This window comes from Arthrobacter ginsengisoli (assembly GCF_031456935.1).
GTDB lineage: Bacteria > Actinomycetota > Actinomycetes > Actinomycetales > Micrococcaceae > Arthrobacter > Arthrobacter ginsengisoli.
Window position 1 is genome coordinate 169841 of record NZ_JAVDVQ010000004.1, and the last position, 56822, is coordinate 226662.

A 56822-nucleotide genomic window follows, 5' to 3' on the forward strand; every position below is an offset into this window, starting at 1 on the left:
GTCCGGGTAGCGAGTACTACCCGAATCCTGCCCTCCGGGGCCGGGCGCAAAGGCAGGTAGCGACCACGCGTGACCGGGGTTCTCCCACCAACTTGGATTGGCTCAGGCATCAAACGATGCAGCCAATTGCCTTGGAGGGAGTCGCAATGGCCCGCTGGTTCCTTGTCGCCCCGCTTGTCCGGCCCAATGACCGGACAGCGTTTTTTAATCCGGATGCAGCGCCCGCTGCCGTGCGGGCCTCCGACTTTTGCGGGCGCCAGTGACACCGCAGGTCGAGGGCCGGCCGCTCAAGCTGACCCTCCCGAGCGCCGGACACCTGGCCGGGCACCCCGTGAGCACGCTGGCCGACCTCGCCTACGCACCCCACACCACCCGCGTCCTCAGCACAGCCCAAACCGCGCATGGCAACCCGTCAATCCTGGCGCCCCAGCGACGGCCGTCCGCCGGACGCCCCGTGACCGCCGCCGCCCCGCCGCCGGCTGCGGTCAGGCTCTCCGGCCGGCAATGGGCACGGTTCCTGTGCCGCCTGCTGCGGGGTACTGATTGCCTGCTGGTCACCATTTCCGTCTTGGCGGGATTCCTCATTCACGCCGAGGGTGGCCAACCCTTCGCGGGAGCGGTCGCAGACCTCAACGGCGCCGCCATTGGGGCTGTCCTCGGCGGGCTGTGGATCGCGGCCCTGGGCATCTACCGCACCCGGGACCCGAAGATCCTGGGTGTTGGAACCAGTGAGTACAAGCGTGTGGCCGCTGCCAGCAGCGCCGTCTTTGGGCTCCTCGCCGTCGGCCTGGTGGTGTTCCGTGTCCAGCCGGCGTCCGCGTTCTACTTGGTGTCCCTCCCGCTGGGCCTCATCCTGCTGCCGGGCAGCCGCTGGATTGCCCGCCGCTGGTACAACGCGCGCCAGGCCCAGGGACAGTACCTCGTCAGGGCGATCGTCATTGGCCAGGCCGAAGATGTGCGCTACGTGCTCAAACGGATCGCCAAGAAGTCCGGCGCCGTCTACGACATCCTCGGGGTCGCATTGCCAGGCGGGCGGCGGGGGGCGTCGTTGGACGTCGACGGCCGCCGGGTGCCGGTCCTTTCCTCCACCGATGACGTCGTCCGGACGGTTGGTCTCTGCGGCGCTGAGGCGGTCATCGTGGCCGGCCCCGTACCCGGTGGCAACCAGTACATCCGCGAACTGGGCTGGGGGCTGGAGGAGCACAAAGCGGAACTGGTTCTGGCCTCATCCCTGACCAACGTTGCCGGGCCCCGGATCCACTGGCGTCCGGTGGAAGGTCTGCCGCTGATGCACGTGGATGTGCCGCGGTACAGCGGCGCCAAACACGCTTTCAAGCGGCTAATGGACATCATGGTCGCCGCTGCCGCCCTCGTCCTGCTCTCGCCGCTTCTGATCGTACTGGCGGTCATCGTCAAACTCGACAGCCCGGGACCCGTGCTGTTCCGGCAGGAGCGGGCCGGCAAGGCCGGACAACATTTCCGGATGGTCAAGTTCCGCTCCATGGTGACAGACGCCGAAGCTGCGCTTGCCGGGCTCGGAGCCCAGAACGACGGCGCCGGAGTGTTGTTCAAGATGCGCAATGATCCCCGGGTGACCCGCTGCGGACGCTGGATGCGCCGGTACTCGCTGGACGAACTGCCGCAGTTCTGGAACGTCCTGTCCGGGGAAATGAGCCTGGTCGGGCCCCGCCCGCCATTGCAGCGCGAGGTCAGCGGCTACGAGCGGCACACGCACCGCCGGCTGCTGATCAAACCGGGGATTACCGGGCTGTGGCAAATCAACGGCCGTTCGGACCTGCCGTGGGATGAGGCCGTGCGCCTGGATCTCTACTACGTCGAAAACTGGTCAATCATGGGCGACGTCATCATCATGTGGCGCACCTTCAGAGCTATGTGCGTGCCGGCCGGCGCGTACTGACTGAGTGAGGAAACACAATGAATGAATCACGATCGGGGTACTCGCGCGGCCAGGATCTGGGAGCGGGCCCCGGGCCGTTGCGGGTGGCTGTCATCGGCGCGGGCTACTGGGGTCCCAATCTGGCCCGGAACTTCACCGCAAGCCCCGACTGGGATCTGGCCGGAATCGTGGACCTGGACCAGGCCAGGGCTGCCAGGCTCGCCGCGGCCCAGGGCCGGGTTCCGGTCTTCAGGTCCATTGACGAGCTGCTGGACACGGCCGACGTCGATGCGGTTGCGATCGCGACGCCGGCCCACACGCACCACGGCATCGCCCTGACGGCGCTGAAGGCGGGAAAGCATGTGCTGGTCGAGAAGCCACTGGCGGACAGCCGGGTCAAGGGCCAGGAAATGGTCGACGAGGCGGAGGGGCGCGGTCTGGTCCTGATGGCGGACCACACCTACTGCTATACCCCGGCTGTGCTGAAGATCCGGGAGCTGATCGCCGACGGATCGCTCGGGGAGATTCTCTTCATCGACTCGGTTCGGATCAACCTGGGACTCCTGCAGCCGGACGTGGACGTCTTCTGGGACCTCGCACCGCACGACCTGTCCATTCTCGACTTCATCCTTCCCGATGGGCTGCGGCCGGTGGAAGTGACAGCGCACGGCGCAGATCCGCTGGGAACGGGCCAGGCCTGCGTCGGGCACTTGACGTTTGCCCTCCCTAACGACGCCATGGCCCACGTCCATGTCAACTGGCTGAGCCCGACCAAGATCCGCCAGCTAGTGGTGGGTGGCTCCCGGCGGACGCTGGTCTGGGATGACCTGAATCCCCAGCAGCGGCTCAGCGTCTATGACCGCGGCGTCAGCCTGGACCGGCAGTCACGATCGGCAGCGGACCGGAGGACCTCGGCGATCTCCTACCGGCTGGGCGACACCTGGTCGCCCGCGCTGCCCGAATACGAGGCGCTGGGCCAGATGGTGGCCGAATTCGCCAACAGCATCTGGCAGCAGCGGCCGGCGCGGACCAGCGGCGCCTCCGGGCTCCGCGTGCTGTCCGTGTTGGAGGCCGTCAGTGACAGTCTCAGCGCGGACGGGAAAGCCAGCATCGTCGTCGGAAACGAACCGCAACTGGAGGTAAGCAGATGAGCATCCTGCAAGGAGCGCAGGTCCTGGTCACGGGCGGAGCCGGGACCATCGGTTCCACGATCGTGGACCACCTGCTCGAAGCCGGTGCCGGCAGGATCGACGTGCTGGACAACCTGGTCCGGGGCCGGCGCGCCAACCTGGACCCGGCCATCGCCAGCGGGCGGGTCGAGTTCGTCGAAGGGGACCTCCGCGACCGGGACCTTGTCCACGACCTGAGCCGGGGCAAGGACATCGTCTTCCACCAGGCGGCCATCCGGATCACCCAGTGCGCCGAGGAACCCCGGCTGGCACTGGAGGTGCTTGTGGATGGGACCTTCAACGTGCTTGAGGCCGCGTCCGCCCAGCGGGTCGGCAAGCTCGTGGCGGCCTCCAGCGCCTCGGTCTACGGCATGGCGGAGTCGTTTCCCACCACCGAACGCCACCATCACCACAACAACGACACGTTCTACGGTGCTGCCAAGTCCTTCAACGAAGCCATGGCCCGCAGCTTCCGAGCGATGTCCGGCCTGGACTATGTGCTGTTGCGCTACTTCAACGTGTACGGCCCACGGATGGACGTCCACGGTCTCTACACCGAAGTGCTCGTGCGCTGGATGGAGCGGATCGAGGACGGGCTGCCGCCGCTGATTTTCGGCGACGGACAACAGACCATGGATTTCGTCCACACCCGGGACGTGGCCAGGGCCAATATCCTGGCGGCGGGCAGTGGCGTGGACGAAGGCGTGTACAACGTCGCCAGCGGTGCAGAGACCAGCCTGCTGGAACTCGCCGAGGCGCTGCTGCGGGCCATGGATTCGGAGCTGCAGGTGGAGCATGGCCCCGAGAGGGCCGTCAACGGCGTTGTCCGGCGCCAGGCGGATACCGCCGCGGCCAGGCGCGACCTGGGCTTCAGTGCCGAAACCGGACTCGAGGAGGGCCTGCGCGAACTCGTGGACTGGTGGCGGCCACTGCGCACCGAAATTGCCGACGCCAGGGTCGGGAGCGCACGGTGACGGTCAGCCAGGATCAGGCCCTGAACCGGATCAACGTGATGAAGCCGTGGCTCGGGGCCGAGGAAGCCGAGGCCGTGGCCGAGGTGATCGCCTCCGGCTGGGTGGCACAGGGACCGCGCGTGGCGCGCTTCGAGGAAGCCTTCGCCGCCGGGCAGCAGGCCAGCCACGCCGTCGCGGTTTCCAACTGCACCACGGCCCTGCATCTGGCCCTGAAGGTGGCCGGAATTGGACCCCACGACGACGTCGTGGTGCCTTCCTTCTCCTTCATCGCCACCGCCAACGCGGTCACCTACGTTGGCGCCCGGCCGGTCTTCGCCGACGTCGAGGCGGACACCGGGAACGTGTCCGTGAGGACGCTCGCCGCCGTCCTGACGCCCGCCACCCGCGCCGTGATCGTGGTCGACCAGGGCGGCATGCCGGTCGATCTCGTTCCCATCCGCGCCCTCTGTGACGGACTGGGCATCACCGTCATCGAGGACGCGGCGTGCGGGGCGGGCTCCACCTACCGGGGCCGCCCGGTGGGGGCCGGCGCCGAGCTCGCCGCCTGGTCGTTCCACCCGCGCAAGATCCTCACCACCGGTGAGGGCGGGATGCTCACCACCAACAACGCCGAATGGGCCGAGCGGGCCAGGAAACTCCGTGAACACGCCATGAGTGTCTCGGCGAACGCCCGGCATGCGACGGTCCTGGCCCCGCCGGAGGAATACGAGGAGATCGGTTTCAACTACCGGATGACCGACATGCAGGCGGCCGTCGGGCTCGTGCAGCTGGGCCGGCTGGCTGAGGCCGTTTCCCGGCGCCGGGCCATCGCCGACGGATACCGGAAGGCGCTCGCGGCGGTGGAGGGGCTGCGCTTCAGCCAGGACCCGCTGTATGGAACGAGCAATTTCCAGTCCTTCTGGTTCGAAGTCCTGCCGGACTTCGCCCTCGGGCGGGAGGAACTGTTGGAGCGGCTGGCGCAGGACGGAATCTCCGCCCGGCGGGGCATCATGGCCGCACACCGGCAACCCGCCTACGCCGGGCTGAACACCGGCACGGCGGACCTGTCCGTGACGGAGCGGCTCACGGATCACACCGTCATTTTGCCGGTTTACCACCAGTTGACCCTGGATGAGCAGTCCCGGGTCATCTATTCGATCCTGAAGGCTGCGGGGCAAATCTGATGACTGAGCTACTGCTGATCGGCGCCAGCGGCCTTGCCCTTGAGGTGCTTACCTGCGTACGCGAGAACGGCCAATTCGACGTCGTCGGAGTCCTCGACGATGACGAATCCAAGGTCGGGTCAGCCCTGGACGGCGCCCCCATCGTGGGCCCCCCAAGCCACGCCCTCCGTTACCCGGAGGCGCGCGTGGTGGTCTGCATCGGTGCGGGGAAGGGCCGCGAGCAGATTGTCGCCCGACTCGCCGGGCTGGGCTTCCCGAGCCACCGCTTCGCGACGGTGGTCGACCCTTCGGTGCGCGTTCCGTACAGCTGCGACATCGGTCCCGGGAGCATCCTGCTGGGCAATGTCACGCTGACCGCCGGGATTACAGTCGGGAGCCATGTCGTGATGATGCCCGGGGTGACGGTGACCCACGACGACGTCGTGGAGGACTTCGCCACCCTGGCTGCCGGCGTCACACTGGGCGGCGGGGTCAGGATCGGGCGCGCTGCGTATCTCGGCATGAACGCCTCGGTGCGGGAACGCATCACAGTGGGGGCCGGCGCCAGGGTCGGCATGGGAGCCGCTGTTTTGGTCGATGTTCCCGACGGGGAGACCTGGGCCGGCGTCCCCGCACGCGTACTGGAACCCGCGGCGGCTGCGGCAGGCGGCGTGCGATGATCCGGGGCACGACGGCTGGCATTTCCGTCCCCTTCGTTGACCTTGGCGCCCAGCAGGACGAGATAGCTGGTGAAGTCGAGATTGGCCTGAAGGAAGTCTTCGCGCAGACCTCCTTCATCGGGGGCCCCGCCGTGGCCGAATTTGAGCAGGCGTACGCCCGGTTCCTCGGAATCGGGCACTGCGTCGGGGTCGCCAACGGCACGGACGCCTTGGAACTGGCACTCCGCGCGTCCGGTGTCCAGGCCGGCGGGGAAGTCATCCTCCCCGCCAACACCTTCATCGCGACCGCCGAGGCCGTGAGCCGGATCGGCGCGGTGCCGGTGCTGGTCGACGTCGACCCCGAGTACCTTTTGATCGATCCCGACCGGGTGGCAGCGTCCGTGACGGCCCGGACCCAGGCCATCATTCCCGTCCACCTGTTCGGCCAAACCGCCTTTGTCGAGCGACTGGCACCGATTGCGGCAGCCTGCGGCGCCGTGATTATCGAAGACGCCGCCCAATCCCAAGGCGCGTCCCGCAACGGCCGGTTCGCCGGCACGCTGGGACTCGCTGCCGGCACCAGCTTCTATCCCGGCAAGAACCTCGGCGCCGCCGGGGATGCCGGGGCGGTGATGACGGCTGACGACGACCTCGCGGCCCGGGTGCGGATGCTGGGCGCCCACGGCAGCGAGCGGAAGTACCAGCACGACGCGGTCGGCATGAATTCACGCCTCGACACCATCCAGGCGGTGGTGCTCAACGCCAAGCTGCGCCGGCTGGCCGCATGGAACACACGGCGCCGGAGCGCCGCGGCCCGCTACCAGGAGCTCCTGGCGGACCTGCCAGGCGTCGTACTTCCCCGCACCGCCCCGGGCAACGCCGACGTCTGGCATCTGTACGTCATCAGGGTCGCGGAACGGGACCGTGTGCTTGAGGCATTGAATCACGCGGGTATCGGCGCCGGCATCCACTACCCGGTTCCGGTGCACCTCAGCCCCGCCTATCGGGGCCTGGGCCTCGGCCCCGGGTCCTTCCCCGTCGCCGAGCAGGCCGCCCGCGGAATCCTCTCGCTGCCGATCTTCCCGCACATCAGCGAGTCGCAGCAGCGGTATGTCGCGGACCACCTGCAGGCCGCCGTCGGGCAGCCGTGAAACACCAGAATCCAGGCCCGGTGCGAAGGGACGTCAGACGATGAACGCGACGGCACACCGGGGGATCCTGCTCGCCGCCTTGGTGCTATACCTGATTGGCCTCGCGTTCATCGGCGCCTGGCCGACTCCGGTGGACCGTCCGCTGACGGGCCTGCTGAGAGATGTCATTCAAGCTGTCCGGGGTTACCCCCTGACAGCCGGCATCACGTACATGCACGTCGAGGGGGCAGCCAACGTCCTGCTCTTTGTCCCTTTGGGGCTGATCGTCGCCCTGCTCCTGCCGATCCGTCGGTGGTGGCTGGCAGTGGTCGTCGGCGCGCTGACCTCAGCCGCGATCGAAACCGTCCAATACGTCGCGCTGAGCCAACGCACGGCGAGCCTGGGGGACGTTATGAACAACACCCTGGGAGTCGTGCTGGGCGCCGCGGCCATCCGGATAATCCGAACACACCCGGCGCGGGACGCCGCGCCGGACCCCGGCACGGAACCGGCTTCCACAAGGAGTGTCATGAAAACCATCGCCGATACAGCAGACGTGGCGGAAACCGCCGTCATAGGGGACGGGACCAGAATCTGGCACCTCGCGCAGGTCCGCGAGGACGCCGCAGTGGGCAGCAACTGCAATATTGGCCGCGGCGCGTATGTTGGCCCCGCCGTCGTGCTGGGCAACAACTGCAAACTGCAAAACTATGCCCTCGTCTATGAGCCGGCATGCCTTGCCGACGGAGTCTTTGTCGGCCCCGCGGCGGTGCTCACCAACGATCTGCACCCCCGTGCCATCACCCCGGACGGGACACTCAAGGATGCGGACGACTGGGTCGCGGTTGGCGTCACGGTCGGCAAGGGGGCGTCCATCGGGGCCGGCGCCATTTGCATCGCCCCCGCAGTAATTGGCGAGTGGGCAACAGTGGCCGCCGGAGCGGTGGTCACCAGGGACGTGGCGGCGTACGCCATCGTGGCCGGCGTCCCGGCCAGGCAGGCGGGCTGGGTGGGCGAGGCTGGACACCCGCTGAAGGACGACGGCGGTGGCCATTGGCTTTGCCCGGCCACCGGCCGGCGGTATGTCGAAACCAACGGGCAATTAACCCCTGCGGCAATGGACTGAGGAGGCGGCGTGGAAAAGCTGGACAGCAGCAAGGTCATTCTGGGCGGCACCCCGGTAGACCTGATGGAGCCCGAGCCGGCGCTCAAGAGGATAATCGCCAGGGTGACGGAAGGTGGCGGCCTCCCGCCGCTGGGGGTGGCGTCGGTGAACCTGGACCATCTGCACCATTTCGGAACGGGCGGCCGATGGGCCGGCACTTTGCATGCGGATCCCGCGAGTGCCGTGGACTGGCTCTACCTCCTTGACGGTGCGCCCCTGGTTGCCCAGTCCCAGCGAATCACCGGGCACCGGTGGCCGCGGCTGGCCGGCAGCGACCTGGCATCCCCACTGTTGGCGCGGGCCGCGGACCTCGGGCTGAAGGTCGGATTTCTCGGCGGGTCCGAAGCCAACCAGCAACTGCTGTCGCAGAAGCTCGGAAATGAGCACCCAGATCTGCACGTCACCGGCATGTGGTCCCCGACCAGGGAGGAACTGGCCTCCGTCCGGGACTCCGAGCGGATCGCCGGAGAGATTGCCGCGTCCGGCACGCAGATCCTCTACGTCGGACTCGGCAAGCCGCGCCAGGAACTCTGGATCGACCGCTACGCTGAGGCCACCGGGGCGGCTGTCCTGCTGGCTTTCGGTGCGGCGGTGGACTTCCTGGCTGGCAGGGTGCAGCGGGCACCCCAATGGTTTTGTGAGCATGGCCTGGAGTGGGGATATCGGCTGGCCCTCGAGCCCAAACGGCTGGCTGGCCGCTATCTCGTCGACGGACCACCGGCTTACCTCAAATTGCGGACTGCCTCCTGCGCTGTCCCGCCGGCCCGCACGGAAACACGGCCCGAGTCTGCCCCTGCCCCGCGGACGCCGGGCCGGTTTACCGGGACGGAAGGTGCGGCGGATGCCGCCGTCGTTATTGTGACGTATAACAGCTCAGGATGCGTGGGACAGCTGCTGGAGAGCCTGCGGCGGGAAACTGCCGATCTAACGCTGCGGGTGCTGGTGGCAGACAACTCTTCCAGCGACGGCACCCTGGACCTGGTGCGCCGCCGTCACCCTGACGTCCACGCCTTCGGTACGGGCGGCAATCTGGGCTATTCCGGCGGCATCAACGCCGCCATGGGCAGGGCCGGCGACGCGGCGACCGTGGTAGTGCTCAACCCCGACCTCACGGTGGAACGGGGCAGCATCAAAACGATGTTGCATCGGCTGCTGGCGTCCCAGGCCGGGGCCGTGGTGCCACGCCTGGTGGATGGGCGGGGGACAACCAGCCACTCGCTCTTCCGCGAGCCAACCATCGCCACGGCCGTGGGCGACGCGCTGCTGGGCCGGCGGGCGCCCAACCGGCCAGGCTGGCTTGCCGGCACGGACTACTCCCCGGAAAGCTACGCCCACCCGCACACCGTGGATTGGGCCACCGGCGCTGCGCTGATGGTCCGGCGTTCGATTGCGGACTCGCTGGAATGGGACGAGTCCTACTTCCTCTACAGCGAAGAGACAGACTACTTCCGGCGGCTGCGGACAATGGGGGAAACCGTCTGGTACGAGCCCGCGGCCGTCATGAGCCACGCCGGCGGGGCCTCCGGCGAGTCCGCACAATTGAACGCGCTGCTGGCCGTCAACCGTGTCCGCTACATCCGCAAATACCATTCCGACGCCTACTCGGCGGCGTTTCACGCTGCCGTCGTCCTGTCCGAAGCGCTGCGGTGCTGGAAGCCGGGACACCGTGGCGCTCTGCGGACAGTGCTCAACGAGGGAAGCTGGACGGCGCTTCCCGGCCCCAGCCTGGACGTAGTGGAGCACGCGGACGCCCGAATGTTCCCGCACGGTTCCGTGATTATTCCGGCGCATAATGAAGCTGCCGTGATCGCGCGGACGCTGGCACCGCTGGCCCCACTGGCTGCGGCAGGACAACTTGAGGTCATCGTGGCCTGCAATGGTTGCAGCGACGATACGGCCGCAATTGCACGGGCGTTCGGGGGTGTGACCGTGCTGGAGCTGGAGCAGCCATCCAAGACGGCAGCGCTCAACGCCGGTGACACCATAGCCTCGCACTGGCCGCGGCTCTACCTCGACGCGGATGTGCAGATCAGTCCGGACACCGTGCGCGACGTCCTCAACGCGCTGCTTTCCGGCCAGGTACTCGCTGCCCGTCCGGCCGTGCGCTTCGACCTCCACGACGCCCACCCGCTGATCCACTCGTATTACCGCACCCGGCTGCATCTGCCGGCAGCCCGCAGCGGACTTTGGGGAGGAGGTGTCTACGGCCTGTCCCAAGAAGGGCGGCAGCGTTTCCAGCAGTTCCCTGATCTGACCGCGGATGATCTGTTCGTGGACCATCTTTTTGGGCCTACGGAAAAGGCCGTCCTGGACGTGGATCCTGTCGTGATCTGCCCGCCGAGGACGCCCAGGGACCAAGTCGCCGTCCTGCATCGCGTGTACCGCGGCAACGCCGAGCAGAACGGCCGGTTCGGTACGGCAAGCCAGACGCTCTCGGACGTCGTCCGCTCTATCCGTGGTCCGCTCTCCGCGGTCCACGCCTCGGTTTACCTGGGATTTGCCCTGGCTGGCCGCCGGGGGACGGGACATCCGGCGGTGTGGGAACGCGATTCCAGCACCCGGGGCCCGGCATCCGGCGGCACACCGCGCTGAGCGAACACGTGCACCGACGCTGAATCGGGGAACTCACCCCGTCACCGGCTGGAGACCGGGCGGTGCGCGAGAATCTCGGCGAGCTCGGCCAGCCGGTGCGCCCGTGCTGATTCCGCCGGGGTGAACGGTTCGCCGGGACGGGAAAACGTGATGGGACCGTGCCAGGCAGTCGGGATCCTCAGGACGCTGCCGTCCGTGGCCGGCGCCGGGCCTGCGGTGGTCGCCGCGGCGGCGGTGTCCGTATCCGGACTGGTCTCGATCCTCGCGTGCAGGAGTTCCGCCACTGCAAGCGGCAACTCCTCGGGGTTGGCCGCGATCCGGGCCGCGAGGCTCAGCGCCCCCGTCTGACCGTCAGCCATGGCCAGCGCCGTGGTTGGCCAGACATGCGGATCACTGCCGCCGCCGTCACGCAGGGCCCTCAGCAGTTCCGCCTCGCGCAGCTCGCCGGGCGCGGAGAGCACAAACTCGTCCAGCACGCCGCCGTCGACCGGATGGACGTGGATGCTCAGGATGTTGGTGTCCAGCCTGGCCAGTGATTGCGTGAGTTTCTGCAGCGAGCCGGGGCGGTCCCGCAGCACGGTACGGGCCCGCCACAGTGCCGGTGCGGCGCCGAGCCTGCTGCGGTGCCGCAGCGCGGGGGCGTGCAGCCAGCGCCGCAGCATCCGCGCCGCTGAAGGCTCCGCGACCCAGATGACCAGGATCGTGGCGGTCAGCGTGAGGACGAGAACCTTGGCCGCATAGGGCAGATGGGTCCCGACGACTGCCGCATGGACGACGAGCTCGATCGGCAACATCACGGCGACGTTGGCGAGCGTCAGCCGGGCCTTGGTCGGTTCCGGCATCCGGCCGCAGACCTCGCAGCTCAGCTCGGAGGCGGCCGGGGCCTGTGGTGCGTCGTGTTTCCTGCCAGGAGTTAAGGGCTTCATAGTCCCATGCTGACCGGCCGCTGTTACAGGCCTATTGCCGCCCGGTGACGATTCCGCTCGGGCTAGCGGCTGCGTTCACCTGCGGCCTCGACGGTGTGTTCGACGGCCCGTTCAAAGCCGCGGCTGGCCGCGGGTCTGTGCTCCGGGCCGGCAAGCTGGGCGAGCAGGTCACGGATCTCGGCCAGCAGGGCCGTGTCCGCCGGGAGCGGCTTCTCCTCCGGCTCCGCCGTGGCCAGGCGCTTTTTGACCAGCTGGTTGATCCGGTTCATCGGCGCCACGAAGATGAAGTAGACGACGGCGGCCGTAATCAGGAAGGTGACGAACGCGGTGATCACAGCCCCGAAGTTCAGAAAGGTTTTGTCGTTCCCCGGCCAGATACGGAACCCCAGCCCGTCGGTCTCGACCCCGCCGGCCGCAGCAATGATGGGGTTCACGATGTTCGATGTAAAAGCGCTGACCAGGGCGGTGAAGGCGGTGCCGACCACAACGGCGATGGACAGTTCGATCACGTTGCCGCGCAGGATGAAGTCCTTGAATCCTTTGAGCATGGGGTCCTCCGGTGTGCCTTTGATGTCAGTCTGGGTGCCGTGTCCGGCAGGTAATCAACCGCTAGACGCTATCACCTATCCCGCCGCAGCCGGTTCCACTGAATGGATTGAGCTTCCGGATTCCGCGCCGTTCCGGCGTAGAATGCCACTGGATGCCAGCGCCGCCGTCGTCAACATCCGACTGCAGGAAAGGCGCCTCTTACCCGTGAAGATGCTTGCCGAGCTGTTCACCATGGGTCCCGCAAACAAGGACCACCAGGTGGCCATCCGGTGTGCCATCAGTGTCTTCGTTCCGCTGATCACGCTGTTGCTGCTGGGCCGCCTCGATCTTGCCATTTTCGCCTCCTTTGGTGCCTTCACCGGGATCTACGGCCGCAATCAACCACACGCCGTGCGCTTCGGCCTGCAGCTCCGCGCCGGAACCCTGATGCTGGTGGTCATGCTCGCCGCCGCCCTGACAGCGCGCGCAGGCGCGGCCTTCGCGCTCACGGCCGCGCAAAACCTCTGGCTCCAGGTCTTCGCCACGACATTGGTGGCGGGCTGCTGTTCGCTGATCGTGGCCTGGTGGCGGCTCCGGCCCGCGGGCTCCCTGTTCCACATCTTTGCCTTCGCCGCCATCGCCTCCATCCCGGACCAGCCCCCGCTCGGGCAGGGCATGCTCGTGGCGGTGCTGACCGTCGCGTTCTCCTTGCTGGTCGGCGTGTCTTCCCGGGTGCTCCGGAGCCGCCGGACGCCGTGGGTCCTGCCGGCCCGCCGCCCGCTCAGCAAGGCCGAACAGCGGGCGGCCCTGCTCGAAAGCATCGGCTACCTGGTGGCGGCCGGCCTGGCCGGAACCCTGGCAACGCTGGTGGGTGAGCGACTGGGCTTCGGCCACAACTACTGGGCCATGGTGGCCGCCGTCGTCCCGCTCGTAGGGCACTCCACCCGGCACCGGGTAAGCCGCGGGGTGCAAAGAATCCTCGGCACGGCGATCGGGCTGGTGCTGCTGGCGGGGATCCTGCTGCTGCAGCCCTCCCCCTGGCAGACCGTGCTGGTGATCGCGGCCTGCCAGTTCGGCGCCGAGATGTTCATCGCCCGCCAGTACGTCCTGGCCCAGATCTTCGTCACCCCGCTGGCGTTGATTTCGACCTTGCTCGTGGTGCCTGCAGCGCCCGGCATCCTGCTCCGCGACCGGATTTTCGAGACCGTCATCGGAGCGGCCGTCGGCATCGCCGTCGTGCTCACCCCGACGGTATGGCGGCGGCTGCGCGCCGGGCAGGCAGCGCGGGCGAAGCGCCCGGCGCATCCCGGCTGACAGGCAGGAGGGGTCAAAGGACCCTGTCCCGGCGGCATCCCGCACGAAAGGCTACTCTGGGCACAGCCGCGTGCGACGGAACTGGGGGAGTTCTTTTGGAAATGATTGAGGTTCTAACGAAGGACGTGCTGGACGTCAGCGGGCTCGTCAAGCGGTACGGGGACCTGACCGCCGTCGACGATGTCTCCTTCCACATCCGCGCCGGCGAAACGTACGGGCTGCTGGGCCCCAACGGCGCCGGAAAGACCACGATCATCTCCATGGTCGCTGGCCTGATCCCCGCCAGTGAGGGAACCGTCCGCGTGGCGGGCCGCGACATGACCCCGTCAGAGACGCAGGCCAAGCGGATCATCGGCCTGGTCCCGCAGGAACTGGCCATCTACCCCGACCTGACCGGCCGGGAAAACCTGAAGTTCTTCGGCCGGCTCCAGGGGCTCTCCGGCAAGCGGCTCACCGAGCGCACCAACGAGGTGCTGGAGCTGATCGGCCTGAGCGACCGTGCCGGCGACCTGACCAAGAAGTACTCCGGCGGCATGAAACGCCGGCTGAACATCGGCATCGGCCTGCTCCACCGGCCCAGCCTGCTGATCCTGGACGAACCGACCGTCGGGGTGGACCCGCAGTCCCGCAACTCCATCCTCGAAGCCGTCGAAAAGCTCTCGGTCGAAGGCATGGCGGTCCTCTACACCACCCACTACATGGAGGAAGCCGAGCGGCTCTGCGACCGGATTGCGGTCATTGACGAGGGCCGGATCCAGGCCGAGGGCACCCGGGACCAGTTGATCACGCTCACTGGTGGTGTGGACCGGATCAACCTCCGCGGCGGCGGCAACATGTCCCGGGCAGCGGAGGCCCTTCGTATGCTGCCGGCAGTGCAGCGGGTCGACAAGGATGGGACCGGCCTGATGCTTACCGTCAGCGACGGACCCACAGCACTCGCAGGAATCGTGACCGGTGCCGGTGACGCCGGAATGTCGGTGACGTCCGTGGAGATCGTCCGGCCGGACCTTGAGTCGGTCTTCCTGCACCTGACCGGCAAAGCGCTGAGGGACTGAGATGCAGGGATTGTGGACTATGGTCGGGAACGACCTGCGCCAGCGCATCCGGGACAAGTCCGTTGTCATCTTCTCCCTCATCGTCCCGCTCGCGCTCATGGGCGTGTTGAGCCTGGTGTTCGGCGGCGTCGGCGAGGACACCGTCGAGCTGCGGCCCGCCACCGTCATCGCCAGCGCGGACGACGCCGACCAGTTGGGCGCGGCACTGCTCGGCACCGTCGATTCACTTGAGATCCTGGACGTCACCATCCGGCGGGTTCCGTCCGCTGACGTCCGCACCGAGACCAGGGCCAGCGGCGCCGAGCTCGGCATCATCATTCCAGAAGGATTCAGCAACGCCGTGCTCTCCGGGCAGGCAGTCTCCGTCCAACTCGTCGAGGGTAACGGCGCCACCCTGGAAACCAGCGTGCTGATCACCGTGGTCCAGGGGATCGTGGACCAGTTCGCCGCCGGAACGGTGACCGCGGCCGCCGGCGGCATGTCCGGGCTGCCGCCCCAGGAACTCGCGGCGCTGGCCCAGCAGGCCTCGGCCGGACCGCCGCTGCTCACGGTGACCGAAGGGCGGGCCGCCGCCGAACAACTGTCGCTCCGCGGCACCCTTGTGGCGGGCCAGGCCGGGCTGTTCCTGATGTTCACGGTCGGATTCGGGGTGCTGGGGCTGCTCGCAGAACGGGAACAAGGCACTCTGGCAAGGCTCCGGTCGATGCCGGTCACGGGTGGCGCGGTGATAACAGCCAAGGCCTGCACCGGCTTTATCCTGGGCGTCGCGGCCACCACCGTCCTGCTCGCAGTCGGCTCCCGGCTGTTCGGCGTGTCCTTCGGTTCGCCGCCAGTGGTGGCCGCCCTGATCCTCAGCGTCGTGACCGCCGCCACCAGCCTGACATTCGTGGTCGCACGCCTGGTCCGGACAGCGGAGCAGGCCAACGTGGCGCAGTCCATCCTGGCGATGGTGCTGGGGATCGCGGGGGGCGCCTTCTTCCCGGTCCAGGGCACCGGCTTCGCCGCGACCCTGTTGGACCTCAACCCGATCGGGGCGTTCATCCGGGGTCTCGGGATCTCGGCCGGCGGCGGAAGCCTCACGGACATCGCGGGGCCGGTCGCGGTGATGCTTGCCTTCGCCGCGGCCGGGTTGCTGCTCTCGCGCCTGCTGCCGAACCGGGGGGCCCAGGTATGAGCGCCATGGCCGCGATCGCCGCAGTGGAGCTGCGGCGCTTCCTGCGTGACAGGTCGAACATCTTCTTCGTTTTCATCTTCCCGTTCCTGCTGATCCTGCTGCTCGGTTCGCAGTTCGGCGCCGGCAGCAGCCAAGCCCGGGTGGCCATCGCCGGTCCGGGCAGCGCGCTCTCCGAGGCCCTGAGCGCGGAACTCAACTCAGCCGGCGTCGACGTTATTGCCAGCAGCGAGGACGCCACCCGGGCGGACCTCAGCCGCGGACGCACTGACGTCGGGTTGTTCCTGGACGAGGCAGCAGCGACGGCTTTCGACGCGGGGCGGCCGGCGGAGCTCGACGTCGTGATGGCCTCGCAGTCCTCCGCCCTGGCCGTTATCCAGCAGGTCCGCACCGCCGTGCAGGCCGTGGCACTGGAGCGGAGCCGGATCGCAGCCCTGACCGGCGCCGGAATCCCCGAGGAGCAGGCCTGCCGTGCCTTGGACCAGGCCGCCGCGCAGCTGGCCGTGCCGGCCGTGGAGATCGTGGACATCGACGACGCCGTCCGGGAGTTCCGGGGACTGGGCCAGTTCGACCTGGGTGCCTCCCAACAGGTGTTGCTCTTTGTGTTTCTCAGCTCGCTCGCCGGTGCGGCCACGCTGATCCAGGCGCGGCGGTTCGGTGTGGTCGGCCGGGTCATGTCGGCCCCGGTTTCCAGCGGCCAGATCGTGGCCGGGCAGGCGCTGGGACGGTTCGCGATCGCCTTTGTCCAGGGCGGCGTCATCATGGCTGGCACCGCAGTGCTGTTCGGCGTCGACTGGGGCAATCCGTGGCTGTCCGTCCTGGTGCTGGTGCTTTTCTGCGCTGTCGCGGCGGCAGCCGCGATGATTGTCGGCTCGGTGGTGGACAATGACACCGCCGCCTCCGGTGTGGGCGTGGGGACGGGACTCGTGCTGGCTGGCCTGGGTGGCTGTATGGTGCCGCCCGAGATTTTCCCGGAAACGCTGGCCGCCGTCTCCTTCGTCACTCCGCACCGCTGGGCATACGAGGCGTTCGCCGCCATCCAGCGCCACGAGGGCACTCTCGGTGACATCCTGCCGCAGCTTGGTGTGCTCGCGGGCATGGCCGCGGTGTTGCTCCTGCTGGGCGCCTGGCTCCTGCGGCGGAGCCTTAACCGGGCGCTGTGACGGCACTGCGCTGCCGGTCCCGGTGCCGGCCGGCAGCACCGGCCGCAGCGTAGAGTGGAAGCAGGATCCATTCAACGGAAGAGACTGTTATGGCCAACTCCGGCACCGGGGACTCAGTGGTGGACCGCGTGGTCAGGGTGATCGCGGCGTTTCCCGAGGGAGTCACCGTGCTGCAGCTCTCTGAACTCGCGGACCGGGCCGGGCTGCCCCTGAGCACCGCCCATCGGCTGGTCCGGCAGCTCGCCGGACACGGGCTGCTGGAGCTCGGCAGCGGCGGGTCCGTCCGGCTCGGGCTGCGCCTGTGGGAGCTGGTGAACCGAAATTCCCCCACCCTGGCCCTCCGCCAGGCGGCCATGCCCTTTATGGAGGACATCCAGCAGGTGCTGAACCAGAACGTGAACCTGGCCGTGCTGGAGGGCTGGGAAGCCCTGTTCGTCGAGCGTCTGTCCCGCCGCGGTTCCGTGGCCAACCGGGCCCAGATCGCCGGGCGGATGCCGGTGCACGTCTCCTCCGCCGGGCTGGCGCTGATGGCCAACCAGCCGCCGGCGGTCCAGGCGGACTACGTCCAGCAGTTCCGTGACCCCGACGGCAAGGTGCAGCCGGAGGCGCTCCGCACTTTGCTGCAGGAGACGGCCGGACATGGCTTTGCACAGCTGGCCGGCGTCGTGGACCCCGATACCTGGGGAATTGCTGTTCCGGTGCGTGACGCGAGGAACCGCACTGTGGCGGCGCTCGGCGTCGTCGTTCCCCTGCAGGAAATGCGGCTTCAGGCGCTGGTTCCGGCCCTGCAGACGGCGGCCCGCGGGATCGGGCGGCAGCTCCAGGACCCACGGGCCACGCCGGCATTCCATTCAGCGGAATCCCTGTAACGCCTGTCACGTGTCCGGGCGCAGACTGTAGCCAGAGAAACCACTCGGCCCCGGACGCCCAGCAGTCCGGGCCCCGCAACGAAGCGAGGACAGCATGGCACAACGCCAAGTCATCACCACCCAGGTCGCGATCATGGGCGCCGGCCCGGCAGGGCTGATGCTCTCCCACCTGCTGGCCAGGCAGGGAATCGAATCCACTGTGATCGAGATCCGCAGCCACCAGGAAATCTCGGAAACCGTCCGGGCGGGCATCCTGGAACATGGCTCCGTAAACCTGCTCGTCGACAGCGGCGTCTCCGACCGGGTCCTGCGCGACGGCGACCGGCACGACGGTATCGAACTGCGCTTCAACGGCGAGAGCCACCGGATCGACTTCCAGGACCTCGTCGGCGAGTCGGTCTGGCTCTACCCCCAGACCGACGTTTTCCTCGACCTCGCCGCACGGCGCCAGGCCGACGGCGGCGACGTCCGCTACAGCGTCACCGACACCACCATCCATGACCTCGAGGGCAAGCCGAAGGTCTGGTTCACCGATGCCGAGGGAGTGGAATGGGAGCTGCAGGCGGACTTCATCGCCGGCGCCGACGGCTCCCGCAGCCACAGCCGTTTCCAGATCCCCGAGGCCCAGCGCAAGTGGTACTTCCACGAGTACCCGTTCGCCTGGTTCGGGATCCTGGCCGAGGCGCCGCGCAGCTCCGACGAGCTGATCTACGCCAACTCCGAGAACGGATTCGCCCTGATCAGCCAGCGGACCGAAACCGTCCAGCGAATGTACTTCCAGTGCGACCCGGACGAAGACGTCAACAACTGGAGCGAAGACCGGATCTGGGACGCGTTCCGCAGCCGCGTCAACGGCAACGGCTTCGAACTCAAGGAGGGCCCGGTCATCGACAAGACGGTCCTGAAATTCCGCAGCTTCGTGCACGCCCCGATGCGGCACGGCAAGCTGTTCCTCGCCGGCGATGCCGCCCACACCGTCCCGCCGACCGGGGCCAAGGGACTGAACCTGGCCCTGCACGACGTCAAGGTGCTGTTTGAGGGCTTCGACAGCTACTACAAAACCGGAAACACCGTGCTCCTGGATGCCTACAGCGACCGTGCCCTGGAACGGGTCTGGAAGGCACAGCAGTTCTCCTACTGGATGACCTCCATGCTGCACACCCCGGCCGGCGGCGACGAGTTCGCCCGTGCCCGCCAGCTCGGCGAGCTCAACTCCGTGGTGTCATCCCGCCACGGCCGGGCCTATCTGGCCGAGGCCTACACCGGCTGGCCGGGCACGCACTAAGTAGTCGTCCGCGGCCACTCCGGAAGGTGCATATTTCCATCGACACGCCCCGGCGCCAAGACTAGCCTTGAACCGTCCCGGCATGACCCGACAATGATGATGGAGAGGTATCCGATCATGGGAACCGCAGAGAATGCTGAATTGGTCCGGCGGGGGTACGAAGCCTTCAACGCAGGGGATCTGGCGACCCTCAGCGAGTTGTTCGCGGAGGATGCCGTCTGGCACGTGGCCGGCAGCGGCGTGCTGTCAGGGACGAAACAGGGCCGCGACGCCATCCTGGCGTACTTCGGCGAACTGGGAGCCCGCACCCAGGGCAACTTCCAGGCCGCTGTCCAGGACATCGTCGGCGGGGAAAACCACACGGTCGCGATCCAGCAAACCCAAGGAACAAACAACGGCAAAACCCTGGACATGGCCACCGTCATCACCTTTGTGGTCCGCGACGGAAAGATCACGGAAGGCCGGGAGTTCTTCGAGGACACGGCCAAGGCAGACGATTTCTGGGTCTGACCAGGCAGCCCGGGAGATGGCCCCGCGACCAGCTCAGGCACCCGGTGGAGTGGCCGACCCTCCGGCGTCCGCGGCCCCCGTCAGGGTACAGGCGAGGGATCGTAGCGCGCTTCCGCGATGGCCGGCGTCGGGCCCTGCCCGCCGTCGGCCCCGGCCGTGATTGCCGCGGCGCCGTCCCGAAAGAGGGGGCCGCCGGGCACCGTTTAGACCTTGGTCGAACCGGCGGGATCCTAGTCCTCGGCGAGCGTCTCCGTCAGGTGGTGCGTCGGGATCCGGTCCCGGTCGTAGGTAATCCCGGTGTACCCGTGGGGTGTGGGCTTGCCATGCGGATCGAGGTTCACAAAAACGATTTCCTCGATCGTGAGAATGCTATGCCGGGTGATCATGTTCCGGACCTCGGCGCGCATGGTGAGCGACGTCCGGCCGAAGCGGGTGGCGGTCAGTCCCATCTCAATCAGGTCACCCTGGACAGCCGAGCTCACGAAGTTGATTTCGGAAATGTACTTGGTGACGGCCCGGCCGTTGCCGAGCTGCAGGATGGCGTAGATCGCGGCTTCCTCGTCGATCCATTTCAACAGGCTTCCGCCAAACAGCGTGCCGTTCGCGTTGAGGTCTTCGGGCCGCACCCACTTGCGGGTACGGAAGGTGATGTCTGCCGGTTCCATAATGCGAGGTTAGCCGACGGCGGCGCGGCGCCGGCAGTGTGACGGACCCCGCGGGCCCTGGCTCCGGCCATAGACTCTGGTCATGGACGTTCTATCGGTCGTCGGCGGCGGCATCGCGGGGCTGGCGCTGGCCGCACGCCTGGACCCCCGCCGCTTTCAGGTGACCGTCCACGAGCGGCGCGAGGAGCCGCCGCCGGTGGAGACGTCCCTTGCCATGTGGCCGGAAGCCCAGCGGGCCCTCGACGCGGTGGGCATTCTCCCGGCGGTCCGGACGGCCGGCTCAGGGTTCGGAGGCATGGTGCTCCGGGACGGATCCGGAAACGTGCTGCTCAACGCCGGGGCACCAGGCGTCATCGGGGTCTCCCGTGCCGCCCTGCTCCGGCTGCTGGACGCAGCGGTGCCAGCCCCGGTGGCCAGGGCCTACGGCACCGTGGCAGCACTGCCGCGTTCGGACCTCGTGGTCGGCGCCGACGGGGTGCACAGCATTGTTCGTCGGAGCGTCTGGGGCGAACGCGCCAGGGCCAGGCTCAGCCCTTACCTTGCGCTGCGCGGCATCATCGAAGAGCCGGTTCCGTCCGGCGGCGGCGGCGAATACTGGGGCCGCGGGCAGTTGTTTGGCATTACGCCCGCGGCCCGCGGCCGAACATACTGGTACGCCTCATACCGCTCGGGGCTGGGGCCTGGCGGCATCAATGTCGAAGAGGCCTTGGACCTCACCCGCGCCCGTTTTTCCGGCCGGGCTGCCGACGTCGACCACGTCCTTGCAGCCGCGACGCCGCGGGGGACCCTGGCGCAGCGGGTCTGGACGGTGCCCTATCCGGGCAGCTACCAGCGGGACGGTGCCGTGCTGGTGGGGGACGCGGCGCACGGCATGACCCCCAATCTGGGGCGGGGCGCCTGCGAGGCGCTAATCGATGCCGTCACGCTCGCCGATCTGCTCAACACCCGCCCGCTCCCGGAGGCCCTGCGGGCGTACAACAGGCGGAGACTGCTCCGCAGCCAGGCATTGCGTGTAGCGTCATCCGCCATGGCACGGCTGGCGCTCGCGGAAAATGCCCAGCCGCTGCGCGACGGGCTGCTGCGGCTGGCCGGCAGGCGCGGGGGCAGACCGGGTGCTGGCTGATGGCGTCGAACGCTGGGCCCGCTCAGGCCATGGCAGTGTGTGCTGCGCTGTGCGAGTCGATGGCCTTCGCGTAGCAGTAGGAGTGCTCCAGCCCGATGTACGGTCCGAAGTTCGGCACCGGGACAAAGCCGGAGTTCTCGTAGAACTGCCGGCCGTCAGTCTGCACCGAACCGGCTTCCGCGGTGATGGAGGTGATGCCGAGGGAATGGGCATGCGCTTCCAGGGCAGCGAGGATCGAGCTGGCCACCCCGGAGCCGCGGGTGTAGGGGAGCACATAGAGCCTTTTGATCTCGGCAGTGCACGAGTCGACGATCCGCAGGCCGCCACAGCCCACGGGCTGCCCGGACGCCTTGTCGTGGGCGACCAGGAACACAGCGGTGTCAGCCTCCGACGGCGGCGGCCCGGGTTCGTGGTCGCTCGTGCCGAAGCGGGCATCGAGTTCGGCCTGCTGGGCTGCGCGGAGGTCAGCGCCCACCGGGTTGGCCCAGATGACCTGACGGATGTTGAGCCGCGGGTTGGTCTGCATGACTGCCTCGATTCGCCGAAGGGTTATGCAGTCTAAGGCTAGGCACGCGCCGTTTCGTCTGTGTTTCCTGCTGGTAAGCGTTGCGCTACGCCGTACGGCCGGTGGGATCCTCCGCCGTCGGATCCGCTAGGGCGAGGCCACCCACGGGGCTGTCGTCCCAGTGGATCAGCCGCCAGCCCGCGTCGGGATCGCCCTCCAGCGCCACGATCCCGGTGTTGGCGAGGACGTGGCGGGCGGCGAATCCCGCCTCCACATTGCTGGCCCTCAGGCCCGCCCAGACGCGGATCGCGGCGCCGTGGCTGACCACGGCGACCGTCCCGGCGCCGCCAGCTGTTGCGTCAGCGGCGATCCGCGCGATCGAGGCGTCATAGCGTTCGAAGAAGTCGTGCCCGCTGGGTCCGGCCGGCATCCTGCGGTGCAGTTCCCCGGCCGCCCAGCCGAACACCGTTCCGAGGTAGCGCAGGTGCGATTCGTGGTCGGTGAGCTTCTCCAGCGAACCGGCTTCGATTTCCCGCAGCCCCGCCAGCACCTCGATCTTCAGGCCGCGCAGGGACGCGAGCGGCGTGGCCGTGATCTGGGTGCGGATCAGCGTCGACGCGTAGAGAAGGTCGACCTGCTCATTGGCCAGCGACCGTGCCAGGGCCGCAGCCTGCCGCTCCCCGAGCTCGGTCAGGCCCGGGCCCGGGTGCGCGGTGTCCAGCTGGCCCAGGACGTTTCCGGGCGTCTGGCCGTGGCGGATGAGCAGGAGCCTCATGCGAGGTGGTCCACCAGCTTGTCCGCGATTCCGGTGTACTTGCCGGGGGTAAGCGCCAGCAGCCGGGCCTCGGCGTCCGCGGACAGGCCCAGGCTCTGGACAAACTCCTGCATCCGGGCGGCGTCGACGCGCTGCCCGCGGGTCAGGTCCTTGAGCCGCTCGTACGGGTTCTCCATGCCTTCGACGCCGGCGATGGCCTCGGCGCGCATAACCATCTGGATGGCTTCGCCGAGGACTTCCCAGTTCGTGTCGAGGTCCGCGGCGAGCACGTCCTCCGCGACCTTCAGGCGGTCCAGTCCCTTGGCCACGTTGGAGATGGCGAGCAGTGAGTGGCCGAAGGCCACGCCGATGTTGCGCTGCGACGAGGAGTCGGTCAGATCGCGCTGCCAGCGGGACGTGACCAGGGTGGAGCCCAGCACATCCAGCAGCCCGGAGGAGATCTCCAGGTTGGCCTCCGCGTTCTCGAAGCGGATCGGGTTGACCTTGTGCGGCATGGTGGAGGAGCCGGTGGCGCCGGCGACCGGGATCTGCACGAAGTAGCCGATGGAAATGTAGCTCCAGATGTCCGTGCAGACGTTGTGCAGGATCCGGTTGAACCGCGCGAGGTCGGCGTACAGCTCCGCCTGCCAGTCATGGCTTTCGATCTGGGTGGTCAGCGGGTTCCAGCTCAGGCCCAGGCCTTCGACGAAGCTCTTCGCGACGTGCTCCCAGTCTGCGCCGGGGACGGATGCCACATGCGCCGCGTAGGTGCCGGTGGCGCCGTTGATCTTGCCGAGGTACTCGGTCCGGGCGATCCGGTCCAGTTGGCGGGTCAGGCGGTGCGCGATGACGGCCAGTTCCTTCCCGAGCGTGGTCGGGGTGGCCGGCTGGCCGTGCGTGCGGGAAAGCATCGGCACGGCGCGGTTGTCCTGCGCCATGGCGCTGATCTGTGCGACGAGCTTTCGGGCGGCGGGCAGCCAGACATCCTCCACGGCGCCCTTGATGCCCAGGGCGTAGGAGAGGTTGTTGATGTCCTCGGACGTGCAGCCGAAGTGCACCATGGCGGTCAGGTGTTCGATGCCGATGCCGGGCAGGCGGCGGCCGATGTAGTACTCGACTGCTTTGACGTCGTGGACCGTGACGGCTTCGATGTCCGCCAGTTCGCGTACGGAGGCGGCGTCGAATTCGGTGACGATGCCGCGCAGCTTGTCCTGCTGCTCCGGGCTCAGCGCACCGGCGCCGGGCATCACATTGTTGCCGGTCAGGTGGATGAGCCATTCAACCTCGACGGCGACGCGGTCGCGGTTGAGGGCGGCCTCGGAAAGATAGTCGACCAGCGGCGCGACGGCGGACTGGTAACGGCCGTCCAGCGGACCGAGCGCGATCTGGTGGTCGGACGCGGCGAGGGCCAGGCGTCCGGACGGCGTGCGGGTTTCGGCTGTGGCGGCAGTTTCAGGCATGTGCCGATTCTTTCATGAAGTGCCGCCGGGCCTTAAGCACGCCGATCGATATGACTTCCGGCCGCGTGCGCGTCCGGGTCTCCGGCCTGTCCGGCCGGTCGTTGTCCACATGGCTGCACGGAAGGCTTCAGTCAGCCCGCCGGGGCCCCTAGCGTCGGTGTTATGAGCTCCGGGACCAGCCGCATCAGCACCATCGGCAGCAACAGCAACAGCAACAGCAACAGCGCCGGCGCCGGCGCGCCCGCGGGCGCCGTGTTGGCCTCCGATGCCGCCGCCTGCGCCTCCCGCAGCTACGAGGTCCAGCAGCTTGCCGCACGCGTGGCCGCCTGCGTGGACCACGCCGACGCCGTGCTGGCCCAGCTCGTCCGGGTGGAACTGCAGGGCTGGCAGTCCCCGGCCGGCCGGGCCTACCGGACGTCTGTCTCGCTGCAAGCCGCAGCTCTGGCCCGCAGCCGGACGGCCCTGCAGGAGGCTGTGGCCGCGGTGCTCCGTCATGCCCAGAACGTGGCCGTATCGCCTGGACGGCCCGGTTACTGATGGCAGAGGCCTCGCCGGCCGGTGCCGGGGGAGCGCCCGTCCCCGCCGCTCCCATGGAGGGGCTCCGGATCCGCGGCGGAGTCGGCGGACTCAGCTTCCAGTTCGAGGAGTTGCTGGCCGGAGTGTCGGCGCTGGACGGGATGGCCCGCGAGTTGGCAGCCGTGGAGGCGGAGGCCGACGGCGTGCGGCGCGCCCTGTTCACGTTCCAGTTCGACTCGTACTCCAGTGGCAGCCAGGCGATCATCGCCGTCGGGGAGGGCGCCCGGACCCTCGGCAGCGTCCGGATGGAGCTCGAGAGTCTCTGTAGCGAGGTCCGGGCGAGCCATCAGGAGTACGAATCCGCCGAAGCCGGGAACACCCTGCTCCTGCGGATCGGCCGGGCCGGCCCGGCGTACGGGCCGCTGTGGGGACTGTTCGGCCTGCCTGCAATCACGGTGCGCGATACGGTGGAGGACGAGATCGCCCAGGCGCCCGCGCGGCTGGCGCTATTACTGGGCCTTCCGGCCAGCCTGGCCGCGGCAACGCAGATGACCGGCAGCGCGGCCGGTGTCCGCTTCGCCGTCCGCGGGTTGACGGCCGGGCCGGGCGTGGAGTTCCTGCGTCCCAGACCCGTCCGGATCGCTGGCCGGGAAACTCGGACCGAAGAGGTTGACGTGTCACCGGCAGGATTGCTGCTGCGGGCCCAGGCTGTCGGCCGGAACAGCGGGGACATCGAGGTCCTCGAGTTGGGCGAGAGCGGAAGCCGCGCCTGGGTGGTGGTCATCCCGGGCACCCAGCTGGATGGACTACCCGCCGGCACCAACCCCTTCGACGCCGGCGGTATCGCGGAGGGCCTGGGCTACGGCTCGGCTGAGACCGCCGCGGCCATCCGGACGGCGCTGGCGCAGGCCGGGGCCAGGGCGGGCGACCAGGTGGCCGCCGTCGGCTACAGCCAAGGTGGTATCCATGCCATGAACCTCAGCCAGGACAAGGCGTTCCTCGCCGACTACGACCTGAAGTTCGTGCTGACGGCCGGTTCGCCGGTGGGCGGGATCGAGCCGGTGGCCGGCACCGTTAGCCTGCACTTGGAACATGAGCAGGACTGGGTGCCTGGGGCGGACGGGCTGCCCAACCCGGACACGAAAAACCGGGTCACCGTCACCTCGACCAGCCCTGTCCCCGCACACGAATGGCTGGGGTCCGGCATGGGGCCGGGCCACGACATGAGCCGCTACGCCGAGAGCGCCCGGATCGTGGCGGGCAGCCCGGATCCGTCTCTCCAAGCTTCGACCGCTGCGCTCGCTGCCGTGGTCGGCGCGGGCGGCACCGCCACGGTCACTCGCTTCTCCCTGCGGCGTGACGCGATGCCGCCGCGGCGGGAACTGCCCGCGGCGCCGGGGCCGCGGTCCGGGCGGGGAAGCGCCACAGGCGCTGTTCCTAACGCTGGAGCGCGGGAAGGAAGCTGGCCACGAGGGACACCGCGCTGATAATGAGGGCGGCGAACACCGCCGTCCAGAAAAACGAGTCGATGGTGAAATGCACGGTGGTGTAGCTGCTGACCCAGGACGTCAGGTAAAGCATTCCCGCGTTGATGACAACCGTGAAAAGGCCCAGGGTGAGGATAGTGATCGGCAGTGACAGGAGGCTGACGATCGGCTTGACGAAGGCGTTGACGAGGCCGAAGATCAGGCCGATGAACAGGTAGCCCATGACGATGCCAACGGTGCCGTTGCCCGTGGTGGAAATATCAAGGCCGGTGAGGATCCAACACGCGATAGCCAGGGCCAGCGCGTTAACGATGACTCGAACGATGAATGAGCGCATGGGCTCATGCTGTCATAAGCCCGGCGGCAGCGGCAGGGACCATATCCCCCTGTTGTGGCAGCGACCCGAAGTAGGCTGGTTGGCATGACTTCAACAGAGAACACGGCCGGGGGCGTCAGGCCCCGCCCGGTGGTAGGCCTCCTTCCCAGCTACGCGGCCGGCAAACCGCCCGTCCCCGTCGAGGGCCTGGTCAGCTACAAACTTTCCTCCAACGAAAACCCGCTCCCCCCGATCCCTGCCGTGCAGCAGGCCATCGCGGCGCAGACCGACTTCAACCGCTACCCGGATCCGCTGAGCAGCAGGCTCCGCGCTGCACTCGCCGGATTCCTCGACGTTCCCGCCGAGGATATCGTTACCGGCGCCGGAAGCCTCGGGGCCCTGAACCAGCTGCTGGCCACCTTCGCCGGGCAGAACGACGACGGCAAGCCCGACGAGGTCATCTACGCCTGGCGCTCCTTCGAGGCATACCCGATCTCCGTCGGCCTGGCCGGGGCCGAGAGTGTTCGGATCCCGTTGACCGGCGACGGCCGCCACGATCTCGACGCCATGGCAGAAGCAGTCACGGCGCGGACCCGGATGATTCTGCTGTGCACTCCGAACAACCCCACCGGCCCGATCCTCACTGCCGAGGAAACTGAGCGGTTCATCAAGCAGGTTCCCGCCGACGTCGTGGTGGTCATCGACGAGGCCTACCAGGAGTTCGTCCGCGACGAGCGGGCCGTCGACGGCATCGAAATGTACCGGAAGTACCCGAACGTTGTTGTCCTGCGGACCTTCTCGAAGGCCCACGGCCTGGCCGGGCTGCGGGTTGGCTACAGCGTGTCCCAACCCGACCTCACGCAGCACCTGCGCGTCGCTGCCACGCCCTTCGCGGTCTCCCAGATCGCCGAATCCGCGGCCGTGACTTCGCTGGAGCACTTTGGTGAGGTTGTAGAAAGGGTACAAAGCATCGTCGATGAACGGGACCGGGTCACCACCGGACTCCGTGATCTCGGCTGGTTCGTGCCGGCGGCCCAGGGCAACTTCGTGTGGCTCAATCTGGGTGCCGACAGTGCGGAATTCGCCGCCCTGGCGGGCGAGCGGGCCCTCTCCGTACGCGCCTTCGCCAATGAGGGTGTGCGGGTCAGCATCGGTGAGGCGGAGGCAAACACCCGCTTCCTGGAACTCTGTGCGATCTATACAAAACCGCCGCGGCGTTCCTAGCGCTTAACATGACGGCCGCGGCGAGTCTACTGCGGATAAAGTAAGGACGAGTAAGCCAAAATATATGCCGAATCGGGAATGTATTACCGATCCGGCATATATCCCAGCGATTGCGGCGCATTCGGATGCGGCAAGCAAGGAGACGGTATGGGCGCCACACATCTGCCCGCTACCGAGTTCGACGGAACTGACATTGAGGACCGGCTCGAGGCAGAGGCCGAAGCGCGCCTGGGCGATCCTGCCGAGCCGATGGTGCAGCTCCTCGCTCCGGACGGCACCCTGGGCTCCGACCCGGTTTTCACGGAATACGCCGAGCGGATAGACCCGGAGAAACTGCGCGGGTTCTTCGCCGACATGGCCAGGATCCGCCGCTTCGACGTGGAGGCAACCGCTCTCCAGCGGCAGGGCCAGCTCGCGCTGTGGGTGCCGCTCACCGGTCAGGAGGCCGCCCAGATCGGCTCCGGCCGGGCCAGCCAGCCGCAGGACTACATCTTTCCCACCTACCGCGAGCACGGCGTCGCCCTGACCCGCAATGTGGATCTCGCCGAGCTGCTGCGCCAGTTCCGCGGCGTGTCCAACGGCGGCTGGAACCCCAAGGACACCAACTTCCACCTGTACACCTTGGTTCTCGCGGCTCAGACCCCGCATGCCGTGGGCTACGCGATGGGCATCCAGCGCGACCAGAAATTCGCGGCGTCGGCTGCGGTGGCGGACGGATCAGCCGGCCACCCCGTGGAACCCAAGGCTGCCGTTATGGTCTACTTCGGCGACGGCGCCAGCTCCGAAGGCGACGTGCACGAGTCGATGGTTTTCGCCGCTTCTTACAAGGCCCCCGTGGTGTTCTTTTGCCAGAACAATCACTGGGCAATCTCTGTTCCCAGCTCCGTGCAGACCCGCATCCCGCTGGCCAACCGGGCCAAGGGGTACGGATTCCCCGGCATCCGGGTGGACGGAAACGACGTGATCGCCGTCCATGCCGTCACCGAGTGGGCACTGGAACGGGCCAGACAGGGCGACGGTCCGGTGCTGATCGAAGCCTTCACCTACCGCGTCGGCGCGCACACCACGGCCGACGATCCCACGAAATACCGGGAATCCGCCGAGGAAGGCCGGTGGCGGGCCAAGGACCCGCTGGAGCGCCTGGAGAAATACCTCCGCGCCGCGGGACTGGCCGACGACGCGTTCTTCGAGCAGGTCGCGGCGGACGGCGACGAACTGGCCGCCTATGTCCGCAAGACCACCTACGATCTCGAAACCCCGGACATCCGGACTGCCTTCGCCAACACCTACGTGGAGGCCCACCCGCTGGTGACCGAGGAGCTGGCCTGGTTCGAGGAGTACAGTGCAGGATTCGCCGCAGAGGCGTCCGTCGATCAGGCAACGACTGCCTCGGCAGGACCCGCAGACCCGGCCAAGACGGAGGATGCATCCCACTGATGACCACCATGACCATTGCCAAGGCCATTAATGAAGGCCTCCGCGCAACGCTAAACAACCACCCCAGGGCCCTTCTTATGGGCGAGGACATCGGACCCCTGGGCGGCGTGTACCGCGTCACCGACGGTCTCTTCGCCGAGTTCGGCGCAGACCGCGTGGTGGATACGCCGCTTGCTGAATCCGGCATCATCGGCACCGCGATCGGGCTGTCCCTGCGCGGCTACCTGCCCGTCTGCGAAATCCAGTTCGACGGTTTCGTGTTTCCCGGGTTCAACCAGATCACCACGCAGCTGGCCAAAATGCACTCGCGCAGCAACGGCAATCTGACCGTGCCGGTCGTCATCCGGATTCCCTATGGCGGCGGCATCGGCTCGATCGAGCACCACTCCGAGTCCCCGGAAGCACTGTTCGCCCACACGGCCGGCCTGCGCATCATCACGCCGTCCAACCCGCACGACGCGTACTGGATGATCCAGCAGGCTGTCGAATGCCAGGATCCGGTGATCGTGTTCGAACCCAAGCGCCGCTACTGGCTCAGGGGAGAGGTCGACACGCAGTCTCCCGGAACGTCCGCGGATCCGTTCAAGGCACACGTGCTGCGCGCCGGAACGGACGCCACCGTGGTGGTCTACGGACCGTTAGTGCCGGTGGCCCTGGCCGCGGCCAACGCCGCCGCGGAGGACGGCCACAGTGTCGAGGTCATCGACCTGCGTTCCATCTCGCCGATCGATTTCGACACCGTCACAGACTCCGTGAGGAAGACGGGCCGGCTGATCGTGGCCCACGAGGCCCCGACGTTCGGCGGAATCGGCGGCGAAATTGCTGCCCGGATCAGTGAGCGTGCCTTCCACTCGCTCGAGGCGCCCGTCATCCGCGTTGGCGGCTTCCACATGCCCTATCCGGTGGCCAAGGTGGAGGAAGACTACCTCCCGGACATCGACCGCATCCTCGAGGCCCTGGACCGTGCCCTTTCCTACTGACCGCTTCCAGCTGAGGCGCCTTTCCCCAACAAGGACAACATGACTCTCCACAAGTTCAACCTCCCCGATGTGGGCGAAGGACTCACCGAGGCCGAGATCGTCGCCTGGAAGGTCAAACCCGGCGACACGGTGGCCATCAACGATGTCCTGTGCGAAATCGAGACGGCAAAATCCCTCGTCGAACTGCCCTCTCCGTTCGCGGGCACCGTCACGGAACTGCTTGTCCCCGAGGGCCTGACAGTCGACGTCGGGACCGCGATCATCAGCGTGAGCGATGCGGCGCCGTCCGACGCGGCTGCCGCGCCGGCCCCCGATGCTCCGCTGTACGGGAAGCTGGAGGCAGACATGTCCGACGCCGCCGAATCGGCAGGGCGTCCGGCCGGCGGTCCGCTGGTGGGCTCCGGTCCCAAGGCCGACGCCGTCAAGCGCCGCCGGCGCGTGGCCGCCCCGGCCGCCAAGCCGGCGGTTCCGGCCGCCGGGCCGGTAGAGGCGCACGACATCTGGATCAGTCCGGAGGCCGTCGCCCACGCGGAGCATCCGGCCCCGGCCGACAACATCGACCAGCGGCCAACGCTCGGTGGCGCCATCAGCGGTCTGGTCAGCAGGGTCCTGGCCAAGCCGCCGGTGCGCAAAATTGCGCGGGATCTTGGCATCGATTTGGCCGATGTTGTCCCCACCGGCGCCCGCGGTGAAGTAACCCGCGAGGACCTCGTGAGTTACCAGGCGCAGCGCGACGCCGAGGTGGACCAGGCCGACACGTTTTGGGGCAAGACCGGCCGTCCGCAGGAGCAGCGGATCGAGCGGATTCCGGTCAAGGGCGTCCGCCGAGCCACCGCCAGGGCCATGGTCGAATCGGCCTTCGCTGCCCCGCACGTCAGCATCTTCGTCGACGTCGACGCCAGCCGTACGATGGAGTTCGTCAAACGACTCAAGGCCTCGCGCGATTTCGAAGGTATCAAGGTCTCCCCGCTGCTGATCCTGGCCAAGGCCGTCATTTGGGCTGCGGCACGCAACCCCAGCGTCAATGCGACCTGGGTGGACAATCCTGACGGAAGCGACTCCGCTGAGATCCATGTCAAGCACTTTATGAACCTCGGAATCGCCGCCGCCACGCCCCGCGGCCTGATGGTCCCGAACATCAAAAACGCCCAAGACCTCTCGCTCAAGGAGCTGGCGCTGGCCCTGAACAACCTCGCCACCACCGCCCGGGCCGGCAAAACCCAGCCCGCCCAGATGCAGGGCGGCACGCTGACCATCACGAACATCGGCGCTCTCGGGATCGATACCGGCACGCCGATCATCAACCCTGGCGAGGTGGCTATCGTTGCCTTCGGCACGATCAAGCAGAAGCCCTGGGTCCTCGACGGCGAGGTTATCCCGCGCTGGATCACAACCTTGGGCGGCTCATTCGACCACCGCGTGGTGGACGGTGACCTCTCGGCGCGGTTCATGGCCGACGTCGCGGCGATCCTGGAAGAGCCGGCCCTGCTGCTGGACTGAGCCGTCGGGAAAGGACCGCCGACGCCCTGACGCTCCATCCAGGGCGATTCGATTGGTATGCAAAACGTCCCAATAGCTCGAAAATAGGTATTTCCCCGGGCCCGACGCGCACATCACCCCGCTCCCGCCGCGATGCACGGAGCCGCGGTCAGCGACTTCACCGCGGTATCGCTGGACCAGCCCCTTGCCCAGGTGACCCTGGCCCGTAGCTCGCGCGCCGCCCGCTACATCGAAGGGCCCCTTCGCGATCAATATTCTTTCGCTCGAACCGCTGCCGGTGGCCCTGTTCTTTGCCGGCAACGCCCGCGAGGAGGAGCCAGAGTGGACCCGGGACGACAACGTCCCGGTGCTGACCCGCAACGCCACTCTAGGATGCCGCCCGTGGAACATCTACGGCGGCGGCGATCACATCATCGTCGTCGGCGAGGTCATCGGGATGGAAGTCACCAAGCGCGAACCGATCCTGTCTCTCGGCGGCCTGTTCCATACGATCGGACGCGGTGTCGAGGACGCCCGGAGGAACCACCCCGTCACGGCCGCCGGAGCGGGCTGGTTCGCGGGCTCCGGTTCCTTCAGGCCTCTTCACAGCCCTGCGCCGTTCTAGCCGCAAGCCAGTCGGACTCCCCGAAGCGGCGCTCCCGCCCAGTTGCTTAGGCCCGAACCGCGCCGCGCCCCGGGATTTCCGGGGTGTGCGGTGGCCAAACAGCATTCAGGCCGACAGCAACTGGGCGGGAACACGAACGACGCTAGGGCTAGCTTCCCGTGTAACTTGTCAACAGCGCGGTCAGCTCCGGATCGCCGCTGATCGCGGCGACGGCGACGACGGCGGCGAACATCACGCCGGCGAACGCCGTGGCGCATGCGGTCACTACGGCCAGGAACCGCCAGTCATCGCGGAGGACGCTCCGCATCGTTTCGGGCATGCGCAGCCCGGGCGAAATGACGTTGGGGGCGCTGTCCGTGGAACCGTCGTCCAGGAAGGCGACGACCCGGCCGGAGTGGCGGTCCACGCGCATGGAGCTGATGTGGTTGCCGTGACGGGCCAGGAGAATGTCGTGGCCAACGAGCTGGCGACGATGAAGAGTCGGCATTTTCATCCCCTGAAAAGTAAGAAAACTTGGATGTCCACGCCGTTGGGGGCACTATCAATTTTAGTGCCGGCCACCGGTTGCGGCGGCCCCAAATCCGCGTGAGGCTGCCCACTGGGAGGAGGCGACGCGGCCCGGCGCGGTCGGACCTCGTGGCGAACGCGAGGCTGTCCTGCTGGGTGCTCTAGGTCACCCCGGAGGACCGGCTGCTGGTACTGCAAGATCCTGTGCCGGCTGCTTCGGAGGGCAGGGGCGGCAGCCGGGTAAGCCTGAGACCGACGGGCCCTGCACCTGGGTAAGCGGGCGGCCCGCCTGGGCCCGACCTCCTGCGGCGATCATGGCGTACGTCACAGCACCGACGCGGGGCTCTAGGTACGTTGGGACCAGCCGACGTCCGGACCCGCGCGTTCTAGTGAAAGTGGACCCAGTCCTTGAAGACTTCCCCTGCTCCGAAGAACGTTACCGGCGGGATGCGCAAGGTGCCGCGTGTCCTAGGTGCCGTTGGCCTCGCCATCGTCGTGCTGGTTGCGGCCTCCGCCGGGATCAACACGGCCATGGGGGCGGTGGAGATGGCGAACATTCTGCCCTACGGCGAGAAAGTCGGCCTTGGCGGCGGCGAGGTCAACGTCATGGTGACCGGGGACTCGGACCGGACTCTGGTGTTGCGCAGCGGCTACGGTGGGGCCTCGCCGGTGCTGGACTTCAAACCCCTTATCGATGATCTGGACGACGACTTCACTGTCGTGGTCATCGAGCGGTTCGGCTATGGCTACAGCGACCTGGATGTCACCGACCGCACGGTCGAGAACATCTCGACCGAGCTCCACGACACCCTGGCCGGGCTGAAGGTTCAGGGTTCCTACGTGCTGGTGGCCCACTCGCTCGCGGGAATCTACAGCCTGGACTACATCAGTCGCTTCCCCGGTGAGGTTTCGGCCCTCGTCACGATCGATGCGACAGTTCCTGAGGACTTTGCAGTGGCACCCCGGAGAAGCTCGTGGGAACGCCTCCTGTCGGTCAGCGGCTGGGTGCGTTGGATGACCGCACTGAATCCTGCAATCACGGCACCGGCCGCCCCGGCCGGGGTTTATCCGGAGGCGACGATCGGGAAGATCCGGTCGATGACCGTCTGGAACTACGCCAACCCGGCAATCATCGATGAGAACAACAGGATGGCGGAGAACTTCGCGGCGGTGTCCGCCCTGGCCTATCCGGCGGATCTTCCCGTGCTGGCGTTCCTGTCCCAACAGCTGGTCAACGCCAACGCGGAGTGGTATCCCGCCCATGCGCGGCAGCTGGAGTTACTGGATCGTTCCCAGATCGTCGTGCTCGCGGACGATCACTACCTTTACTGGACACACTCCCGGGAAATCGGCATCACGCTGCGGCAGTTCCTCCGCTGAAAGGCAACCGCGTGCCGCACCGAAGGGGCCAGTACCAGAGGGAAACGCCGCCGCGTCTGGCTTCAGCTCGGAATCGGCCTGGCGTTCGCCGTCCTGACCGGGCGGAACAACCTTGCTTTCCACGATGTTCCGCCGCAAGGCTCGGGCCTCCCGGGGTGGACGTCGCTGGCTGACTGGCTCCGGCTGCTCGGGGAGAAGTGCTTCGGTGCGGGACCGGGGACCTTTGTCGTCAATCCCGTTACGTGCGCAGCGCTCCCGGTCCTGCTGCTGGCCGACACCCAAACTTTATCCAGAACGGCTTCGTTGAGGAGAGTTCCTTTTCAGGGGCGCTGCAGACGCGGCTGGTCCTCGCTGTCGGGACAGGGTGGGCGCTGGTGCTCCAGGCGCTGCTGCTCGGCGTCTGGCACCTTCGCCTGGGCTTTACCAACACCGGGCATGCCGGCACTATCGTTCCGCAGTCAGTCCTCGGGCTGGCGTTCCCGGTTCCGGGGCGCCCCCGAGGTCTCGCCTACTCCGAGGCGTCGGTCTTCGCGATGTAGACGTCGCAGGGGGCATTGTGGGCCACGGAGTTGGCAATACTGCCAAGCACACGACCCAGCCCCTGCATCCGCCGGTTCCCGACCACGATCAACTGGGCGCCGGATCGGGCCGCCTCGTCGATCAGTGCCTCGGCCGGCTTGCCGCGGGCGGCGGCATAGGTAACCTTCAGTGCGGGCGTGCGGAGGCTGTCTGCGACGCTCCGGGCAACCTTCTCGGCGTCCCCCGCATCGGAGACAATCCATTTGTCGCTGCCGCTGCCGAAGACCTCGGTCCTGTCACTGTCGAACGCGCTGACCACATGAAGCGTGGCCCCAAGCGAGGCGGCCAGGTCGCGGGCAGTCTGTGCGGCCCTGAGGGCAGTCTCGCTGCCATCAACGCCGACAACAATAATTCCGGTCATGTATTGCTCCTTGAGGTCAACGAACGGCTGTGGCCAGGTACCGATGACTCAGGCTACAGCGCTGCAATGGCTTCGCGCAGGACCGGCGCCAGCCGGCGGACACCTTCGCGGATGGACTTAGGAGGAACGGCGCTGAAGGCCAGCCGGATCTTGTTGGACGGGTCGTCCGAATGTGTGAATGCCGCGCCCGGAATGAAGACCACCCCGGCGTCGATCGCCTTTTTCAGCAACGGGTACGTGTCCACGCCCTCGGGCAAGGTGACCCAGACGAAGAAACCACCCTCCGGACGGGTCCAGTTCAGGCCTGGCGGCATGAACTCGTCGAGGGCGGCCAACATCGCATCGCAGCGCTCCTTGTACAGCCCCCGGTACGTTTCGATCTGCCCACGCCAGTCGTAGTCGCGGAGGTACGCCGAGACAAGCATCTGGTTGAGGGTCGGCGGACACAGTGTGACTGACTCCGAGGCCAGGTAATAACGGCGCTGAAGATGTGCCGGTACAAGGGCCCAGCCGATCCGCAGGCCGGGCGCAAAAATCTTCGAGAAGGACCCCAGGTAGATCACGTCGTTCGGGTTGGCGGCGCGCAGCGGGGTGAGTGGCTTGCCGTCGAAGCGGAGCAGCCCGTAGGGGTTGTCCTCTAGGACCAAAACATTCGCCTTGCGGCATATGTCTACGACCTGCTGCCGCCGCTCCGTGGAAAGCGTAATGCCGGAGGGGTTGTTGAAGCTCGGGATCGTGTACAGGAACTTGACGTTCTTGCCTGCTGCCTGCAGCGCGGCAATTCTGGTTTCCAGACGGTCCGGGATGATGCCGTCGGCGTCCATTGGCACGGTGGCGACCTCGACCTGGTAGGCCTCGAAGGTGTTCAGGGCGCCCACGTAGGTGGGGTCTTCGACGAGCACCACGTCGCCTGGGTTGCAGAAGACCTTGGCCGCAACGTCCTGCGCTGACTGTGAGCCGGCGGTGACTACGACATTTTCCGGCTTGGCGTCCAGGATTCCCTCGGCGGCCATCACTTCGCAGATCTGGGTCCGGAGTTCCTCCGTGCCCTGCCCGCCGCCGTACTGCAGGGCGGTCATGCCTTGTTCGGCGATAATCTTCGCGGCGGTCTGGCCGAGCCGTTCCAGCGGCAGCGACTGGAGGTAGGGGCTTCCGCCCGCCAGGGAGACGAGGCCGGGCCGCATCGAAATGTCGAAGACATCGCGGACCGCCGATTGCTTGATATTTGCTGCGCGCTCCGAGAACAGTTCCTCGTGGCGGTGGGCGGACGTGGCCGCTCGTTCGATTGCGTCAATTGCCTCAGCCGGGAGTATTTCTGCGGCTGCATCAAGTGTTTCGTGGGTCACATCTCCCAGAATACAACCTGTGTTGCCGAATAGAAAACGTTTGTTTCCAGGTACGGCGAAGCGCGCCGGACGCAGGACGCGCCCGGGCCGCTGGTGTGCGCGGGGTCATCCGTTGGACGTGGTCGGAGCGCGCCAGCCTGGAACGGTTCGCGGCTTTCCTCGATGTGAAGGGCGTACCGCGGCGCCGGGAATCCGCTGCGGTAACGGACGGCCGCCCCGTGGATCCGCGTAGCGGCTGTCTGAAGTCGGCGCGGGAAACGCGGACGGGCGCGGAAAGCGCGGTGCGGGCGTGCGGGGGCGTCGTACGCGGTTCAGGATCGGGGCGACCGGGCGGCGGGTCATCCGGTGGACCTGGTCGGAGCTTGCCAGCCTGGAGAGGTTCGCGGCGTTCCTGGATGCGAAGGGCGTACCGCGGAGTGCGCCGGGAATCCGCTACGGAAACGGACAGCCGCTACGTGGATCCGCGTAGCGGCTGTCCGAAAGCGGCGCGGAAATCGCGATGCGCGCGGGGCCGGCAGTGGACATCGGGGCGGGCGCGGTGCTCCGGATCCGGGCCACCGGGCGGCGGGTCATCAGGTGGGTCTGGGTCGGAGCTCGCGGGTACGGCGAATCCGCTGCGGAAACAGACAGCCGCTACGTGGATCCACGTAGCGGCTGTCTGAAAGCGGCGCGGAAATCGCGGCGCGGGCGGTGTGCCGGGGGATTAGGCCGCGGCGACCGTGCGGGATTCTTCCAGTGCGACGAAAACACCCTTGATCTGCTCGACAACCTCGGCGTCGTCCTTCGGGTGGACCTCGGCGAAGCGGACCATGGAGCCGGGGACGGCGAGCTTGACGTCCTCGAGGACCGTGGCGCCGGCGATGCCGACGGCCTTGCGGGCCTCGTCCTGGGCCCAGACTCCGCCGAACTGGCCGAAGGCGGTGCCGACGACGGCGGTCGGCTTGCCGGTCAGGGCGCCGGCGCCGTAGGGGCGGGACAGCCAGTCGATGGCGTTCTTCAGCGAGGCCGGGACGGTGCCGTTGTGCTCTGGGGTGACCAGCAGGAGGGTGTCGGCGTCGTTGGCAGCGGCGCGCAGGGCGGCTGCAGCGGCGGGGACCTGGCCCTCGACGTCGATGTCCTCGTTGTAGAACGGGATGTTGCCGAGGGTTTCGTGGATGAGGACGTCAACGTGCTCGGGAGCGTTCAGCGCGATGGCTTCGGCGAGCTTCTGGTTGGTGGAGTCGGCGCGGAGGCTGCCGACCAGGGCGAGGACGGTGTTCTTGGACATGGGTACTCCTGGGTGTCGCGCCGCGGGTGACCCGCGGCTGGCTGATCATGGAGGCTTTGCTGGCCTTCACTGATCCAAACGGACTGCGGTCCGTTTCTATTTCCGGGTGGCTAGAATGTGCCGTGTGAGCTTAATCCCAATCCGCCCGGGCAGGGAGCCTGAACGCCGCGACGCAGCCCGGAACCGCGAACTGCTGCTCCGCGCCGCCCGCGAGCTGATCGAGGAATGTGGTGCGGACGGACTGACCATGGGCGCGCTGGCGAACCGGGCCGGCGTGGGCAAGGGGACAGTGTTCCGCCGCTTCGGCAGCCGCGCAGGACTCATGATGACGCTGCTCAGCGACGCCGAGGCCGAGTTCCAGGGACGCTTTATGTTTGGTCCGCCGCCGCTGGGCCCCGGCGCTCCGCCGCTGGAGAGGCTCGTAGCGTTCGGTACGGAACGCATCGACTGGGTGCTGGAATTCGGCGAGCTTGCCCGTGCCGCAGACGTGTCGGCCTACAACCGGTTCGATGTACCGGCGGCCGTGCTCTGGCACCGGCATCTGGAGATGCTGCTGCGGGAAGCGGGAGTGACGGCCGACCCCTGGCTGATGTCCACGTCGCTGAGCGCCGTCCTGGAGCCGGAACGGATCCTGCACGCGCTCCGCGTCCACGGCGTTGCCACGGAGCGGCTCGCCGCGTCCTGGTGTGAGCTCGTCTCGCGCATCGTGCGCGCGGCCTAGTGCAATCGGGCCCGGCCGAACCGGACCAATTCAATTCCCCGGAATTATTCATAACGATCTGATACCTGACTCGCGGAATGCCGGAACGTGCGGCATCGGACAGCAGTGTCCATGTGATAGTTTCCTCTGGAATGTGACCCGCGACATAGTCCACCAGGACCCGCCGCACGGCCCGCGGGCGGCCAGCTACCCGCTGGCCTGGATCCCGGATCGGCAGCGGTAATCCCCTGCCGGGACAGGAGCTACGGAAGGATCAGAAGTGAATCTTGTCAGGAATCCTGCGCACGGCGAGGCAGAAACAGCCGGTCCGGCAAAGGCAGCAGGCACTGCACAGACAACGGCCTTCCGGAACTAATCGCCCATGATCCGATACCTCGCCAAGCGCGCCATCACCTATGCCTTCATGATCTTCCTGACCACCACCGCCGGGTACTTCCTGGCTGTGAACACGCTGCAGCCCGCGCTGCTGGAGCAGGAGCGGATCCCGCGGCCCACCCCGGAGCAGGTGGCCAACTCCTTCCGGCTCAAGGGTCTCGACCCGGAGCTCAGCCCCTGGGAGCGCTACGTGGAGTGGCTCACGGCGATCGTCACCCGCTGGGACTGGGGACGCAGCCCCAACGGCGCGTTCATCAACGCCGAATTCGGCGACCGGGTCTGGATCTCGACCCGGCTGTTCCTGGCCTCCATCATCCTGACCCTGATCATCGGCGTGGCACTGGGCGTATATACGGCAGCGCGGCAGTACAAGGCCTCGGACCGGGTCATCACCTCGTACAGCTACCTCGTCTACATCGTGCCCGCGCCGATCGCCTACTTCCTGGTGCAGCTCGGTGCCATCAACATCAACGAGTCGGTCGGCGAACGCATCTTCTTTGTCACCGGCATTTCCACGCCAGGACTGGATGGCGGCGGCTGGGCGCAATTCGTCGACATGCTGGCGCACTACGCAGTGCCGACCTTCGCGATCACGATCGTGGGCTGGGGCACCTATCAGATTGCCCAGCGCCAGTACCTCCTGGACAACGTCAATGCCGACTTTGTCCGCACGGCGCGGGCCAAGGGCCTGACCCGGAACCAGGCCATCAGCCGGCATGCCCTGCGGGTGTCCTTTATCCCCGTGGCGCAAAGCATCGCTTTCACCATCCCGGCCATTTTCGCCGGAGGCTTCTTCGCCGAGAAAATCTTCGCCTGGCACGGCGTCGGCTCCTGGAGCATTGACGCGATCGCCCTGCAAGACGTCAATGCTGCGACGGCGACCCTCGCCTACGGCTCTGTGATCTTCGCGATCGGCGCGATCCTGGCCGACTTCGCCACCACGCTGGTCGACCCGAGAGTGCGGGTGCAGTAACCATGACCAACCTCAACACCATCGACCCCGCCGCCGTCACCGGCGGGGCAAACATCGAGATCAACGACGTCGTCATCGCGAAGTCCTCGATCATCATCCGCCGCTTCCTGCGCAACCGGACCGCCGTCGTCGGCCTAGCCGTCTTCCTGGCCCTGACCATGTTCTCCTTTCTGGGTGGTCTTTTCACCAGCTGGGACAAGGAGACGATCGACCCGTTCAATATCGGCATGCCGCCATCGTCCGAGCACCTGCTGGGCACCTCCCAGGCCGGCATCGACCTCTACGCCCTGACCGTGGAGGGCACCCGGATCTCGATCCTGATCGGCCTTGTCGTCGGCCTCATCTCGGTGCTGATCGCCGCCGTGTACGGCTGCACGATGGCCTACTTTGGCGGGAAAGTGGACACGGTCATGCTCTTCATCCTCGAGGCCCTGATCATGATGCCGGCCCTGCTGGTCGTCGCCGTGGCCACGAGCGGCGGCGGCAACGGACTGCAGCAGTCCCTGCCCAGCTGGCTCCTGCTGATCATCGTGCTGCTGGTCTTCAGCTGGATGGGCACCGCCCGTCTCATCCGCTCACTCTCGATGTCGCTGATGACACGCGATTTCGTCAAGGCTGCCCAGTACATGGGGATTCCGCCGCGGCGCATCGTGTGGCGGCATCTTGTCCCGAACATCGGCTCACTGCTGGTCCTGGACATCACCCGCGGCATCACCGGCGCGATCCTGGCCGAGGTTGCGTTCTCCTTCATCGGGATCGGCATCAAGGTCCCGGACGTCAGCCTGGGGGTGCTGATCGGCCAGGCCACCTCCCAGGTTTCCACGTTCCCGTGGATGTTCTGGGTCCCGCTGACGGTCATGTTCCTGCTGACCGGTTCGCTGGCCATGATGAACGATGGCCTGCGTGATGCGTTCGATCCCAGCTCCAGCTCCGTCGGCCGCGCCAAGAGGGGCGGACCCGAGAAGAGTGAGCCGGGCAAAACACACGAGCCCGCAGGGAAGAAGACCCCATGAGCCACGAAATGACCGCCGGAATCGGACCCGCCGACGTTTCCCTTTCCCCCTCCGCCCTCGCAACCTCCACTGCCGAGCGCCTGCACGTAGCCGGGCTGCACACGCCGTCGGAGGCAGTGCTCTCCGTCCGCGACCTCAACGTCCGCTTCAACACGGAGAACGGCGTTTTACACGCCGTCCGCGGCATCGACTTCGACCTCCGCGCCGGCAAAACGCTGGGCATCGTGGGCGAATCGGGCTCCGGGAAGTCCGTTACGTCCATGGCCATCATGGGCCTGTTGCCCCCGACGGCGGAGGTCAACGGTTCGGTCCGGCTGCAGGGCACGGAACTGCTGGGACTCAGCGACAAGGCCATGTGCCGGTACCGAGGCAACGACATCGCCATGGTCTTCCAGGATCCGCTGTCGTCCCTCACGCCGGTCTATACGGTCGGCAACCAGATCATCGAGGCGCTTACGGTCCACAACCCCACCATGAGCAGGCGGGCCAAGGAGGCGCGCGCCGTCGAACTTCTCGGCATGGTGGGCATCCCCAGCCCAAAAGACCGGCTCAAGGCCTTCCCGCACGAATTTTCCGGCGGCATGCGCCAGCGCGTCATGATCGCCATCGCCATCGCTAACAACCCGCGTGTACTGATCGCCGACGAGCCGACGACGGCGCTCGACGTCACCATCCAGGCGCAGGTCCTCGAGGTGCTGCACACCGCGCAGGAGGAAACCGGCGCCGCCGTCGTGATGATCACCCACGACCTGGGTGTCGTTGCCGGCATGGCGGACGACATCATGGTGATGTACGCCGGCAAGCCGGTGGAGACCGGCGGCGTCGACGACATTTACTACAACCCGCGGATGCCCTACACCATGGGCCTGCTCGGCGCCGTGCCGCGCGTTGACGTTGCCGAGAAGTCCTCGCTGGTGCCGATCGAGGGCATCCCGCCCAACCTCATTCAAGCCACCACCGGTTGTTCCTTCGCGCCGCGTTGCCCGCTGGCCAGCGACGCCTGCCTTCAGGGCGAGCCGGAGCTGTGGCCGGTCACCGGGGGCAATGCGAACGGCAGCCCGACGCACCAGGCCGCCTGCATCAAGACCGACTCCCTCGGCCTCGAAGTGGACGTCCGCGAGGTCTTCCGGGCCCCGGCCGTACCGGTGTCACGCTTTGACGCGATCCCGCGCACGGAGCGCCGGACCGTGCTGGAGCTTCGGGACGTCAGGAAGCACTTCCCGCTGATGAAGGGTGCCCTGATCAAGCGCCGGATCGGCACCGTCAAGGCGGTGGACGGGCTGAGCTTCGACATCCGTGAGGGCGAGTGCTTCTCGATCGTCGGCGAGTCCGGCTGCGGCAAGACCACCACCCTGCTGGAAATCATGGAGTTCCACCAGGACCAGGACGGCGAGGTGGTCATCGGCGGCCTGAGCAACAAGGAAGCCTCCGACGCCAGGACCAAGAGCGCCATGCGCAAGGAACTTCAGATGGTGTTCCAGGACCCCACCGGCGCCCTCGACCCGCGCTTCACCGTCTTTGAGGTGCTGTCCGAACCGCTCGAGAACGCGGGCATGGCCAAACCCGAGATCCGGAAGCGGATCATGGAGTTGATGGAGCTCGTGGGTCTCCAGCCGGATCACGTCAACCGCTTCCCCAACCAGTTCTCCGGCGGTCAGCGCCAGCGCATCGGCATCGCCCGCGCCCTTGCCGTGAACCCCAAACTCGTGGTCCTGGACGAGCCGGTCTCCGCCCTGGACGTGTCCGTCCAGGCCGGCGTGATCAACCTGCTGGACCAGCTTCGCGCGGAACTCGGGCTGAGCTACCTGATGGTGGCGCACGACCTGTCGGTTGTGCGGCACATTTCCAACCGCGTGGCCGTGATGTACCTGGGCAAGATTGTGGAGATCGGAGACGTGGACAGCGTCTTCGACAACCCGCGCCACCCCTACACCCGGGCCCTGCTCTCCGCGATTCCGGTCCCGGACCCGGTGCTGGAACGCACCCGCGAACGCATCATCCTGCAGGGCGATCTGCCCTCGCCGCTTGAGGCCCCCCAGGGCTGCAACTTCGCCACCCGCTGCCCGGTCTTCGCGGCCCTGCCGCAGGCAAGGCAGGAGAAATGCCTGACCCAGGAGCCGGCCCTGGAGCCGGCCCTGGGACCGACCCCCAAAGACCAGCAATTCGCCTGTTTCTACCCGGACGGCGGACTGGACGCGGACATGCTCGTTGTCCACGAAAGCAACTGACCCACGCGCTACACGCAGCACCACTCGCACGAAAAAGAATGAAGGGGAACACATGAAGAATCTGACCAAGATCGGCGGCGTTACCGCCGTCGTTGCAGCGCTTGCGCTCACGGCTTGTGGCGGTGGCGGCGCCGCACAGGGTCCCGAGGCAGCCAAGGGCCAGGACGCGGGAAGTGACCTGGCCAAGCTGGTCAGCATCAACGCCAAGGACGCCAAGGACCTGCAGCCGGGCGGCACCGTCACCCTGCCGCTGGGCAACATCGGCCCGGACTTCAACGGTTTCTCCAACAACGGCAACAGCGCAGACAACACAGCCCTGCACCGACCGATCGACCAGGCCGGCACCTGGGGCTGCTGGAATTTCGACTTCGACGGCACCGCCACGCCGAACAAGGATTTCTGCGAAGACGTCAAGAGCGAGGTCATGGACGGCAAGCAGACCATCACCATCAAGGTGAACGAAAAAGCCAGCTACAACGACGGCACGCCGATCGACGTCAAGGCCTTCGAAAACACCTGGAACATGCTCAAGGGTGAGAACAAGGACATTGACATCGTCAGCTCCGGCGCGTACGAGTTTGTTGAATCCGTCAAGGCCGGTTCCAGCGACAAGGAAGTTGTTGTCACCACCACCCAGCCGATCTACCCGCTGGATGCACTGTTCACCGGCCTGATCCACCCGGCTGTGAACACCCCGGAGATCTTCAACGAAGGCTTCACCGGCGACCTGCACCCTGAATGGATGGCCGGGCCGTTCAAGCTGGACCAGTACGACAGCGCAGCCAAGACCGTCACCCTCGCCCAGAACGACAAGTGGTGGGGCACCAAGCCGGTCCTGGAAAAGGTGGTCTTCCGCCAGCTTGAGAGCAGCGCAGCCATCGCCGCCTTCAAAAACGGTGAAATCGACGGCGTCTCCGCCAACACCATCACCCCTTACAAGCAGCTCGACGGCAGCAAGGATTCCGAGATCCGCCGCGGCCAGCGGCTCTTCGCCGGCGGCCTGAACCTCAACGCGCAGAAGGCGCCGATGACCGACGTCGCCATCCGCAAGGCCATCTTCACCGCCGTCGACCGCGAAGCACTGCGAAAAGTCCGCTTCAACGGACTGAACTGGGAAGAAACCAGCTCCGGATCGATGATGCTGCTGCCGTTCTCCAAGTACTACCAGGACAACTACCCGGTTAAGGAAACCGGCGCCGAGGCGGCCAAGAAGGTCCTGACCGACGCCGGCTACACGGCCAACGCCGCAGGCATCATGGAAAAGGACGGTGTCCCCGCAGCCTTCAAGATCAGCAACTTCGGTGACGATCCCACCACCCTGGCGTTCGCGCAGACCCTGCAGAACCAGCTGAAGGCCGGCGGCATGGATGTCGGCATCGACCAGCGCGCCTCTGCCGACTTCGGCAAGGTCCTCGGCAGCCGCGACTTCTTCATGAGCGTCTCCGGCTATACCGTGGGCGCCGACGCGACCGACGCGGTCAAGCAGTTTTACGACTCCAAGACGAACGAAAACGAACTGGGCGATGCCGAACTGGACGCCGAGATCAAGAAGCTCTCCACCATCGCCGACAACGACGAGCGCAACAAGGCGGCCATGGCAGTTGAAAAGAAGCACATGGAGAAGTACTTCTCGATGGGAGTTGTGATGAACGGGCCGCAGATCTCCTTCGTGCGCACCGGTCTGGCCAACTACGGCCCGTCCCTGTTCAAGAGCCTGTCCCAGGTTCCGGACTGGACCACCATCGGTTGGGAAAAGAAGTAGTCCCAATTAGGCGGCTGCTCCGGCGGCGGTGGCCGGCACTCCCTGAAACCTCGGGGAGTGCCGGCCGGCGGTGTTTAATCCCGCGACTGACCGGGCGTGCGGGGGTAGCGTGGAGCCATGACAACAGACTCCAATCGGCCCATTCGCACGGCCGTAGCCGGTTTTGGCCTCTCGGGTAGCGTCTTCCATGCCCCGCTGCTCGCGGCCGACCCCGCATTTTCCCTCCTGGCCATTTCCACCTCCGACGCCGAGCGGCGGGCGGCAGCATCCGCCCGGCACCCCGGTGCACGCATTGTGGACACCCCGGCGGACATCCTTGAGCTCGCGGGCGAGCTGGACCTGCTGGTCCTCGGAACCCCGCCGGCCACGCACTACCCGCTCGCGAAGGCCGCACTGGAGGCCGGCCTGGACGTCGTCGTCGACAAGCCGTTCACGGTGCGCAGCGCCGAAGGCGAGGAGCTGATCCGGCTCGCGGCGGAGCTGGGCCGCGTGCTTACGGTCTTTCAGAACCGGCGCTGGGACGGCGACTACCTCACCGTCCGCAGCCTGCTGGGCAGCGGCATCCTCGGCACCGTCACGCGGTTCGAGTCCCGCTTCGAACGCTGGTCCCCGGTGGTCGCGAAGGCCTGGAAGGCGGCCGCGACGGCGGACGACGGCGGCGGGGTGCTGTTCGATCTCGGCACGCACCTGCTGGACCAGGCCGTGCAGCTGTTCGGTCCCGCCACGGTCACCCACGCGGAACTGGATGCGCGGCGGCCGGGGGAGAAGGCCGACGACGACGTGTTCCTCGCCCTGGCGCACCAATCCGGCGTGACGAGCCATCTGTGGATGAACATGCTCTGCGCCCAGCAGGGACCCCGCTTCCGGCTGCTGGGCAGCGCGGGCGGGTTCACCAAACAGGGCGTTGACCCGCAGGAGCCCTTCATCGTGGCCGGCGGCAGTCCGCTGGACCCGGACTACGGCGTCGAAGACCGGGACTGGGCCGGGCTGCTCGGCCGGGACGGGCACCTGGACCGGCTGCCCACCGAACGCGGCACGTACCCGGAGTTCTACCGGGTCCTGGCGGCGAAGATCCACGACGGCGGTGCAGCCTCGGCGCTTCCGGTCCCGGTGGATCCCGCAGGCCCGGTGGACGTGCTCAGGCTGATCGAGCAGGCCCGGTCTTTGGCCTGACCCGGGTCCCTGGCCTGAGCCGGGCTTAAACAACAATCGGCTGCTCCGTAGCCGCCGTTTTGAGGGTCCAAAAGGGCGGTGACGGAGCAGCCGATGCGGTGGAACTTACGCGGAGACCAGCTCGTGCCAGTCGGCGACGAGGGGCAGGTTGTGCGCCTCGGAGACCGAGCGGTGCGCGACCTTGCCACCGGCGATGTTGAGGCCGGCGGCCAGCGCGGCATCGCGTTCGAACGCGGCCTTGACGCCCAGGTTCGCCAGTGCGACGGCGTAGCGCAGGGTGACGTTGGTCAGCGCGTAGGTGGAGGTGTTCGGCACGGCGCCCGGCATGTTGGCAACGCAGTAGAAGATCGTGTTGTGGACCTTGTACGTCGGTTCCTGGTGCGTGGTGGGGTGCGTGTCCTCGAAGCAGCCCCCCTGGTCCACGGCGATGTCCACCAGCACGGAGCCGGGCTTCATCCGGGAGACCAGCTCGTTGGTGACCAGTTTCGGGGCCTTCGCGCCCGGGATCAGCACCGAGCCGATCACCAGGTCGGCGTCGACCACAGACTTCTCGATCTCGTACGCGTTGGAGGCGACGGTCTTCAGCCGACCCTGGTACTGGGCGTCAAGTTCGCGCAGGCGGTTGATGTTGATGTCCAGGATGGTGACATCGGCGCCGAGTCCGAGGGCCATGGCGGCGGCATTCGTGCCGGCGACGCCGGCGCCGAGGACAACAACCTTGGCCGGGCGGACGCCCGGCACACCGCCGAGCAGCACACCCTTGCCGCCGGCCGGAGCCATCAGCGAAGTGGCGCCGACCTGGACGGAGAGACGGCCGGCGACCTCGGACATCGGGGCCAGCAGCGGCAGGGTCCGGCCTTCCTGGACGGTCTCATAGGCGATGGCGGTGACGCCGGTGTTGATGAGCTCCTGGGTCAGCTCCGGCTCCGCCGCGAGGTGCAGGTAGGTGAAGAGGATCAGGCCCTTGCGGAAGCGGTGGTATTCGGCCTTGACCGGCTCCTTGACCTTCATGACCATGTCCGCGCGGCCCCAGACGTCATCTGCTTCGGCGACTATCTCGGCGCCGGCGATGGCGTACTCCTCGTCCGTGATGCCCGAACCCAGCCCTGCGCCGCGCTCCACCAGGACCGAGTGGCCGTGGGTGCGGAACTCGTGCACGCCGGCGGCCGTGATGGCGACGCGGAATTCGTTGTTCTTGATCTCTTTGGGGACACCGATGATCATTCTTTTGGGCTCCAGTGCTGGCGGCCTTATGGGCCTGGGTGTGTGGGATGTCGTAATTCCAGAATAAATCCCGCTGTGAGGCAGGCGACAGGATCGCCCGCGGGGAAACGCACGGCTTCCGCGGGATTCCGCGCTTTTCCAAATAGTGAGCTGGACATTTGTCGAAGCGACAAGCGTCAGGTGTCGCCTGCTGTCCGTTGGCCCTCGTGTTCGCCGCATTCCCAACGGCGGAGAAATCGGCAGTAGTCTGGCAGGATGCAGCAGCAGGATGTTGAACAGCTGGTGGAGCACGTAGCGCTGAAACTGGGCCGCGGCCTCTCCCTTGAGGATCTCGACGGACTGCTGCTCGCCTACAGCTCCAACCAGTCGCACGCGGACCGGGTCCGGGTGAATTTCCTGCTCAGCAAGCGCGTCGCGGTGGACGTCAGCGCGTGGCAGCTCTCGCACGGGATCGCGACGGCGGTCCGCCCCGTCGTCGTACCCGCCAATGAGGAGCTCGGGATGCTGGGCCGGGTCTGCGTGCCCCTGCTGGTGCGGGGCTTCCGGGTGGGCTACCTCTGGGTCCAGCTGGACGCCGACGAGCCGAACGCGACGTCGGTTCTCGCCCAGCTGCCCGCGGTGGCCAGCGAGCTGGAGCAGCTCTCTGCACTGTTGCTGGACTCCAATACGGCCGAATCCGAGTTCCGCCGCCGCCGTGAACAGGAATTCCTGGCAGCCTGCCGGGGTGAGTCCAATGCCGCTGCTGCCGTTGCGGGCTGGAAGGAAGTCCAGGGGCGCGGACCGTGGCTGCTCGTGGCCGTACTGGATGCCGACGGGTGGGCGGAAGGCTCGGACCCGATCGCGTCCACGCTGATCCACCGCTCGGCGGCCCTGCAGGCGACCATCGGGGTGGACGCAGCCCTGTTCAGCGCCGGCACGGAGACCCACGCCGTCGTTCTGTTCAAGGAATCGACAGGCCGGGCGGACCACGCCCAGGTGCTGGTCCACTACCAGCTGGAGCTGGCCAAACGATCCGGGCGGCCGGTCCGCCGGATCATCCTCGGAACTTCCGAGGGATTCGCGAGACCGCGGGAACTCGCGGAAGCGTACCGCCAGTCCAGGCAGGCCGCGCAGGCGGCGGCGGTGGATCCCCAGCTGGGTGAGCTCGTGGACTGCCGCGCCACCGGGATCTACCAGCTGCTGGCCTCGGCCGGCGGCGGAGCGGGGGCATGGGCGGACGCGGGTTCGGTCTACTTCCGCATCCTGGCGGACCACGACCGGAACCACGAGCTGCTGCCGGTGCTGGAGCTTTTCTACGATAACGACGGCTCGGTCCAGGAAGTGGCGGACAAACTGCACCTGCACCGGAGCAGCATTTACAACCGCCTGGCCCGGATCCGCCAGCTGCTCGGCGTCGACCCACTCAAGGGGATGGTGCGGCTGGAACTCCACGCGGTGCTGAAGGCGCGGCGCTGGGCAGCTCGCCCGCGGATCTAGACGCCCCGATCTGAGCCGCCGCGCGGCGTTAGGTGCTGCGGCCCTCGCGGTCGGGCCGCTCGGCTTCCACCGGCAGGCCCGGCTCGGAGCGGTCCTCGGCCGCGTCCGCGGCGAAGGTGGCCTCGTGCACTTGCCTCCGCGCTTTTTCCAGCCGGCGGCGCGAAATCCGGCTGTCCGTCCACATGGAAACAGCCACGAAGGCAACACAGCTGGACATAAAGGCGGCGGTGTTGTTCAGCCCCATCGCGGTTCCGAGGATGCCGGTGAGCACCATGGCGGCGATGCCGGCCAAGATGTGCCACCCTCTGAACTTACCCACAATCCAAGCGTAACCCCGGCCTTCTCGGGGTTTCCGCGCAGGGCCGGGATCGTTGTTTGATCCTTATCACGCCGTCACGAACCATCGGCGGCACCGTCATCCGCGTGGTCCGGAGCAGCCTCAGCGGTACTGTTCTTCTTCTGCTTCTCAAGCCAGGCCATGATGTCGGCGAGCCGGATCCGCCGGTGCGTGCCCCGGTATTCCACTGGGATTTCGCCGCGGTCCGTCATGTTCCGCAGGTAGGTGTGCGAAATGCCGGCCAGTTCGGCGGCCCGGGAGGTGGTCAGCATTTCCTCGACGCTGCTGACGGTCACCGCCTCGCCCCGGCTGAAGCGCGCCAGCAGATCGACGACGGCGTCCCGGGCCTGCGCCGGCAGCCGGTGGACGGTACCGTCGACAAAGACCGTGATGTCGTCGCTGCCGTGGAGGGCGTACCCGAGTTTCTGCGCGTCCTCAGCCGGAAGGGCGGCTGTCACCCGCGGAGCAATCAGTGTCATGGAGTGCATCCTAGCGCTCGCGGTTGAGCCTCACACTTCCGTTATCTCGTTGCGGCACTACAGCCCGAGCTCATCGAGGACGGGCAGTTTCGCCCGGACCCAGGCACGGGCATCGGTGGCGCTGGGCGCAGAGAGGGCGAGCTGGGCCAGTTCCTGCGCCTCGGACAGGGTGACGGTTTTCAGGACGGCGGCAACGGCGGCCAGCGACCGGGCTGTCATGGACAGGGTTGTGACGCCGAGCCCGGTCAGTACGACGGCGAGTGCCGGGTCCGCGGCAGCCTCGCCGCAGACGCCCACGGGTTTGTGGTGGCCCTCCGCGGCCGAACCTTCCACGGTGAGGCCCACGAGCCGCAGTACGGCCGGCTGCCATGGGGTGTTCAGGGCGGCCAGTGGACCGAGCTGGCGGTCGGCGGCCATGGCGTACTGGGTGAGGTCGTTTGTGCCCAGGCTTGCGAAACCGACTTCGCGGAGGATGGCCTCTGCCGTCAGGGCAGCCGAGGGGACCTCTACCATGACGCCGGGGGTCTTGATCCCTGCCGTGGCGCACAGGGTGGCGAAGCGGGCGGCCTCCTCCGCGGTGGAAATCATCGGCGCCATCACCCAGACGTCCGCCTCGGATTCCTGTTCGGCGCGGGCGATGGCCTGCAGCTGGCGTTCCAGGACCCCCGGCGTGGTGAAGTCAGTGCGGTAGCCGCGGACGCCGAGGGCAGGGTTGGGTTCCGTGGCGTCGGTGAGGAACGGCAGCGGCTTGTCCGCGCCGGCGTCGAGCGTCCGGAGCACCACTTTCTTGCCCGGGAAGGCGTCGAAGACCCCCTTGTAGGCGGCGGCCTGTTCGTCGACGGTGGGCTCGGTGTCCCGCTCAAGGAAGCAGAACTCGGTCCGGAACAGCCCGACACCCTGCGCATTGAGCTTCGCCGCGGCCACGGCGTCCTTGGCCCCGCCCACGTTGGCGAGCAGCGGCACCAGGTGGCCGTCCGCCGTCACGCCGGTGCCGTCAAAATCAGCCAGTAGTGAGGCGGTGGCGGCCCAGTGGGCTGCTGCCGTCCGCTGGGACTCATCCGGGTTCGCGGTGATGAGGCCGGCTGCGCCGTCCACGTACACCTCTGTACCGTCGGCGAGTTCGTCGACCCCGACGGCGGCGACCACTGCCGGCAGGCCGAGCGAGCGGGCGATGATCGCGGTGTGGGACTGCGGTCCGCCGCCGGCGGTGACCAGGGCCAGGACCTTTTCCGGATCCAGGGTGGCGGTGTCGGCCGGGGCCAGGTCCTCGGCGATGAGGATGAACGGGGTGGAGGACACGGGAATTCCCGGCGCGGGAACTCCACGCAGTTCCGCCACAATCCGGGACCGGACATCCAGGACGTCCGTGGCGCGCTCGGCCATGTAGCCGCCCAGGTTGTGCAGCATTTCCGAGACAGAGGCGCCGGCTTCCCAGATCGCCCGCTGGCCGGACGTGCCGCGGCCGATCAGTTTGGCGGCGGATTTGAGCAGCATCGTGTCGGTGGCCATGAGGGCCGTGGCCTCAAGGACGGCCTTGCCGTCGCCGGTGACGGTCTCGGAGCGGGTCTTGAGTTCGTCGTGGACGGATTTCGCCGCGGCCTTCAGTGCCGCCGTCGCGTCTTCCGCCGTGACGCCGGCGGGAAGCTGCTCTCCGGCGGGCGGTTCGCTGATCGGTTTGGGCATCTGCCGGATGGTGCCGATGATACGGCCGGGGCTAACGCCTACTCCTGGGAAGTTCTGCACTGAAGGTCCTCATTCTCTGTCGTAGGCCAGTGGCCACTAAGCCGGTAAACCAAGTGCCGCCGCTGACCCTGGGGATCATTTGTGCCTGCGGCTGACGGCTACGTCAACGTGCGGGGCACGGCACCTGCAAAAATTGTATGTGATGCAGTTCATATAGCGTTGCTATAGGTGCTAGGGTAGCGGTTATGAGTATCGATGGCCAGCTACCACCCAAGGCCCGGCTGCTGCGCGCAGCCGCAGAGCTGCTGGCCAACTCGGGCGGATCCGCAGTCTCGACCCGCCAGATCACACAGCTGGCCGGTGTTACGGCACCGACCCTCTACCACCACTTTGGTGACAAGGAAGGGCTGTTCGACGCCGTCGTCGCAGCAGGTTTTGATGAATATGTCGCGGGCGAACGTGACTTCGCGCCCTCTGGCCAGCCGCTGGAGGACATCCGCAGGATGTGGGACAACCACGTCCAGTTCGGGCTGAAACAGCCGGAACTGTACCTCGTCATGTTTGGCAATATCCGCCCTGAGAGCCGTCCGGCGATCGTCGCCGATGCCGAGGCCCTCATGGAGGAGATGCTCAACAAGGCGGCAGTCTCCGGCCAGCTCAACGTCCCGCCCAAAGAGGCGGCCAGGTCCATCCTGGCGGCCAACGTGGGCGTGACCCTCATGCTGATCGCGGAGAAGGTGCCGGAGCGGAACCTCGAGCTCTCCGCCATGACCCGCGACGCCATGATCTTTGCGGTTTCCACCGAGCAGGCCCGGAACAACGGCTCTGATGACAGCGGAAAATCCTCAGTGGTTGTGGCGGCCATCGCATTGAACGCAGCACTCCAGGCGTCCCACTCGGACCAGCTCTCCAGCTCAGAACTCAAGCTCTTCCTCGAGTGGCTCCACCGGATCTCCACCAGCTAGCTCGGCGAAATTATCGGACCACATCCTGCAAAGCAGCGGGAACGACGGTTAGGAATTCACATGGCAACAGAGACAGTTGCGAAACCACGTACCAGCGTGCGGGTACACGTCCAGAAATTCGGGACGTTCCTTTCAGGAATGATCATGCCCAACATCGGCGCCTTCATCGCCTGGGGCTTCATCACGGCACTCTTCATCCCGGCGGGCTTCTTCCCCAATGAGGAGCTCGGCAAGCTTGTGGGGCCGATGATCACGTACCTGCTCCCGCTCCTGATCGGCTACACCGGCGGCCGGATGGTCTACGGCGTGCGTGGCGGCGTGGTGGGTGCCGTGGCCACGATGGGTGTGATCGTCGGTACCGACATCCCAATGTTCATCGGCGCCATGATCCTGGGCCCACTCACCGCGTGGCTGATGATGAAGGCGGACAAGATCTGGGAAGGCCGGGTCAAGCCCGGCTTTGAAATGCTGATCGACAACTTCTCGGCCGGTCTCCTGGCCGCCGGCATGGCAATCGTTGGCATGCTGGTCGTCGGCCCGGTGGTGAAGGCCTTCAGCAACGGCGCCAGCGCCGTCGTCGAGTTCCTGGTCCTCAACGGACTGCTGCCGTTCACCAGCATCTTCATCGAGCCCGCGAAGGTCCTGTTCCTCAACAATGCTGTCAACCACGGCATCCTCACCCCGCTCGGCACGCAGCAGGCGCTCGAACAGGGCAAGTCGATCCTGTTCCTGCTCGAAGCCAATCCCGGTCCGGGCTTCGGCATCCTGCTCGCCTACTCCATCTTCGGCAAGGGGCTGGCCAAGGCGTCCGCGCCGGGCGCAGCGGTGATCCAGTTCGTCGGCGGGATCCACGAGATCTACTTCCCGTACGTCCTGATGAAGCCGATGATGATCTTCGCCGCAATCGGCGGCGGCATGACCGGAATCTTCACGCTCGTGGTCACCGGCGCCGGACTCCGGTCCCCGGCCGCCCCGGGCAGCATCATCGCGGTCTACGCCTCAGCCGCACGCGACAGCTATGTCGGTGTGACCCTTGCCGTGCTGTTCGCCACCACGGTGTCCTTCCTGATCGGTTCGGTGATCCTGAAGGCCAGCAAGGCACCCGCGGAGGACGACCTCGACGAGGCCACCCACAGGATGGAAGCCCTGAAGGGCAAGAAGAGCTCGATTTCCGCAGCCCTGATCGGTGAGGTTGTGGGTACCAGCGGCGTCGCTGTCCTTGCGACCCCGATCAAGAACATCGTATTTGCGTGCGACGCCGGAATGGGTTCCAGCGCGATGGGCGCCTCCGTGCTCCGCAACAAAATCAAGGCCGCCGGGTTCCCGGAGGTCAAGGTCACGAACTCCGCCATCGCCAACCTCAGCGACACGTACGACGTCGTCATCACCCACCAGGACCTGACCGAACGGGCCAAGCCCGCGACCGCCAGCGCCGTGCATGTCTCGGTGGACAACTTCATGAACAGCCCGCGCTACGACGAGATCGTCGAACTGGTCAAAGCCAGCAACACGGACGGCGAAGCGGCCCCGGCAGGCGCCCCGGCCGCAGCCGCGACCGCCGTCGAACGGCCGGAAACCCCCGCAGCGGCCGAGCCGGACGCCGAGACGGGCCCCGCCGGCATCCTGGTGGCCGAAAGCGTGGTCCTCAACGGCACCGCCACCACGCGGGACGCCGCGATCGACGAGGCCGGGCAGCTCCTGCTGGACCGCGGCGCCGTCGACTCCGGTTACGTGGACGCCATGCACGAACGGGAGGAATCCGTCTCCACCTACATGGGCAGCTTCCTTGCGATCCCGCACGGCACCAACGCCGCGAAGGACCACATCATGAAGTCCGCGGTGTCGGTGATCCGCTACCCGAACGGCATTGATTGGAACGGCAAGGAAGTGAAGTTCGTGGTCGGCGTGGCCGGCGTCAACAACGAACACCTGCACATCCTGTCCTCGATCGCCAAGGTCTTCACCAACAAGGCCCAGGTGGCCCAGCTTGAGGCGGCCACCACGGTTGACGAAGTGCTGGCCCTGTTCGGAAAGGTCAACAACTAGTGAAAGCTGTTCATTTCGGAGCCGGAAACATCGGGCGCGGATTCGTGGGCCTGCTGCTGCACGAGGCCGGGTATGAGGTGGTGTTCGCCGACGTCGCGGACGCCCTCATCACCGAGCTGGCCGCCGCGGACAGCTACCAGGTCCACGAAGTCGGAGAGAATCCCGCCGTCCGTACCGTCGACAACTTCCGCGCGCTGAACTCCGGCACCCAGGAAGCCGCCGTCGTCGCAGAAATCGCCACGGCGGACATCGTCACCACCGCCGTCGGGCCGCACATCCTGAAGTTTGTGGCACCTGCGATCGCCAAGGGGATCGCGGCCCGCGCCCCCGGGCTGGCGCCGCTGCAGGTGATGGCGTGTGAGAACGCGATCAACGCAACCGACATCCTGAAGTCCGAGGTGTCGGCCCAATGGGACGGGGCTGCGGGATCGCTGGAGGACAAAGCGGTGTTCGCGAACACCGCGGTGGACCGGATCGTGCCCAATCAGGAGGCCGGGCAGGGCCTGGACGTCACGGTGGAGACGTTCTACGAGTGGGTCATCGACCGGACGCCCTTCGGTGGCGCGGCGCCGGTCATCCCGGGTGCCACGTTCGTGGACAACCTGGAGCCGTACATCGAGCGGAAACTGTTCACCGTGAACACCGGGCATGCCGCGGCAGCGTACTTCGGTTTCGAGGCCGGCCTCGGGAAGATTTCCGAGGCCATGGCCGACCAGGACGTCGCCGCCGATGTGCGCGCCGTCCTGGACGAAACGAAAGAGCTGCTGGTGGCCAAGCACGGCTTCAACCGTGACGAGCAGGAAGCCTATGTCCAGAAGATCCTCGGCCGCTTCTCCAACGCGCACCTGCCGGACACCGTGACCCGCGTGGGCCGCGCGCCGTTGCGCAAGCTCAGCCGGCACGAACGCTTCATTGGTCCGGCGGCGGAGCTGGCCGAACGCGGGATCGTGCCGGAGGCGCTGCTCGGCGCGATCGCGGCAGCCCTGCGCTTCAACGACACGGCGGACACCGAAGCGGTCGAGCTGGGCCAGATCCTGGCCTCCTCGACTGCCGACGAGGCCACCGCGAAGATCACCGGCCTGGCCGCGGACCACCCGCTGTTTCCGGCCGTCTCCGCGCTGGTTGACGAGGTCAAGACATCCGTCTAGTCCGTGTCCAAAATCGCCGAAGCCTGACCGCCGTACCCCCGTTGCCCTATCAGTTTTGACGCCTATCCGCGGGTTTTGGCAGCCAGGAGTGATAGGGCAACCGGGGGCCGGTCAGCGCTCGACCAGGATCCCGTCCGGGTCGCACCAGATCATCGCGCCCGGCCGAAGCACCACGCCGTCGATCTCCAGTTCAACGTCGCACTCGCCGGCGCCTGCCTTGGCGCTCTTCCGCGGGTTGCTGCCCAGTGCCTTCACGCCGAGCGGCAGCCCGGCGATGGCCATCCGGTCGCGGATGGCGCCGTTGATGACGACGCCGGCCCAGCCGTTCGCGACGGCGCTTGCCGCGATCAGGTCCCCCATCAGGGCCGTTCGCAGCGAGCCGCCGCCGTCCACCACCAGGACCGCGCCGTCGCCGGGGGCGCCGAGGGTGGACTTGACCAGGGCATTGTCCTCGAAGCAGCGGATGGTGCGGATCGGGCCGCTGAAATGGGTGTGGCCGCCGAGCGACTGGAACTGCCGGGCCATGGAGTCGAGCTCCTCACCCCGTTCGTCATAGAGATCGGCGGTGTGTACGTCGGATGCGGCCATCGGTTCTCCTGTGGAAATAGGGGGCGGATCGTGGTCCCCACGATAGTCTGGCAGCACACCGATCTTCACTGTGCCTGTCAGTTTCCGGGGGGAACCGAATTACATGAGCCTGTCCGATCTACCCGGAGCAGCTCCGGATCCAACCCGTGGCAGTATGACCGCGGGAAGCCCGACGGCGGTGGCACTCGCCGAGCCCGAGCGGGCCGTCCGCCCCGCCTGGGTCGCCGGCGTCGTCCTCGTCAACGTGGGCATCAACGCGGCGTTCTTTGGTCCGCTCCAGGTGCTCCTAGGCCAGCAGGCGGCAGCGTTCAGCGAAGGCGACAAAGAGGCCATCCTCGCCCTCGTGACCGGAGCCGGAGCCGCGGTCTCGCTGGTGGCCAATCCCTTGTTCGGTGCGTTCAGCGACCGCACCACTTCCCGTCTGGGCCGCCGCGTGCCCTGGGTCCTGTTCGGGGCCATCCTCGGTGCCGCCGCCCTGATCGCGCTCGCCGGGGCGCCCAACGTTGCGATCATGACGCTGCTCTGGTGCCTCGTCCAGGCGGGCTGCAACGGGGCCTATGCCGCCGTTACCGCAGCCGTCCCGGACCGCGTGCCGGTGGTCCAACGCGGCACGGTGGGCGGCCTTGCCGCCATGGGACAGACCGTTGGAATCCTCATCGGCGCGGTGATCGCCGCGGCGGTGACCGGGAACTTCGCCGCCGGCTACGTAGTCTGCGCCGTGGCGCTGCTCGCCGGCGTTGTGCTGTATTTTTTCAAGAACGACGACGTCCCGCTCCCCAAGGAGGCGCGTCCGAGGTTCAGCCTGGCCGGCTTCGTGCGGGGTTTCTGGATTTCCCCGGCGCTGTACCCGGACTTCGCCTGGGCCTGGCTTACCCGGCTCCTGGTGAATGTCGGCAACCACATGGTCACCCTTTACCTGCTTTTCTTCCTCAAGGACGCGGTCCATTTGGAGCAGACGCAGGGCATTGCGCCGGAGCTTGGCGTGCTGGTCCTGACTGGGCTCTATGCGGTGATGGTGATCATCACCAGTGTGGTCGGCGGCCGGCTGAGCGACCGGATGGGGAAGCGGAA

Annotated in this window: 52 protein-coding genes and 1 pseudogene (1 of these 53 cut by a window edge); 37 read left to right on the plus strand and 16 right to left on the minus strand. The window is 67.1% G+C overall.

Annotated features, from left to right (window positions below):
* Positions 1 to 415 precede the first annotated feature (415 nt).
* The 9 genes and pseudogenes from J2X01_RS06650 to J2X01_RS06690 all read left to right on the plus strand — a co-directional run bounded on the left by J2X01_RS06650 (position 416) and on the right by J2X01_RS06690 (position 10728).
* Positions 416 to 1918, plus strand: a complete 1503-nt coding sequence (locus tag J2X01_RS06650) for a sugar transferase (protein WP_374724945.1) — start codon at positions 416 to 418, stop codon at positions 1916 to 1918.
* Positions 1919 to 1935: 17 nt separating this feature from the next.
* The gene (locus tag J2X01_RS06655; RefSeq protein WP_310052085.1) at positions 1936 to 3048 is read left to right on the plus strand and encodes a Gfo/Idh/MocA family protein; all 1113 of its coding nucleotides are present in this window, start codon (positions 1936 to 1938) and stop codon (positions 3046 to 3048) included.
* Complete coding sequence (locus tag J2X01_RS06660) at positions 3045 to 4040, plus strand: NAD-dependent epimerase/dehydratase family protein (RefSeq protein WP_310052087.1); 996 nt, start codon at positions 3045 to 3047, stop codon at positions 4038 to 4040. The genes J2X01_RS06655 and J2X01_RS06660 overlap by 4 nt, the downstream gene beginning before the upstream one ends.
* 38 nt (positions 4041 to 4078) lie before the next feature.
* Positions 4079 to 5203, plus strand: coding sequence for a DegT/DnrJ/EryC1/StrS family aminotransferase (locus tag J2X01_RS06665; RefSeq protein ID WP_374724946.1), 1125 nt, complete (start codon positions 4079 to 4081; stop codon positions 5201 to 5203).
* Positions 5203 to 5862 carry an acetyltransferase gene (locus J2X01_RS06670; protein ID WP_310052093.1) on the plus strand — a complete coding sequence of 220 codons (660 nt, stop codon included), beginning with the start codon at positions 5203 to 5205 and terminating at the stop codon, positions 5860 to 5862. The genes J2X01_RS06665 and J2X01_RS06670 overlap by 1 nt, the downstream gene beginning before the upstream one ends.
* A complete protein-coding gene (locus J2X01_RS06675) occupies positions 5859 to 6992 on the plus strand; it encodes a DegT/DnrJ/EryC1/StrS family aminotransferase (protein WP_310052096.1) in 1134 nt (377 codons plus the stop codon). The genes J2X01_RS06670 and J2X01_RS06675 overlap by 4 nt, the downstream gene beginning before the upstream one ends.
* 211 nt (positions 6993 to 7203) lie before the next feature.
* Positions 7204 to 7422 (plus strand): annotated as a pseudogene (locus J2X01_RS22130) (VanZ family protein); the annotation flags it as partial.
* A gap of 78 nt (positions 7423 to 7500) precedes the next feature.
* Positions 7501 to 8097, plus strand: a complete 597-nt coding sequence (locus J2X01_RS06685) for an acyltransferase (RefSeq protein WP_310052356.1) — start codon at positions 7501 to 7503, stop codon at positions 8095 to 8097.
* Between the two features lie 9 nt (positions 8098 to 8106).
* Positions 8107 to 10728, plus strand: a complete 2622-nt coding sequence (locus J2X01_RS06690) for a WecB/TagA/CpsF family glycosyltransferase (protein ID WP_310052098.1) — start codon at positions 8107 to 8109, stop codon at positions 10726 to 10728.
* A gap of 41 nt (positions 10729 to 10769) precedes the next feature.
* On the opposite strand, the gene J2X01_RS06695 is transcribed toward J2X01_RS06690, so the two are convergent.
* Both J2X01_RS06695 and mscL read right to left on the minus strand, forming a co-directional pair.
* Positions 10770 to 11654, minus strand: a complete 885-nt coding sequence (locus J2X01_RS06695) for an amino acid-binding protein (protein ID WP_310052102.1) — start codon at positions 11652 to 11654, stop codon at positions 10770 to 10772.
* Between the two features lie 62 nt (positions 11655 to 11716).
* Positions 11717 to 12202, minus strand: coding sequence for a large conductance mechanosensitive channel protein MscL (gene mscL, locus J2X01_RS06700; RefSeq protein WP_310052105.1), 486 nt, complete (start codon positions 12200 to 12202; stop codon positions 11717 to 11719).
* A gap of 205 nt (positions 12203 to 12407) precedes the next feature.
* Here mscL and J2X01_RS06705 point away from each other — a divergent pair, with 205 nt between their 5' ends.
* The 7 genes from J2X01_RS06705 to J2X01_RS06735 all read left to right on the plus strand — a co-directional run bounded on the left by J2X01_RS06705 (position 12408) and on the right by J2X01_RS06735 (position 19549).
* A complete protein-coding gene (locus J2X01_RS06705) occupies positions 12408 to 13496 on the plus strand; it encodes an FUSC family protein (protein ID WP_310052107.1) in 1089 nt (362 codons plus the stop codon).
* Positions 13497 to 13597: 101 nt separating this feature from the next.
* A complete protein-coding gene (locus tag J2X01_RS06710; RefSeq protein WP_310052111.1) occupies positions 13598 to 14551 on the plus strand; it encodes an ABC transporter ATP-binding protein in 954 nt (317 codons plus the stop codon).
* A gap of 19 nt (positions 14552 to 14570) precedes the next feature.
* Positions 14571 to 15725 carry an ABC transporter permease gene (locus J2X01_RS06715; protein ID WP_310052114.1) on the plus strand — a complete coding sequence of 385 codons (1155 nt, stop codon included), beginning with the start codon at positions 14571 to 14573 and terminating at the stop codon, positions 15723 to 15725.
* The gene (locus J2X01_RS06720) at positions 15722 to 16885 is read left to right on the plus strand and encodes an ABC transporter permease (protein WP_310052117.1); all 1164 of its coding nucleotides are present in this window, start codon (positions 15722 to 15724) and stop codon (positions 16883 to 16885) included. The genes J2X01_RS06715 and J2X01_RS06720 overlap by 4 nt, the downstream gene beginning before the upstream one ends.
* A gap of 89 nt (positions 16886 to 16974) precedes the next feature.
* A complete protein-coding gene (locus J2X01_RS06725) occupies positions 16975 to 17754 on the plus strand; it encodes an IclR family transcriptional regulator (RefSeq protein ID WP_310052121.1) in 780 nt (259 codons plus the stop codon).
* A 94-nt stretch (positions 17755 to 17848) separates the two neighbouring features.
* A complete protein-coding gene (locus J2X01_RS06730) occupies positions 17849 to 19039 on the plus strand; it encodes a 4-hydroxybenzoate 3-monooxygenase (protein WP_310052123.1) in 1191 nt (396 codons plus the stop codon).
* A 117-nt stretch (positions 19040 to 19156) separates the two neighbouring features.
* Positions 19157 to 19549: a nuclear transport factor 2 family protein gene (locus J2X01_RS06735; protein WP_310052125.1), complete on the plus strand. Its 393-nt coding sequence runs from the start codon at positions 19157 to 19159 to the stop codon at positions 19547 to 19549.
* Positions 19550 to 19779: 230 nt separating this feature from the next.
* Here the strand turns inward: J2X01_RS06735 and J2X01_RS06740 are convergent, their stop codons facing one another.
* A complete protein-coding gene (locus tag J2X01_RS06740) occupies positions 19780 to 20214 on the minus strand; it encodes an acyl-CoA thioesterase (RefSeq protein WP_310052127.1) in 435 nt (144 codons plus the stop codon).
* Positions 20215 to 20296: 82 nt separating this feature from the next.
* Here J2X01_RS06740 and J2X01_RS06745 point away from each other — a divergent pair, with 82 nt between their 5' ends.
* Positions 20297 to 21337, plus strand: coding sequence for an FAD-dependent monooxygenase (locus J2X01_RS06745; protein WP_310052130.1), 1041 nt, complete (start codon positions 20297 to 20299; stop codon positions 21335 to 21337).
* 22 nt (positions 21338 to 21359) lie between these two features.
* On the opposite strand, the gene J2X01_RS06750 is transcribed toward J2X01_RS06745, so the two are convergent.
* The 3 genes from J2X01_RS06750 to purB all read right to left on the minus strand — a co-directional run bounded on the left by J2X01_RS06750 (position 21360) and on the right by purB (position 24056).
* The gene (locus tag J2X01_RS06750) at positions 21360 to 21863 is read right to left on the minus strand and encodes a GNAT family N-acetyltransferase (protein WP_310052133.1); all 504 of its coding nucleotides are present in this window, start codon (positions 21861 to 21863) and stop codon (positions 21360 to 21362) included.
* An 85-nt stretch (positions 21864 to 21948) separates the two neighbouring features.
* Positions 21949 to 22617: a histidine phosphatase family protein gene (locus tag J2X01_RS06755; RefSeq protein WP_310052136.1), complete on the minus strand. Its 669-nt coding sequence runs from the start codon at positions 22615 to 22617 to the stop codon at positions 21949 to 21951.
* On the minus strand, positions 22614 to 24056 hold the full coding sequence (purB, locus tag J2X01_RS06760) for an adenylosuccinate lyase (RefSeq protein ID WP_310052138.1): 1443 nt from the start codon (positions 24054 to 24056) through the stop codon (positions 22614 to 22616). Before purB ends, J2X01_RS06755 begins: the two co-directional genes overlap by 4 nt.
* A 162-nt stretch (positions 24057 to 24218) precedes the next feature.
* Between purB and J2X01_RS06765 the strand changes: the two genes are divergently transcribed.
* Both J2X01_RS06765 and J2X01_RS06770 read left to right on the plus strand, forming a co-directional pair.
* Complete coding sequence (locus tag J2X01_RS06765; RefSeq protein ID WP_310052141.1) at positions 24219 to 24593, plus strand: hypothetical protein; 375 nt, start codon at positions 24219 to 24221, stop codon at positions 24591 to 24593.
* Positions 24593 to 26059: an alpha/beta hydrolase family protein gene (locus J2X01_RS06770; RefSeq protein ID WP_310052143.1), complete on the plus strand. Its 1467-nt coding sequence runs from the start codon at positions 24593 to 24595 to the stop codon at positions 26057 to 26059. The genes J2X01_RS06765 and J2X01_RS06770 overlap by 1 nt, the downstream gene beginning before the upstream one ends.
* On the opposite strand, the gene J2X01_RS06775 is transcribed toward J2X01_RS06770, so the two are convergent.
* Positions 26010 to 26396, minus strand: coding sequence for a phage holin family protein (locus J2X01_RS06775; protein ID WP_310052145.1), 387 nt, complete (start codon positions 26394 to 26396; stop codon positions 26010 to 26012). The two genes, J2X01_RS06770 and J2X01_RS06775, sit on opposite strands and share 50 nt — an antisense overlap.
* Before the next feature lie 84 nt (positions 26397 to 26480).
* Here J2X01_RS06775 and J2X01_RS06780 point away from each other — a divergent pair, with 84 nt between their 5' ends.
* From J2X01_RS06780 to J2X01_RS06800, 5 genes are all read left to right on the plus strand, one after another.
* Positions 26481 to 27599, plus strand: coding sequence for a histidinol-phosphate transaminase (locus J2X01_RS06780; RefSeq protein ID WP_310052147.1), 1119 nt, complete (start codon positions 26481 to 26483; stop codon positions 27597 to 27599).
* A 147-nt stretch (positions 27600 to 27746) separates the two neighbouring features.
* Entirely contained in the window at positions 27747 to 29036 is a 1290-nt protein-coding gene (gene pdhA / locus J2X01_RS06785) for a pyruvate dehydrogenase (acetyl-transferring) E1 component subunit alpha (protein WP_310052149.1), read from the plus strand.
* Complete coding sequence (locus J2X01_RS06790; RefSeq protein WP_310052150.1) at positions 29036 to 30016, plus strand: alpha-ketoacid dehydrogenase subunit beta; 981 nt, start codon at positions 29036 to 29038, stop codon at positions 30014 to 30016. The genes pdhA and J2X01_RS06790 overlap by 1 nt, the downstream gene beginning before the upstream one ends.
* Positions 30017 to 30055: 39 nt before the next feature.
* The gene (locus tag J2X01_RS06795; protein ID WP_310052151.1) at positions 30056 to 31516 is read left to right on the plus strand and encodes a dihydrolipoamide acetyltransferase family protein; all 1461 of its coding nucleotides are present in this window, start codon (positions 30056 to 30058) and stop codon (positions 31514 to 31516) included.
* 277 nt (positions 31517 to 31793) lie between these two features.
* The gene (locus J2X01_RS06800) at positions 31794 to 32120 is read left to right on the plus strand and encodes a flavin reductase family protein (protein WP_310052154.1); all 327 of its coding nucleotides are present in this window, start codon (positions 31794 to 31796) and stop codon (positions 32118 to 32120) included.
* 148 nt (positions 32121 to 32268) lie between these two features.
* On the opposite strand, the gene J2X01_RS06805 is transcribed toward J2X01_RS06800, so the two are convergent.
* Positions 32269 to 32607, minus strand: coding sequence for a hypothetical protein (locus J2X01_RS06805; protein WP_310052156.1), 339 nt, complete (start codon positions 32605 to 32607; stop codon positions 32269 to 32271).
* Between the two features lie 428 nt (positions 32608 to 33035).
* Between J2X01_RS06805 and J2X01_RS06810 the strand changes: the two genes are divergently transcribed.
* Both J2X01_RS06810 and J2X01_RS06815 read left to right on the plus strand, forming a co-directional pair.
* Positions 33036 to 34007, plus strand: coding sequence for an alpha/beta fold hydrolase (locus tag J2X01_RS06810; RefSeq protein ID WP_310052160.1), 972 nt, complete (start codon positions 33036 to 33038; stop codon positions 34005 to 34007).
* Between the two features lie 242 nt (positions 34008 to 34249).
* Positions 34250 to 34546 (plus strand): CPBP family intramembrane glutamic endopeptidase, encoded by a 297-nt coding sequence (locus tag J2X01_RS06815; RefSeq protein ID WP_310052163.1) that lies wholly within the window; start codon positions 34250 to 34252, stop codon positions 34544 to 34546.
* Here J2X01_RS06815 and J2X01_RS06820 read toward each other — a convergent pair.
* The 3 genes from J2X01_RS06820 to J2X01_RS06830 form a co-directional block, all read right to left on the minus strand.
* On the minus strand, positions 34516 to 34947 hold the full coding sequence (locus J2X01_RS06820) for a universal stress protein (protein WP_310052166.1): 432 nt from the start codon (positions 34945 to 34947) through the stop codon (positions 34516 to 34518). The genes J2X01_RS06815 and J2X01_RS06820 overlap by 31 nt on opposite strands.
* 53 nt (positions 34948 to 35000) lie before the next feature.
* Positions 35001 to 36293 (minus strand): aminotransferase-like domain-containing protein, encoded by a 1293-nt coding sequence (locus J2X01_RS06825; RefSeq protein ID WP_310052169.1) that lies wholly within the window; start codon positions 36291 to 36293, stop codon positions 35001 to 35003.
* 703 nt (positions 36294 to 36996) lie between these two features.
* Positions 36997 to 37560: an NAD(P)H-dependent oxidoreductase gene (locus J2X01_RS06830; RefSeq protein ID WP_310052171.1), complete on the minus strand. Its 564-nt coding sequence runs from the start codon at positions 37558 to 37560 to the stop codon at positions 36997 to 36999.
* A 124-nt stretch (positions 37561 to 37684) separates the two neighbouring features.
* Between J2X01_RS06830 and J2X01_RS06835 the strand changes: the two genes are divergently transcribed.
* From J2X01_RS06835 to J2X01_RS06860, 6 genes are all read left to right on the plus strand, one after another.
* On the plus strand, positions 37685 to 38281 hold the full coding sequence (locus J2X01_RS06835; RefSeq protein ID WP_310052173.1) for a TetR/AcrR family transcriptional regulator: 597 nt from the start codon (positions 37685 to 37687) through the stop codon (positions 38279 to 38281).
* 361 nt (positions 38282 to 38642) lie between these two features.
* The gene (locus J2X01_RS06840) at positions 38643 to 39629 is read left to right on the plus strand and encodes an ABC transporter permease (protein WP_310052176.1); all 987 of its coding nucleotides are present in this window, start codon (positions 38643 to 38645) and stop codon (positions 39627 to 39629) included.
* Positions 39630 to 39631: 2 nt separating this feature from the next.
* Complete coding sequence (locus J2X01_RS06845; RefSeq protein WP_310052179.1) at positions 39632 to 40642, plus strand: ABC transporter permease; 1011 nt, start codon at positions 39632 to 39634, stop codon at positions 40640 to 40642.
* A complete protein-coding gene (locus tag J2X01_RS06850; protein ID WP_374724942.1) occupies positions 40639 to 42870 on the plus strand; it encodes a dipeptide ABC transporter ATP-binding protein in 2232 nt (743 codons plus the stop codon). Before J2X01_RS06845 ends, J2X01_RS06850 begins: the two co-directional genes overlap by 4 nt.
* A 52-nt stretch (positions 42871 to 42922) precedes the next feature.
* Positions 42923 to 44632, plus strand: a complete 1710-nt coding sequence (locus J2X01_RS06855) for an ABC transporter family substrate-binding protein (protein ID WP_310052182.1) — start codon at positions 42923 to 42925, stop codon at positions 44630 to 44632.
* A gap of 117 nt (positions 44633 to 44749) precedes the next feature.
* Positions 44750 to 45805 carry a Gfo/Idh/MocA family protein gene (locus J2X01_RS06860; RefSeq protein ID WP_310052184.1) on the plus strand — a complete coding sequence of 352 codons (1056 nt, stop codon included), beginning with the start codon at positions 44750 to 44752 and terminating at the stop codon, positions 45803 to 45805.
* A 105-nt stretch (positions 45806 to 45910) separates the two neighbouring features.
* Here J2X01_RS06860 and ald read toward each other — a convergent pair whose 3' ends face one another.
* Positions 45911 to 47029 (minus strand): alanine dehydrogenase, encoded by a 1119-nt coding sequence (ald, locus tag J2X01_RS06865; RefSeq protein ID WP_310052187.1) that lies wholly within the window; start codon positions 47027 to 47029, stop codon positions 45911 to 45913.
* A gap of 255 nt (positions 47030 to 47284) precedes the next feature.
* Between ald and J2X01_RS06870 the strand changes: the two genes are divergently transcribed.
* Positions 47285 to 48505: a PucR family transcriptional regulator gene (locus J2X01_RS06870; RefSeq protein ID WP_310052190.1), complete on the plus strand. Its 1221-nt coding sequence runs from the start codon at positions 47285 to 47287 to the stop codon at positions 48503 to 48505.
* A gap of 28 nt (positions 48506 to 48533) precedes the next feature.
* Here J2X01_RS06870 and J2X01_RS06875 read toward each other — a convergent pair whose 3' ends face one another.
* The 3 genes from J2X01_RS06875 to ptsP all read right to left on the minus strand — a co-directional run bounded on the left by J2X01_RS06875 (position 48534) and on the right by ptsP (position 51064).
* Positions 48534 to 48824: a hypothetical protein gene (locus J2X01_RS06875; RefSeq protein ID WP_310052193.1), complete on the minus strand. Its 291-nt coding sequence runs from the start codon at positions 48822 to 48824 to the stop codon at positions 48534 to 48536.
* 74 nt (positions 48825 to 48898) lie between these two features.
* On the minus strand, positions 48899 to 49321 hold the full coding sequence (locus J2X01_RS06880; RefSeq protein ID WP_310052196.1) for a helix-turn-helix domain-containing protein: 423 nt from the start codon (positions 49319 to 49321) through the stop codon (positions 48899 to 48901).
* A gap of 57 nt (positions 49322 to 49378) precedes the next feature.
* Positions 49379 to 51064, minus strand: a complete 1686-nt coding sequence (ptsP, locus tag J2X01_RS06885; RefSeq protein ID WP_310052199.1) for a phosphoenolpyruvate--protein phosphotransferase — start codon at positions 51062 to 51064, stop codon at positions 49379 to 49381.
* 185 nt (positions 51065 to 51249) lie between these two features.
* Here ptsP and J2X01_RS06890 point away from each other — a divergent pair, with 185 nt between their 5' ends.
* From J2X01_RS06890 to J2X01_RS06900, 3 genes are read left to right on the plus strand one after another with little or no spacing between them, the layout of a single operon-like run.
* Positions 51250 to 51969: a TetR/AcrR family transcriptional regulator gene (locus tag J2X01_RS06890; protein ID WP_310052202.1), complete on the plus strand. Its 720-nt coding sequence runs from the start codon at positions 51250 to 51252 to the stop codon at positions 51967 to 51969.
* 60 nt (positions 51970 to 52029) lie between these two features.
* A complete protein-coding gene (locus J2X01_RS06895; protein ID WP_310052204.1) occupies positions 52030 to 54015 on the plus strand; it encodes a PTS mannitol transporter subunit IICBA in 1986 nt (661 codons plus the stop codon).
* The gene (locus tag J2X01_RS06900; RefSeq protein WP_310052206.1) at positions 54015 to 55163 is read left to right on the plus strand and encodes a mannitol-1-phosphate 5-dehydrogenase; all 1149 of its coding nucleotides are present in this window, start codon (positions 54015 to 54017) and stop codon (positions 55161 to 55163) included. The genes J2X01_RS06895 and J2X01_RS06900 overlap by 1 nt, the downstream gene beginning before the upstream one ends.
* Before the next feature lie 111 nt (positions 55164 to 55274).
* Here J2X01_RS06900 and rraA read toward each other — a convergent pair whose 3' ends face one another.
* Complete coding sequence (rraA, locus tag J2X01_RS06905) at positions 55275 to 55751, minus strand: ribonuclease E activity regulator RraA (protein WP_310052208.1); 477 nt, start codon at positions 55749 to 55751, stop codon at positions 55275 to 55277.
* 103 nt (positions 55752 to 55854) lie between these two features.
* On the opposite strand from rraA, the gene J2X01_RS06910 reads away from it, so the two are divergent.
* Positions 55855 to 56822, plus strand: the 5' portion of a protein-coding gene (locus J2X01_RS06910; RefSeq protein WP_310052210.1) for an MFS transporter. The gene runs 349 nt beyond the window's last position; the window shows 968 of its 1317 coding nt (coding positions 1-968); its start codon is at positions 55855 to 55857; its stop codon lies beyond the right edge, outside the window.

Coding starts and splice junctions, on each gene's coding strand:
- J2X01_RS06655 (WP_310052085.1), top strand. CDS start 1,936: ATGAATGAATCACGATCGGGGTACTCGCGCGGCCAGGATCTGGGAGCG.
- J2X01_RS06660 (WP_310052087.1), top strand. CDS start 3,045: ATGAGCATCCTGCAAGGAGCGCAGGTCCTGGTCACGGGCGGAGCCGGG.
- J2X01_RS06665 (WP_374724946.1), top strand. CDS start 4,079: ATGAAGCCGTGGCTCGGGGCCGAGGAAGCCGAGGCCGTGGCCGAGGTG.
- J2X01_RS06670 (WP_310052093.1), top strand. CDS start 5,203: ATGACTGAGCTACTGCTGATCGGCGCCAGCGGCCTTGCCCTTGAGGTG.
- J2X01_RS06675 (WP_310052096.1), top strand. CDS start 5,859: ATGATCCGGGGCACGACGGCTGGCATTTCCGTCCCCTTCGTTGACCTT.
- J2X01_RS06685 (WP_310052356.1), top strand. CDS start 7,501: ATGAAAACCATCGCCGATACAGCAGACGTGGCGGAAACCGCCGTCATA.
- J2X01_RS06695 (WP_310052102.1), bottom strand. CDS start 11,654: ATGAAGCCCTTAACTCCTGGCAGGAAACACGACGCACCACAGGCCCCG.
- mscL (WP_310052105.1), bottom strand. CDS start 12,202: ATGCTCAAAGGATTCAAGGACTTCATCCTGCGCGGCAACGTGATCGAA.
- J2X01_RS06710 (WP_310052111.1), top strand. CDS start 13,598: ATGATTGAGGTTCTAACGAAGGACGTGCTGGACGTCAGCGGGCTCGTC.
- J2X01_RS06715 (WP_310052114.1), top strand. CDS start 14,571: ATGGTCGGGAACGACCTGCGCCAGCGCATCCGGGACAAGTCCGTTGTC.
- J2X01_RS06720 (WP_310052117.1), top strand. CDS start 15,722: ATGAGCGCCATGGCCGCGATCGCCGCAGTGGAGCTGCGGCGCTTCCTG.
- J2X01_RS06725 (WP_310052121.1), top strand. CDS start 16,975: ATGGCCAACTCCGGCACCGGGGACTCAGTGGTGGACCGCGTGGTCAGG.
- J2X01_RS06730 (WP_310052123.1), top strand. CDS start 17,849: ATGGCACAACGCCAAGTCATCACCACCCAGGTCGCGATCATGGGCGCC.
- J2X01_RS06735 (WP_310052125.1), top strand. CDS start 19,157: ATGGGAACCGCAGAGAATGCTGAATTGGTCCGGCGGGGGTACGAAGCC.
- J2X01_RS06740 (WP_310052127.1), bottom strand. CDS start 20,214: ATGGAACCGGCAGACATCACCTTCCGTACCCGCAAGTGGGTGCGGCCC.
- J2X01_RS06745 (WP_310052130.1), top strand. CDS start 20,297: ATGGACGTTCTATCGGTCGTCGGCGGCGGCATCGCGGGGCTGGCGCTG.
- J2X01_RS06750 (WP_310052133.1), bottom strand. CDS start 21,863: ATGCAGACCAACCCGCGGCTCAACATCCGTCAGGTCATCTGGGCCAAC.
- J2X01_RS06755 (WP_310052136.1), bottom strand. CDS start 22,617: ATGAGGCTCCTGCTCATCCGCCACGGCCAGACGCCCGGAAACGTCCTG.
- purB (WP_310052138.1), bottom strand. CDS start 24,056: ATGCCTGAAACTGCCGCCACAGCCGAAACCCGCACGCCGTCCGGACGC.
- J2X01_RS06765 (WP_310052141.1), top strand. CDS start 24,219: ATGAGCTCCGGGACCAGCCGCATCAGCACCATCGGCAGCAACAGCAAC.
- J2X01_RS06770 (WP_310052143.1), top strand. CDS start 24,593: ATGGCAGAGGCCTCGCCGGCCGGTGCCGGGGGAGCGCCCGTCCCCGCC.
- J2X01_RS06775 (WP_310052145.1), bottom strand. CDS start 26,396: ATGCGCTCATTCATCGTTCGAGTCATCGTTAACGCGCTGGCCCTGGCT.
- J2X01_RS06780 (WP_310052147.1), top strand. CDS start 26,481: ATGACTTCAACAGAGAACACGGCCGGGGGCGTCAGGCCCCGCCCGGTG.
- pdhA (WP_310052149.1), top strand. CDS start 27,747: ATGGGCGCCACACATCTGCCCGCTACCGAGTTCGACGGAACTGACATT.
- J2X01_RS06790 (WP_310052150.1), top strand. CDS start 29,036: ATGACCACCATGACCATTGCCAAGGCCATTAATGAAGGCCTCCGCGCA.
- J2X01_RS06795 (WP_310052151.1), top strand. CDS start 30,056: ATGACTCTCCACAAGTTCAACCTCCCCGATGTGGGCGAAGGACTCACC.
- J2X01_RS06805 (WP_310052156.1), bottom strand. CDS start 32,607: ATGCCGACTCTTCATCGTCGCCAGCTCGTTGGCCACGACATTCTCCTG.
- J2X01_RS06820 (WP_310052166.1), bottom strand. CDS start 34,947: ATGACCGGAATTATTGTTGTCGGCGTTGATGGCAGCGAGACTGCCCTC.
- J2X01_RS06830 (WP_310052171.1), bottom strand. CDS start 37,560: ATGTCCAAGAACACCGTCCTCGCCCTGGTCGGCAGCCTCCGCGCCGAC.
- J2X01_RS06840 (WP_310052176.1), top strand. CDS start 38,643: ATGATCCGATACCTCGCCAAGCGCGCCATCACCTATGCCTTCATGATC.
- J2X01_RS06845 (WP_310052179.1), top strand. CDS start 39,632: ATGACCAACCTCAACACCATCGACCCCGCCGCCGTCACCGGCGGGGCA.
- J2X01_RS06850 (WP_374724942.1), top strand. CDS start 40,639: ATGAGCCACGAAATGACCGCCGGAATCGGACCCGCCGACGTTTCCCTT.
- J2X01_RS06855 (WP_310052182.1), top strand. CDS start 42,923: ATGAAGAATCTGACCAAGATCGGCGGCGTTACCGCCGTCGTTGCAGCG.
- J2X01_RS06860 (WP_310052184.1), top strand. CDS start 44,750: ATGACAACAGACTCCAATCGGCCCATTCGCACGGCCGTAGCCGGTTTT.
- ald (WP_310052187.1), bottom strand. CDS start 47,029: ATGATCATCGGTGTCCCCAAAGAGATCAAGAACAACGAATTCCGCGTC.
- J2X01_RS06870 (WP_310052190.1), top strand. CDS start 47,285: ATGCAGCAGCAGGATGTTGAACAGCTGGTGGAGCACGTAGCGCTGAAA.
- J2X01_RS06880 (WP_310052196.1), bottom strand. CDS start 49,321: ATGACACTGATTGCTCCGCGGGTGACAGCCGCCCTTCCGGCTGAGGAC.
- J2X01_RS06890 (WP_310052202.1), top strand. CDS start 51,250: ATGAGTATCGATGGCCAGCTACCACCCAAGGCCCGGCTGCTGCGCGCA.
- J2X01_RS06895 (WP_310052204.1), top strand. CDS start 52,030: ATGGCAACAGAGACAGTTGCGAAACCACGTACCAGCGTGCGGGTACAC.
- rraA (WP_310052208.1), bottom strand. CDS start 55,751: ATGGCCGCATCCGACGTACACACCGCCGATCTCTATGACGAACGGGGT.